At 33.5% G+C, this 57,671-nt stretch carries 53 protein-coding genes and 2 pseudogenes (1 of these 55 cut by a window edge); 13 read left to right on the top strand and 42 right to left on the bottom strand.

All coding sequences use genetic code 11. The features are described from left to right. From ACZ76X_RS15030 to ACZ76X_RS15000, 7 genes are all read right to left on the bottom strand, one after another. A protein-coding gene (locus ACZ76X_RS15030; RefSeq protein WP_479850851.1) for an AI-2E family transporter crosses the window boundary here: on the bottom strand, nt 1–1,012 show its 5' portion. It extends 2 nt beyond the left edge of the window; only the first 1,012 of its 1,014 coding nucleotides appear in the window; its start codon is at nt 1,010–1,012; the stop codon is cut by the window's left edge — 1 of its three bases falls inside, at nt 1. A gap of 181 nt (nt 1,013–1,193) precedes the next feature. Next, nucleotides 1,194–2,804, bottom strand: coding sequence for an amidase family protein (locus ACZ76X_RS15025; RefSeq protein ID WP_479850850.1), 1,611 nt, complete (start codon nt 2,802–2,804; stop codon nt 1,194–1,196). A gap of 111 nt (nt 2,805–2,915) precedes the next feature. After that, complete coding sequence (locus tag ACZ76X_RS15020; protein WP_000997344.1) at nt 2,916–3,047, bottom strand: hypothetical protein; 132 nt, start codon at nt 3,045–3,047, stop codon at nt 2,916–2,918. 126 nt (nt 3,048–3,173) lie between these two features. Further along, nucleotides 3,174–3,776 carry a nitroreductase family protein gene (locus ACZ76X_RS15015; RefSeq protein ID WP_479850849.1) on the bottom strand — a complete coding sequence of 201 codons (603 nt, stop codon included), beginning with the start codon at nt 3,774–3,776 and terminating at the stop codon, nt 3,174–3,176. Nucleotides 3,777–3,984: 208 nt separating this feature from the next. Next, nucleotides 3,985–4,635, bottom strand: a complete 651-nt coding sequence (locus ACZ76X_RS15010) for a DsbA family oxidoreductase (RefSeq protein ID WP_479850848.1) — start codon at nt 4,633–4,635, stop codon at nt 3,985–3,987. A 71-nt stretch (nt 4,636–4,706) separates the two neighbouring features. Further along, nucleotides 4,707–5,138: an Rrf2 family transcriptional regulator gene (locus ACZ76X_RS15005; protein WP_000704076.1), complete on the bottom strand. Its 432-nt coding sequence runs from the start codon at nt 5,136–5,138 to the stop codon at nt 4,707–4,709. A gap of 120 nt (nt 5,139–5,258) precedes the next feature. Then, nucleotides 5,259–6,128: a LysR family transcriptional regulator gene (locus tag ACZ76X_RS15000; RefSeq protein WP_479850847.1), complete on the bottom strand. Its 870-nt coding sequence runs from the start codon at nt 6,126–6,128 to the stop codon at nt 5,259–5,261. Nucleotides 6,129–6,225: 97 nt separating this feature from the next. Between ACZ76X_RS15000 and ACZ76X_RS14995 the strand changes: the two genes are divergently transcribed. After that, on the top strand, nt 6,226–7,131 hold the full coding sequence (locus ACZ76X_RS14995; protein WP_098667586.1) for a DMT family transporter: 906 nt from the start codon (nt 6,226–6,228) through the stop codon (nt 7,129–7,131). Nucleotides 7,132–7,173: 42 nt separating this feature from the next. Here the strand turns inward: ACZ76X_RS14995 and ACZ76X_RS14990 are convergent, their stop codons facing one another. The 5 genes from ACZ76X_RS14990 to ACZ76X_RS14970 all read right to left on the bottom strand — a co-directional run bounded on the left by ACZ76X_RS14990 (nt 7,174) and on the right by ACZ76X_RS14970 (nt 12,602). Continuing rightward, nucleotides 7,174–7,794, bottom strand: a complete 621-nt coding sequence (locus ACZ76X_RS14990; protein WP_479850846.1) for a YcnI family copper-binding membrane protein — start codon at nt 7,792–7,794, stop codon at nt 7,174–7,176. 34 nt (nt 7,795–7,828) lie between these two features. Next, entirely contained in the window at nt 7,829–9,478 is a 1,650-nt protein-coding gene (locus ACZ76X_RS14985; protein WP_479850845.1) for a copper resistance CopC/CopD family protein, read from the bottom strand. 333 nt (nt 9,479–9,811) lie between these two features. Then, nucleotides 9,812–10,231, bottom strand: a complete 420-nt coding sequence (locus ACZ76X_RS14980) for a VOC family protein (protein WP_479850844.1) — start codon at nt 10,229–10,231, stop codon at nt 9,812–9,814. An 82-nt stretch (nt 10,232–10,313) separates the two neighbouring features. Next, nucleotides 10,314–11,672, bottom strand: coding sequence for a branched-chain amino acid transport system II carrier protein (brnQ, locus tag ACZ76X_RS14975; protein WP_479850843.1), 1,359 nt, complete (start codon nt 11,670–11,672; stop codon nt 10,314–10,316). 237 nt (nt 11,673–11,909) lie between these two features. Beyond that, nucleotides 11,910–12,602, bottom strand: coding sequence for an FMN-dependent NADH-azoreductase (locus ACZ76X_RS14970; RefSeq protein ID WP_479850842.1), 693 nt, complete (start codon nt 12,600–12,602; stop codon nt 11,910–11,912). 443 nt (nt 12,603–13,045) lie between these two features. Between ACZ76X_RS14970 and ACZ76X_RS14965 the strand changes: the two genes are divergently transcribed. Further along, nucleotides 13,046–14,011 carry an arsenic resistance protein gene (locus ACZ76X_RS14965; RefSeq protein WP_479850841.1) on the top strand — a complete coding sequence of 322 codons (966 nt, stop codon included), beginning with the start codon at nt 13,046–13,048 and terminating at the stop codon, nt 14,009–14,011. A 113-nt stretch (nt 14,012–14,124) separates the two neighbouring features. Here the strand turns inward: ACZ76X_RS14965 and ACZ76X_RS14960 are convergent, their stop codons facing one another. After that, the gene (locus ACZ76X_RS14960; protein WP_479850840.1) at nt 14,125–15,372 is read right to left on the bottom strand and encodes a DUF4153 domain-containing protein; all 1,248 of its coding nucleotides are present in this window, start codon (nt 15,370–15,372) and stop codon (nt 14,125–14,127) included. 330 nt (nt 15,373–15,702) lie between these two features. Then, a complete protein-coding gene (locus ACZ76X_RS14955; RefSeq protein ID WP_479850839.1) occupies nt 15,703–15,885 on the bottom strand; it encodes a hypothetical protein in 183 nt (60 codons plus the stop codon). A 294-nt stretch (nt 15,886–16,179) separates the two neighbouring features. On the opposite strand from ACZ76X_RS14955, the gene ACZ76X_RS14950 reads away from it, so the two are divergent. Then, nucleotides 16,180–17,466 carry a hypothetical protein gene (locus tag ACZ76X_RS14950; RefSeq protein WP_479850838.1) on the top strand — a complete coding sequence of 429 codons (1,287 nt, stop codon included), beginning with the start codon at nt 16,180–16,182 and terminating at the stop codon, nt 17,464–17,466. Nucleotides 17,467–17,661: 195 nt separating this feature from the next. On the opposite strand, the gene ACZ76X_RS14945 is transcribed toward ACZ76X_RS14950, so the two are convergent. From ACZ76X_RS14945 to ACZ76X_RS14930, 4 genes are read right to left on the bottom strand one after another with little or no spacing between them, the layout of a single operon-like run. Further along, complete coding sequence (locus ACZ76X_RS14945; protein ID WP_479850837.1) at nt 17,662–19,566, bottom strand: TnsD family Tn7-like transposition protein; 1,905 nt, start codon at nt 19,564–19,566, stop codon at nt 17,662–17,664. A gap of 13 nt (nt 19,567–19,579) precedes the next feature. Then, nucleotides 19,580–21,103, bottom strand: coding sequence for an ATP-binding protein (locus ACZ76X_RS14940; protein WP_479850836.1), 1,524 nt, complete (start codon nt 21,101–21,103; stop codon nt 19,580–19,582). Next, on the bottom strand, nt 21,096–23,270 hold the full coding sequence (locus ACZ76X_RS14935; protein WP_479850835.1) for a transposase family protein: 2,175 nt from the start codon (nt 23,268–23,270) through the stop codon (nt 21,096–21,098). The genes ACZ76X_RS14940 and ACZ76X_RS14935 overlap by 8 nt, the downstream gene beginning before the upstream one ends. Further along, complete coding sequence (locus ACZ76X_RS14930) at nt 23,251–24,087, bottom strand: TnsA endonuclease N-terminal domain-containing protein (protein WP_479850834.1); 837 nt, start codon at nt 24,085–24,087, stop codon at nt 23,251–23,253. Before ACZ76X_RS14930 ends, ACZ76X_RS14935 begins: the two co-directional genes overlap by 20 nt. A gap of 375 nt (nt 24,088–24,462) precedes the next feature. On the opposite strand from ACZ76X_RS14930, the gene ACZ76X_RS14925 reads away from it, so the two are divergent. Next, on the top strand, nt 24,463–24,675 hold the full coding sequence (locus tag ACZ76X_RS14925) for a hypothetical protein (protein WP_479850833.1): 213 nt from the start codon (nt 24,463–24,465) through the stop codon (nt 24,673–24,675). A 51-nt stretch (nt 24,676–24,726) separates the two neighbouring features. Here ACZ76X_RS14925 and ACZ76X_RS14920 read toward each other — a convergent pair. The 6 genes and pseudogenes from ACZ76X_RS14920 to ACZ76X_RS14895 form a co-directional block, all read right to left on the bottom strand. Then, nucleotides 24,727–24,870: pseudogene (locus tag ACZ76X_RS14920) on the bottom strand (hypothetical protein); the annotation flags it as partial. A 273-nt stretch (nt 24,871–25,143) separates the two neighbouring features. After that, entirely contained in the window at nt 25,144–27,042 is a 1,899-nt protein-coding gene (asnB, locus tag ACZ76X_RS14915; protein ID WP_479850832.1) for an asparagine synthase (glutamine-hydrolyzing), read from the bottom strand. Between the two features lie 306 nt (nt 27,043–27,348). Next, nucleotides 27,349–28,293 carry a LysR family transcriptional regulator gene (locus ACZ76X_RS14910; RefSeq protein WP_327964334.1) on the bottom strand — a complete coding sequence of 315 codons (945 nt, stop codon included), beginning with the start codon at nt 28,291–28,293 and terminating at the stop codon, nt 27,349–27,351. A 374-nt stretch (nt 28,294–28,667) separates the two neighbouring features. Then, nucleotides 28,668–28,988 carry an iron-sulfur cluster biosynthesis family protein gene (locus ACZ76X_RS14905; RefSeq protein ID WP_327964335.1) on the bottom strand — a complete coding sequence of 107 codons (321 nt, stop codon included), beginning with the start codon at nt 28,986–28,988 and terminating at the stop codon, nt 28,668–28,670. 285 nt (nt 28,989–29,273) lie between these two features. Further along, nucleotides 29,274–29,594 carry an iron-sulfur cluster biosynthesis family protein gene (locus tag ACZ76X_RS14900; protein WP_098229956.1) on the bottom strand — a complete coding sequence of 107 codons (321 nt, stop codon included), beginning with the start codon at nt 29,592–29,594 and terminating at the stop codon, nt 29,274–29,276. 18 nt (nt 29,595–29,612) lie between these two features. Further along, entirely contained in the window at nt 29,613–30,524 is a 912-nt protein-coding gene (locus ACZ76X_RS14895) for a pyridoxamine 5'-phosphate oxidase family protein (protein WP_479850831.1), read from the bottom strand. A 1,152-nt stretch (nt 30,525–31,676) separates the two neighbouring features. Here ACZ76X_RS14895 and ACZ76X_RS14890 point away from each other — a divergent pair. After that, nucleotides 31,677–32,315, top strand: coding sequence for an HD domain-containing protein (locus ACZ76X_RS14890; protein WP_479851163.1), 639 nt, complete (start codon nt 31,677–31,679; stop codon nt 32,313–32,315). Between the two features lie 176 nt (nt 32,316–32,491). Here ACZ76X_RS14890 and ACZ76X_RS14885 read toward each other — a convergent pair whose 3' ends face one another. Further along, a complete protein-coding gene (locus tag ACZ76X_RS14885) occupies nt 32,492–33,190 on the bottom strand; it encodes a Crp/Fnr family transcriptional regulator (RefSeq protein ID WP_479850830.1) in 699 nt (232 codons plus the stop codon). An 88-nt stretch (nt 33,191–33,278) separates the two neighbouring features. Here ACZ76X_RS14885 and ACZ76X_RS14880 point away from each other — a divergent pair, with 88 nt between their 5' ends. The 4 genes and pseudogenes from ACZ76X_RS14880 to ACZ76X_RS14865 all read left to right on the top strand — a co-directional run. Next, a complete protein-coding gene (locus ACZ76X_RS14880) occupies nt 33,279–34,061 on the top strand; it encodes an HAD-IIB family hydrolase (RefSeq protein ID WP_479850829.1) in 783 nt (260 codons plus the stop codon). A gap of 257 nt (nt 34,062–34,318) precedes the next feature. Further along, nucleotides 34,319–34,957 (top strand): HD domain-containing protein, encoded by a 639-nt coding sequence (locus ACZ76X_RS14875; RefSeq protein ID WP_439019738.1) that lies wholly within the window; start codon nt 34,319–34,321, stop codon nt 34,955–34,957. Nucleotides 34,958–35,392: 435 nt separating this feature from the next. After that, the gene (locus tag ACZ76X_RS14870) at nt 35,393–35,749 is read left to right on the top strand and encodes a hypothetical protein (RefSeq protein WP_479850828.1); all 357 of its coding nucleotides are present in this window, start codon (nt 35,393–35,395) and stop codon (nt 35,747–35,749) included. Next, a pseudogene (locus ACZ76X_RS14865) lies at nt 35,721–35,858 on the top strand (recombinase family protein); the annotation flags it as partial. The gene ACZ76X_RS14870 and the pseudogene ACZ76X_RS14865, both read left to right, overlap by 29 nt. A gap of 283 nt (nt 35,859–36,141) precedes the next feature. Here ACZ76X_RS14865 and ACZ76X_RS14860 read toward each other — a convergent pair. Continuing rightward, entirely contained in the window at nt 36,142–36,786 is a 645-nt protein-coding gene (locus ACZ76X_RS14860; protein ID WP_098107336.1) for a LysE family translocator, read from the bottom strand. 136 nt (nt 36,787–36,922) lie between these two features. Next, nucleotides 36,923–37,504 carry a DJ-1/PfpI family protein gene (locus ACZ76X_RS14855; protein WP_479850827.1) on the bottom strand — a complete coding sequence of 194 codons (582 nt, stop codon included), beginning with the start codon at nt 37,502–37,504 and terminating at the stop codon, nt 36,923–36,925. Nucleotides 37,505–37,646: 142 nt separating this feature from the next. On the opposite strand from ACZ76X_RS14855, the gene ACZ76X_RS14850 reads away from it, so the two are divergent. Together ACZ76X_RS14850 and ACZ76X_RS14845 are read left to right on the top strand one after the other, a co-directional pair. Beyond that, nucleotides 37,647–38,084 carry an Lrp/AsnC family transcriptional regulator gene (locus ACZ76X_RS14850; protein WP_098107340.1) on the top strand — a complete coding sequence of 146 codons (438 nt, stop codon included), beginning with the start codon at nt 37,647–37,649 and terminating at the stop codon, nt 38,082–38,084. A gap of 137 nt (nt 38,085–38,221) precedes the next feature. Beyond that, nucleotides 38,222–38,971 carry a glucose 1-dehydrogenase gene (locus tag ACZ76X_RS14845; RefSeq protein ID WP_479850826.1) on the top strand — a complete coding sequence of 250 codons (750 nt, stop codon included), beginning with the start codon at nt 38,222–38,224 and terminating at the stop codon, nt 38,969–38,971. A gap of 780 nt (nt 38,972–39,751) precedes the next feature. On the opposite strand, the gene topB is transcribed toward ACZ76X_RS14845, so the two are convergent. Beyond that, nucleotides 39,752–41,896: a DNA topoisomerase III gene (gene topB, locus ACZ76X_RS14840; protein ID WP_479850825.1), complete on the bottom strand. Its 2,145-nt coding sequence runs from the start codon at nt 41,894–41,896 to the stop codon at nt 39,752–39,754. 333 nt (nt 41,897–42,229) lie between these two features. Between topB and ACZ76X_RS14835 the strand changes: the two genes are divergently transcribed. Next, nucleotides 42,230–42,775, top strand: a complete 546-nt coding sequence (locus ACZ76X_RS14835) for a hypothetical protein (RefSeq protein WP_479850824.1) — start codon at nt 42,230–42,232, stop codon at nt 42,773–42,775. A gap of 51 nt (nt 42,776–42,826) precedes the next feature. Here the strand turns inward: ACZ76X_RS14835 and ACZ76X_RS14830 are convergent, their stop codons facing one another. Together ACZ76X_RS14830 and ACZ76X_RS14825 are read right to left on the bottom strand one after the other, a co-directional pair. Beyond that, nucleotides 42,827–44,467: a multicopper oxidase family protein gene (locus tag ACZ76X_RS14830; protein WP_479850823.1), complete on the bottom strand. Its 1,641-nt coding sequence runs from the start codon at nt 44,465–44,467 to the stop codon at nt 42,827–42,829. A 118-nt stretch (nt 44,468–44,585) separates the two neighbouring features. Next, a complete protein-coding gene (locus ACZ76X_RS14825; protein ID WP_479850822.1) occupies nt 44,586–45,869 on the bottom strand; it encodes an aminopeptidase P family protein in 1,284 nt (427 codons plus the stop codon). A gap of 189 nt (nt 45,870–46,058) precedes the next feature. Between ACZ76X_RS14825 and ACZ76X_RS14820 the strand changes: the two genes are divergently transcribed. After that, on the top strand, nt 46,059–46,289 hold the full coding sequence (locus tag ACZ76X_RS14820; protein WP_071757868.1) for a DUF896 domain-containing protein: 231 nt from the start codon (nt 46,059–46,061) through the stop codon (nt 46,287–46,289). A 47-nt stretch (nt 46,290–46,336) separates the two neighbouring features. On the opposite strand, the gene ACZ76X_RS14815 is transcribed toward ACZ76X_RS14820, so the two are convergent. The 12 genes from ACZ76X_RS14815 to ACZ76X_RS14760 all read right to left on the bottom strand — a co-directional run bounded on the left by ACZ76X_RS14815 (nt 46,337) and on the right by ACZ76X_RS14760 (nt 57,658). Continuing rightward, complete coding sequence (locus ACZ76X_RS14815; RefSeq protein ID WP_098667598.1) at nt 46,337–46,816, bottom strand: CcdC family protein; 480 nt, start codon at nt 46,814–46,816, stop codon at nt 46,337–46,339. A 235-nt stretch (nt 46,817–47,051) separates the two neighbouring features. Continuing rightward, nucleotides 47,052–47,447, bottom strand: a complete 396-nt coding sequence (locus ACZ76X_RS14810; protein WP_479850821.1) for a cytidine deaminase — start codon at nt 47,445–47,447, stop codon at nt 47,052–47,054. 33 nt (nt 47,448–47,480) lie between these two features. Next, nucleotides 47,481–48,782 carry a pyrimidine-nucleoside phosphorylase gene (locus ACZ76X_RS14805; RefSeq protein WP_001983022.1) on the bottom strand — a complete coding sequence of 434 codons (1,302 nt, stop codon included), beginning with the start codon at nt 48,780–48,782 and terminating at the stop codon, nt 47,481–47,483. Nucleotides 48,783–48,818: 36 nt separating this feature from the next. Beyond that, nucleotides 48,819–50,000, bottom strand: coding sequence for a NupC/NupG family nucleoside CNT transporter (locus ACZ76X_RS14800; protein WP_000876173.1), 1,182 nt, complete (start codon nt 49,998–50,000; stop codon nt 48,819–48,821). A 102-nt stretch (nt 50,001–50,102) separates the two neighbouring features. Beyond that, nucleotides 50,103–50,774, bottom strand: coding sequence for a deoxyribose-phosphate aldolase (deoC, locus tag ACZ76X_RS14795; RefSeq protein WP_001017446.1), 672 nt, complete (start codon nt 50,772–50,774; stop codon nt 50,103–50,105). A 307-nt stretch (nt 50,775–51,081) separates the two neighbouring features. Next, a complete protein-coding gene (locus ACZ76X_RS14790; RefSeq protein ID WP_479850820.1) occupies nt 51,082–52,029 on the bottom strand; it encodes a sugar-binding transcriptional regulator in 948 nt (315 codons plus the stop codon). A 385-nt stretch (nt 52,030–52,414) separates the two neighbouring features. Continuing rightward, complete coding sequence (locus ACZ76X_RS14785; protein WP_479850819.1) at nt 52,415–53,833, bottom strand: sensor histidine kinase; 1,419 nt, start codon at nt 53,831–53,833, stop codon at nt 52,415–52,417. Further along, nucleotides 53,834–54,547 (bottom strand): response regulator transcription factor, encoded by a 714-nt coding sequence (locus ACZ76X_RS14780; protein ID WP_479850818.1) that lies wholly within the window; start codon nt 54,545–54,547, stop codon nt 53,834–53,836. It abuts the gene before it with no gap. A gap of 327 nt (nt 54,548–54,874) precedes the next feature. After that, nucleotides 54,875–55,225, bottom strand: coding sequence for a YxeA family protein (locus ACZ76X_RS14775; protein ID WP_479850817.1), 351 nt, complete (start codon nt 55,223–55,225; stop codon nt 54,875–54,877). A 22-nt stretch (nt 55,226–55,247) separates the two neighbouring features. Continuing rightward, the gene (locus tag ACZ76X_RS14770) at nt 55,248–55,979 is read right to left on the bottom strand and encodes an ABC transporter permease (RefSeq protein WP_479850816.1); all 732 of its coding nucleotides are present in this window, start codon (nt 55,977–55,979) and stop codon (nt 55,248–55,250) included. A 12-nt stretch (nt 55,980–55,991) separates the two neighbouring features. After that, nucleotides 55,992–56,744 (bottom strand): ABC transporter permease, encoded by a 753-nt coding sequence (locus ACZ76X_RS14765; RefSeq protein WP_479850815.1) that lies wholly within the window; start codon nt 56,742–56,744, stop codon nt 55,992–55,994. Further along, complete coding sequence (locus tag ACZ76X_RS14760; RefSeq protein ID WP_479850814.1) at nt 56,741–57,658, bottom strand: ABC transporter ATP-binding protein; 918 nt, start codon at nt 57,656–57,658, stop codon at nt 56,741–56,743. The genes ACZ76X_RS14765 and ACZ76X_RS14760 overlap by 4 nt, the downstream gene beginning before the upstream one ends. Nucleotides 57,659–57,671 lie beyond the last annotated feature (13 nt).

The raw sequence follows: 57,671 nt of genomic DNA, 5'->3' as shown, positions 1-57,671 counted from the left end.
ATTTTCTAATTGATTCTTCATTGTTTACATTAAGTACATCTAATAAGAAGATAAAGATTGGTATCCCGATAATAAGCCCCCATATTCCAAGGAAATGCTCTGAAAAGATGAGAATCATAAATGTATAAAAGATTGGTAAATTCGTTTTCGCAGACATAAACTTCGGGTTTAAAAAATAACTTTCAAGAGCATGGATTACTGTAATGAACACAAGTATGTATACGACATACATAACTCCGCCTACGTTGTAAGCAATGATACAAAGTGGAAACAAAGAAATAATCACACCTGCAACAGGAATCAATCCTAGTAAGAAAATCATGACAGCCAATACGAGAAGCTGCGGAAATCCTAAAACCATTAATGCAATGACAGTAAGAATACAATTGACAACCGCAATTAAAAACTGCGCTTCAATTACTTTACCGAACGACCTTGCAAACCTTTCGCCAAAATATGCAATCTCCTCATAAAAAACCTTCAGACTACTATTTTTAAATTTCGAAGTAAATGATATTATGCGTTCTTTTTCTAACAAGAAAAATAAACTTAAAATAAGAGAGAGTAGTATTTGCAAACTAACTTTTCCTATATTTGCAATCGATTGATATATGACATCTACACCTTGTTCTATATATTTTGATACTTCCATCCCATTAATTGTTGAGAGTGCATATTTAATGATTTCATTATCAGGTGGATTTTGAAAAAACAACCTAAACTGATAAATCAATTGGGAAATTTGTATCGTTAGCACAGGTAAATATTTATATAATGTTGTGCCGATAAAAGTTACTAATATTATATACAAACATGCGATAACAATTTTCCGATTCACTTTCAATTTATTTGAAATAAAACGTTGAAACCGATCCATTAAAAACGTCAGTATAAACGTAATCAATATTAAATTAATCATACTTTTTAATCCGTATAATACAAGCGCTACTATTATTAAAACGAGAAACCGTTGAAACCCTCTGCTTCGAAAGAAATTTTTCACTTCATTCATTAAAATTTAACCTCCCCCTTCAATGGATGGAAATTGAATATATTACATTTTATGAACTCCTATAGACAATCTTTCTTACTAATTGAGAAGAATCCTTTTTTTCTTTTCATATTGTTAGATTCGTTTAACTAGAATCCACCAACATATTTCGGTGGATTCCAGTTATTTTTCATATAATCTTTTATAAATTAGGTGATTTTCTATTTTTAGACTGCTGTTCATACGCATATCCAATATTAAAAAGCTCTTTTTCACCAAACTGTTTCCCTACAAACACTACACCGATTGGTTCTCCATTTTTATCATATCCAGCAGGAACCGCTAATTCCGGATAACCAGCTACAGCTGATAGAAGAACTTCATCGTTATTAATCATAACTAGAGCATCCAAACCTTTTTCTACTAAATACCTATCTAGCTCTTTTCTTGCATTTTCTTGACTCGTTTGCACTACGTTTTCAAACTCTTCTTTCGTTATAGCAGATTTTTCAGATCCCTCAATTAATGTTTGTCCGTATTTTATTCGTCTTTTACTATCCTTTTTATTAAACGCTATAATCTCTTCTAACGATTTTGCCGGTACATTCTTTTGCTGTGAAAGATAGTCGTTTACATTATGCTTGAACTCATATTCTAATGTTTGCAAATTATCTACACCCTCAGCACTTAACTGGATATTATCAGTTAATATCGCACCTGCATCTTGAAGGTCTTTTCTAATTTTTTCTGCTACTGCTTTTCTATTTTCATCTTGTTGGTCTACAGAAAAAAGAAGTCCTATCTTTTTCCCTTTTAATCCATCTATTGATAAATCCTTTGTATAATCAATTCTTTCTTTATCTTTCATTTTTTCTGTCATAATATCTTTTTCGTCATAACCTATCATTGCATTAAATAACGTTGCTGCATCTTTTACCGTTCTTGCCATAGGTCCTGCTGTATCAAGAGTTTCAGCTAACGGAATAATTCCTGTTCTGCTTACCATACCTAAAGATGGACGTAACCCAACTACTGATTGCTGCGCCGCGGGTGCAACAATCGATCCCGTCGTTTCTGTTCCGATTGCAAGCGGCGCAAAATCTGCCGCAACTACTGTAGCAGATCCTGAACTTGATCCTGAAGTATCGAATGTGATCGGACCATACGGATTTAAATTTTGTCCTTTCTTCCCACTATACCCACTTGGCATTGTAAAAGATAAATAGTTCGCCCACTCAGACATATTCGCTTTTCCTAAAACAAATGCCCCTTCTTCTTTGAACCGCTTCACAATTGTTGCGTCTTGATCTGCAATCCAATCTTTTAATACATAAGTTCCTGCACTAGTCGGCATCACTTTTTCCGTCTGTACATTATCTTTTACAACGACAGGAATACCATATAAATTCGACTTTTTGTTTCTACCTCGCTCTTGATCTAACTTCCTTGCTTCTTCCATCGCATTAGGATTTATTTCTGTAACAGAATTTAATGTTGTTCCATTTTGATCATGTTCTTGTATTCTAAAGAGATAAATACTCGTTAATTCTTCATATGACAACTTTCCATCATCAATCATTTTTTGAAGCTCATCTACAGTCGCATTTACGATTTCTTTTTCTTTTATCTTTACATTTTCTATATTGATTCCTTTAAGTTGATTATGTATCGGTTGTAGCACTCTTTCTTTATCATATACAATGCGCTCAGGTCCCTTTGGAAAATAATTTTTATACACGTAATATCCGCCAGCACATGCTAATAAGACAATACCTCCAGCGATAGACAGCGTTACCTTTACCCATTTCTTCATGTTGCTTCCTCCACTCTATAAGATGCTTAGCTATACAAAAAAGAGAGTTACCTTTTACTTAACTCTCTTCAATCAAAATGCTAAATGAAAAAATGAAAGATTTCAATCTAATTACTTCTTTTTTTGCATTTGCTTTGCTAACATTTCTTTCACTTGATTATACGTTAACCCTGAATTTTTATTTAAACGCTTTACTTCCTCAACATCAGTACCTACCACTGTATATTTTTTCTCATCATTCATTTTTCTAATTCCCTTCTCACCGTATTATTTCTTATATTTCTTCCCTAAATGCGCATAAATTAACACCACTACAAAAAAGGAAGCTGTTTTTAAGCACAGCTTCCTTCTCGTTACATATTGTATTTCTTAATAAAATTTCACTACATCTTCAGTAGGTAAGAATGTTCTTTCTCCTGGTTGTTCATTTGGCTCACCAAATGGCATTTGTCCTACTAAGCTCCACTCTGCTGGAATGTTCCAAGTTTCTTTCACTTCAGCATCTACGATTGGATTGTAGTGTTGCAGAGACGCACCAATTCCTTCAGCTGATAATAACATCCATACAGTATGTTGTAACATTGCATTTCCTTGATGAGACCAGAATGGGAACTGCTCTTTATATAATGGTGCATTTTCTTGCATTTTTTCTACTGTTGCTTGATCTTCAAAGAATAATACAGTCCCAACACCTGTATGGAAACCTTTTAATCTTTCTACAGTCGCTTCAAAGTTTTCTGCTGGTACGCGGGCTCTTAGTGTTTCTTTAACAATATCCCAAAACTTTTCATGCTCTCCATCCATTAATACAACCATACGGCCACTTTGCATATTGAAAGATGTTGGTGCGTGTAAAGCTGTTTTTAAAACTTCTTCAATTCTTTCTTTCGTAATTGCATCGTTTTTTGTTACTTTACGAATAGAACGACGGTTCACGATTGCTTCTTTTAAGTTTGTTGTAGTTGCTGACATTTTCATTCCTCCAAATATTTGTTTTATAATTTATCCCGCTTTAATGGGCAGTAAGACCCCCACCTCAAAATTCAGCGAAAGCAAAGAAGTTAGGTGGGGGATGAACTGCCCATTAAAGTCCGATTGGTGAGGGCTAATAATCAGTGGAGGATGAAGACCCCCCTCTGATTAAAGTTTCACTTTATTTTGTTATTTCATAACAAGTGAATTAGCAATATCCATCTGTATTACATTGCATACCTTCAAATGAATTTGTTTTATCCTTTTCAATTTCTTTATCAATGACTCTTTGTAGCGTTTCTTTACTAGCAAGCCCTTGAATGACTTCATTACCAATCATGACAGTTGGAACAGCCATAATATTCGCTTCCTCATATGCGTGCTGAATCGCTTCTTCATGCTTTTCTTTATATTTACGAGTTATTAAAGCATCTTTAAATTCGGCTTCAGGAAGACCTACTTCTACCGCTAATTTTGTTAAAACATCGATATCTTCAATGTTTTGCTCTTCTTGGAAAAATGCTGTGAATACGCGGTGATGATACTCATTTCCAAGTCCACGCTCTTTCGCAAATTGACATCCTTCGAAAGCTAAATGTGTATATGGATGCGGAGAAACACGTGGCAAACGCATATCAATTCCTAATTTCTTCGCAGTTGGAAGAATGAAAGCATCCCATGAACCTAATTTTTCCGGCTCATTCCATGGATCTATTTTTGAATATGGGCTTGGACGTAATTCAAATGGCATCCATTCAATCTCTACATCATTCTCTTTCGCTACCTCATCTAATGGACCTTTTGCTAAAAAACAAAATGGACATATAAAATCTGAGTATACTTTCATTTTTACAGTCATAACTTTTACACCTTACCTTTATAGTTGTAATCAAATCAGTTACATTAATAATAAAAAAATATAAATATGATTTAAGCATTCATTTTTTCTTGCAAAGTTTCAAACAACTGCCCCATCGTAATATTTCTCAAAACTTCTTCCATCGCAGATTGTGCTTGTATTAATATAACTTCTAATACAGCTTGAATATTTGCTCCAATTGGACAATCTGGATTCGGTTGTTCGTGAATATGAAATAGCTTATCTTCTTCCACTACATTTACTGCATGATACACATCTAACAATGTGATTTCATGTAAATCCTTTAATAAGCCCGCACCACCCGGACCGCGATTTACATATACAAAACCAGCTTGTTTCAAGTACGACATGATTTTGCGAATGACTACTGGATTTGTGTTTACACTTTCAGCCATATAGTCTGAAGTACAAAGTGAAGATGGATTGTTTTTCAAAATAGATAATATATGAACAGCTATAGAAAAGCGGCTACTAATTTTCATCGTAATCACCACCTCGATGTAATCATTATAGTTACAACATAAAAATAAGTCAATCCTTTTCATAAATTTTTTATAAGCAAATTAAAAAGTGTCCCATTATGATATATGAGACACCTCTTTTTATTCTGTAAATAACGCTTGAAATTCCTCAATAAATAGCTGCACAGCGATTGAAGAATCCTTTAATGAAGGAACAGCTAAAGCAATTTCTCTCCATACTTGTGGTTCCAATTCTCTCGTTTGCACATTCTGTGGTAAATTTATTAAAGATAATTCGGCTAATATTGCAATACCTAATCCTTCTTGAATCATGTTTAAAGCTGTAGTAACGGTTGATATTACATACTCAGCCCGAAGTGGTACGTTAGCTTGTTTAAACATATCAATAATAGGTGGTTCGTATCCACCCTTGCATAATATAATCGGTTCATCCTCTAAATCACGAATTGTAATAGAGACCTTCTTACAAAGAGGATGATCATCTCTTAAGATAACAACCATTTTCCCTTTCGTTAATGGAACAATCTCCATCTCTTTATTAGGCAAAATAACAATTCCTATATCAATAACCCTCGATACTAACCAATCTTCAACTTCTTGAATCGTCCCTTCACAAAGAACGACTTCTAAGTTCGGATACTTCTCCTTAAAATGATTTATCATTTTCGGTAAGAAATGTGCCGAAGCACTCGGAAAACTCCCAATTCGAATCGTCCCAACTTCGTGTCCTTTCTCCATCGCAACTTCTTGTTCAATCTTCTCTACACCGTTCAAAATCTCTCTAATATGTACAAGAATTCTGTTTCCTACATCCGTAACGATTAGCCCTTTTCGTTTATCACGTATAAGAATCGTAACTCCTAACTCTGACTCGATACTTGAAATCGCATGACTTACCGCTGGCTGCGTCATATTTAACACCCGAGCTGCCTTCGTAAAACTACCTAACTCAACAGTTTTTATTAATACTTGCAGTTGTGTAATAGTCATAACTAATCACTTATACTCCTTATAAAAAAGATTCATTTTATTTATTACAGTCCATATCATATCATAGTGAAATGAATAACAACAAGGAGGTCTTACCGTGACACAGCTTTCTCGAACTAAGACGGCCATCATCCTTACCTTTCTCGTTTTCATGTGGGGAATCAATTGGCCTTTATCTAAGTTTGCCCTGCATTATACACCACCCGTTTTATTCGCAGGCGTTCGAACTTTAATTGGAGGATTCATTTTACTCCTGTTCGCATTACCGAAATACAAAGAGTTACACTTAAAAGAAACTTGGCATTTATACGTTATTTCTTCTTTACTTAACATCATTATATTTTACGGATTACAAACTGTAGGTCTTCAATATATGCCTGCTGGATTATTTTCCGCCATCGTCTTTCTACAACCTGTTTTACTCGGCATTTTCTCATGGATTTGGCTTGAAGAATCTATGTACGGGTTAAAAATTTTCGGGCTTGTTCTCGGATTTATTGGCGTAGGTGTGATTAGCTCTAGTAGTTTAACTGGACATATTTCTATTATCGGCATCCTTCTCGCGTTAGGATGCGCGATTGGCTGGGCACTTGGCACAGTATTTATTAAGAAGACTGGGCACCGCGTTAATGCTATTTGGATGGTAACACTGCAGCTTATTATTGGTGGATTCTGCTTAATTGGATTTGGATCAGAGTTTGAAAGCTGGTCTAGTATCGCTTGGAGTATACCATTTATTAGCGTACTACTCTTTATTTCATTCTTTGTTATTGCAATGGGATGGCTTGCATACTTTACTCTTGTTGGAGCTGGTGAAGCAAGTAAAGTTGGGGCTTATACATTTCTTATTCCACTAATCGCTATTATTGTAAGCTCAATTTTCTTACATGAGGCCATTACGATTAGCTTATTCATCGGACTATTATTTATTGTGGTGAGTATTTGTTTCGTAAATATAAAGCCGAAGACACTCGCTGTAAGGCCGCAGGTTGAAGTGAAATAGATATGGGAAAGAGCCTACTGTTTGTAGGCTCTTTTTCATATCTTACTTTTTACGGCGCACTACAAAAATACACGCCCCTACCGACGATACAATCGCCAAAATAGATAGGGCAATGGCTATCAATTGCATATTACTAGTACCTTCATTCTTTTCTACATTAGACACTTCACCATGTTCTCCTGTTACTGACGTACCTTTTGCGATTGTAGTAAGTGAATGTGGTTTTTCAGCTTTTTCATCGCCTGTCCATTCAACAATTTCTCCGTCTTTATATTGTTGATATGCATCCCAAGCTATTTTTTGTTCTTTATCAGGGTTTTTAGCGACGAAAGTAAATCGCTGGAACTGACCGGGTAAAATCCCATCTCCTGTTGCTTCCCATACTACAGTTTTCACTTTTCCAGCATTATCTTTTTTCTCTTCCACTTTCCATCCTGGCACTGGTTCATACTGTTGGAACTCTACTCCAGACGGTATTTTCAATGTAACTTTTGTCGTTGCTACATTCTTTTCAACTGGTACTTTTATCGTGTAAGTCTCCCAAGAACCAACGTCAGAAGTTTCTGGCTTTACAGTAACGTGCGCACTAACAGGTAATGAAAAAATCCCCATTGCAATTATTGTTGCGATTATTGTTGTACCCAATTTTTTTATTCGTTTCATTTTCTATTAACTCCTTTTTATCTATACCTTTGCTTTATCTGCCGCCTACTATAAATTTATAATCCGTATCAAAACTATCAAGAGATTTTGTTAATCCATGAACTTGTATACTCCAGTTTCCTGTCATGTTAATATACATACCTTCTGCTTCGTATTCTCCTGGTGAAACTGCGGAAGCTTTAAATGAACCTTTTCCCATATTCATATCTAATGATTGCGTTGTTAAAATAATTTGCTCCATATCGGTAACAGGTTGTCCGTTCTCATCCTTTAAAGTAATATGAAATGTATTTTGTCCTACTTTATTAGGACTTACATGTAAAGTAAGTTCATATCCATTATCTAATTGTTTGCTCTCTGTAAAAGGTCCAGTAGGAGGCATCGGCGGTGTTTGTACGTTTGTCATAAAAGCTACGATTACGAAAATGATAATTCCAATGATAAATTCCACTTTCACTGTAGCGCCTAAACCTTGCTTCGCTCTCATTTTCCCTTTCACATAATGAACAATTCCCAATATCCCCATGAAAATGAATAAAAGTATCTTTACTAATAAAGCTAATCCATACTTCGTATCAAATAATGAGTGGATTGTTGGAATAAAGAATGTACTGTTAAAAAGACCTGTTATTAAAATCACGATGACAGCACCTGTTGCCCATGGTGAAAAACGCTTAATCATATCCCAATACATACTCCACTTGTCATCCTCTTTACGTAATAGAAGAATAATAGATGATAGACCGCCAATCCATAATGACGCTGCAAATAAATGCAGAAAATCCATAACGACAGCAATCTCTTTAAACTTTAAACCATATGCGTGACTATTACATGCTTTCATAACAAGGATCCCAATAAACAATACTATTGGAATGCTCCATACTTTAAACGATGAAAACTTCTCACACTTCATCGCAAAATATGTAACAATTATAAGCAAACTAATAAGAGCCATTTGAGTGAGCCATACATAACTAAAAACAGAAAGCTGTAACGTTTCTTTTAATAGTAAAGGATCAAATGCTTCTAGCCATGAAACATCAGCATTTATTTTCGCTTGCAATGGTAGATTGAATAGTAAACTAATGAATATGCCAATTAATGAAATCCATATTATTTTTTTACTTCTTGATCGAACCAATGTTGCATTCCCTTTATACATAATAAGATTAAAGAATAGCACTCCTATAAATAAGGAGAAACCTGTATATAGAACTCCACGCTCCATAATCATATCGATTTGCGGAACATACCCCATCTCTTCTACTTGTACATCGTCTGCTCCAGCTTCCGCTAATCCAATTCGGAACGGAATAACTCCTTGAATAGGATGGCCGTCAGCAGAAATTACTTTCCACTGAATAGAGTAGAGACCATTTTTGAGATTCTCTTTTAATCCAGCTTCTAATAGCTTTTTATTTTTTTTATCAATATGAGCATCTTTTAAATCGACCCTTTTACCTGATGTATCTCTCACGTACAATGTATTAAAACTTGAGACTTGTATGTCCTCATCGAATTCAATTTTCACGACTGCTGGTGCTTTCTTCAACGTTTCATTTTCAGCAGGGTTTGATTTCACAATATACGCATGAGCAGATGCACTTTTTGGTATCCATATGATAAGCATACATGCAATGAATAGCAATATCCCTATCCTTCTCATTACTTTCACACTCATTTCACTTCTTTCTTCCTCATCACTATATTTTCATTACCTTAACTTCCCAAGTGGGATTCTCGGGCGAAATATTAACCTTATTAAATATAATCTTCTATACAGTATAACTATTTATTTCTCTCTCACCCCTAAACTCCCAATACAATAGTAACTACCTTGATGGATACAACTTACATTTTTAAAGCCGATTGTTATTATATCATAAAATATATTTATGTAAGTTCCTGAAGAAGAAAAGTTATCGTGAATGATTTGTGAAGAAAATGTGAAATTCATAAATAAAAAAAGGCATTACGTTTTTACGCAATACCCTTCTTCCATCATAAAATTTCTTTACTTCTCTTCCGGATAATCACAATACTCAATAATTGTTCCCTCTGTATCCGCTGGGTTAAGATATATTAATCTTCTACCGTGCTTATTCATTCGAAGCGTATGCTCTAACGTTCGAATACCTTGTTCTTTTAACTCTTCTAGAGCCACATCTAAATCATCGACACGATATGCGACGTGATGAACACCTTTGCCTTTTTGTTTAATAAAGCGTGCTATTGGAGATGTCGTATTATTCGTCGGTGCAAGTAATTCAATTCTATCTCCATCCACTTCAAGAATGGCTACTTCGCTTTCAACACCAGGAGCTTCACTTACGTAACGATCTATTAAAGTTCCTAACAACACATTTTCATAAAAACGTATCGTACTATCTATATCTCGAACTGCGATGCCAATATGATCAATTGTTTTTTTCATTTTATTTCCCCTACAACTTTATTTTCTTTCATTATTAATAGTAACAAAAAAAGTTATAGAAACAAGTTCTATAACTTTTTATTTAACCTATTTTCTTATTCGCACTAGCTGCTGGTTGAACTTGATTTTTCCCTTTTAAAACGCTAATGCCGTATCCGATAAATCCACCGATAATCGCTGGGAAGATCCAACCTAATCCTACTTCTTGCATCGGAAGGAATTTAGTGAACACTTGGCTTACTACTTCAATGTTAACGCCAGCTGCACTTAATCCATCAAATAAGCTGATAATAAATGTTACGATTAAGCTCACTTGGTAAACTTCAGCTCTTCCTTTGAATAATGAATGGAAGAATGTTAAGAAAATCAATACAATTGCTAGTGGATAGATTGCTGTTAATACTGGAACAGAAACTGCGATTAATTGTGTTAATCCTACGTTTGCAACAATTGCACTAAATACACATAGCGTGATGGCAATTGCTTTGTAAGGGACATTTGGGAATAACTTATGGAAGAATGAAGAACATGCTGATACAAGTCCCACACTAGTTGTTAAACACGCTACTGTGATCATTAATCCTAATAATACTCCACCATATGATCCGAAATAGTAGTTAGAAACTTTCGCTAATACTTCTCCACCATTCTCTAAATGTCCAAGCTTTGCAACACTTGAAGCACCCATATAAGAAAGGGCTGTATAGATAATTGCTAAAATAGATGCTGCAATGATTGTCGCTTTTGCACAAACAATCATAATCTGTGTTTTCGTTTTCGCACCTTTTTCTTTAATTGCATTAATGATAATGATTCCAAATACGAATGATGCAAGTGTGTCCATTGTTAAGTACCCTTCTTGGAACCCTTTAAAGAATGCATGTGATGTATAAGCTTCCACTGGTGCTTGCATATCTCCAATCGGATGTATAAAAGCAACGATTACTAATATACCGATAAAAGTTAACTTAATTGGCGTTAAGATTTTTCCAACAATATCGACAATTTTCGCGGGGTTTAGCGAAAAAAAACAAGTGATGCTAAAAAATACAATTGTGAAAAGAATTAAAGGTGTAGAACCTACTCCCTCTGGCATAAACGGCTTAAGACCAATTTCATAAGAAACATTTCCTGTTCTTGGTATTGCAAATAACGGACCGATCGCTAAGTATAAAACTGTTGTAAACACAATCCCGAACACTGGGTGAGCCCGACTTGCTAATGACTGTAAATCATCTTTACCCGAAAAACCAAATGCTAGTACACCTAGTAATGGTAAACCTACTCCTGTTACTAAAAACCCAGCGTTAGCAACCCACACATTCTCTCCTGCTGATTGACCAAGCATTGCCGGGAATATTAAATTTCCTGCTCCAAAAAATAGTGCGAATAACATTAATCCAATAACTACTATGAACGAAAACGGTACTTTGTTCGTCATAATGTAACCTCCATTCTGATCCTTTTATCTCATTTCCATTTTTAACTAATTGAATTTTCTGAATCTTTAATTCGATTATCAACTATTCTTGAACTCATTATAGTTTGCTATATAATATTTTGCAATACTATTTTCAAACTTTTCTTTTATTTTATAAATATACATTTTTTAACACAAAAAATAGACTAAAAAACCAACATGGTCATCCATGTTGGTTTTTCCGTTTACTATCATGAATTAAAATTTCGCAGCTACTTTTTTAACGTTCTCTAAACCTTCGTCAATAATTTGTTGTGAACGATCTGGATATTGATTGTGCCCTTCAATTACAACAGTCTCTGGATTTGTAATTCCCCAGAATCCAAGCACATTCGTTACATAATTAACTGCCATTTCCATAGGAGCCATTTGTTCTGAAGAGTAATCTGAACCACGAGCACCTAACACAACGACTTTCTTATCACCAGCTAAACCTACTGGACCATTTGCTGTATATTTAAACGTTTTTCCAGCTTGAGATAAGTATGAAATATATGTGATTAATGGTGCTGGTACTGTGAAATTCCATAGTGGGAACGCAAATACAACTTTATCAGCTTCTAAAAACTGATTTAAATATTGATCCACTGTAGCAACTGCCTTCTCTTCTTCAGCTGTTAACTCCATTCCTTGACTACGTTTATATCCACCTGAAATAGCGATATTTCCGTAATAAGGAAGATCTAATGCGAATAAATCTAACTCTGTAATTTCTGTATTCGGATTTGTTTCTTTATAAGCACTTACAAATGTTTCATACATTTTTGAACTAACTGCTTGTTCCGCTGGACGATCGTTTGCTTTTACAAATAATACTTTTGACATTGTTTTATTCTCCTCTACTTTTGTATTTTCTTCTTTTTTACCAAATAATGAGCTAAATAATCCCATTTTCTTCACCTAAACTTTCTTATCATATTCATTATTCATCATCATAAAAATTCTTATTCTAATAAAGTGAAACTTTAATCAGTGGGGTTTGTTCACCCCCACTGATTATTAGCCCTCACCAATCGGGCTTTTACGGGCAGTGGATACCCCTCTCCTAACTTCTTTGCTTCAGCTAAATTTTGAGGTGGAATCTTACTGCCCGTTAATGCGGGATAAAAAGTTCCAATTGATACCTTAAGTAAAACCCCTAAAACTTTTTGTTATTTAATTACCTTATGTAAGTGATTGTAATACAGTAACTTACTTTAGTCAAGTAACTTTAATTATAAATAATATCTCGAATTAAAAATAATGACTACAATACAATTCATACACCCATTGTAACTTTATTGTTTGTATAATGGATGTAGAGAGGGAAATTCATATTTAGAAAGGATTTATTCATGAGCACTATAGAAAAGATTCAAACTTTTATTATTCTTTTTGCTGTTACATGCGGCATCGTACTTGGACAATTTAATTTGATACATATGTATGCAGAGCAATTTATTGTCCCCTTCTTATTTTTCATGCTTTATGGATTATTCCTCAACATCCCATTGAAAGAAATAAAAAGCGGGTTCCGCAATTTAAAATTTGCTGAAACGAGCCTTTCTATTAATTTTGTATGGACACCTTTACTCGCTTGGGGGTTGGGAGCACTATTTCTTTCAGATCACCCAGCACTTTGGGTTGGGTTTATTATGTTAATGGTTACTCCATGTACAGATTGGTACTTAATCTTTACTGAAATAGCAAAAGGAAATGTAGCACTTTCTACTGCAATTTTGCCTGTAAATTTAATATTGCAAGTACTACTCCTTCCCATTTATTTATTTTTATTTGCTGGTGTCATAAAGACTGTAGCGATTTCTGTTTTAGTAGAAAGTATTGTTATCGTAATCGTCTTCCCATTTGTACTTGCACACGCTACAAAATTCATTATGCATAAACTAAAAAAAGCTGAAACACTCGAGAATACACTCATTCCGTTTTTCAAATCTGCACAAATTGTATTTTTAAGCTTAGCAATCGTAGCGATGTTTGCATCACAAGGTAAATATTTACTACAAAATATGAATGTCGTTTTCCTATTACTCATTCCTGTTATTTTATTCTTCATCATTAATTTTGCACTCGGGCAATTTATCGGACGCATGATGCATTTATCTTATAAAGATACAGTAAGTCTAAACTTAACAACTTTAGCAAGAAACTCACCTGTTGCACTCGCTATCGCTGTAACAGCTTTTCCTGACGAGCCTCTTATTGCACTTGCACTCGTTATTGGACCGTTAATTGAACTGCCAGTACTTGCTTGTGTTTCACAGGTGTTGTTGCTTATTAAGAAAAAACAGCAATACACATAACAAAAAACGTCCTACTTTAGGACGTTTTTTATTGTCGAGAAATTATAGAAGTAACGATAATTATCTACTCTAAGGATTTTATACGTTTTAGACACGCTATTAACAAATCCATTCTAATTAAATATTAAAGGAAAAGTAAATATGACGAACGCTGCCCAAAGTCCGTAAATTGGCAAATATTTCGTAACGGCGTCTTGGATAGCTGTCGGTCCTGATTTGTTTTGCAAGAAACGCGTATAGGAGAACATAATCCAAATGAGATTTGCCCAAATCAGTATGTTTACACCTAAAACAGCAAGTCTATTAGGTGTAATCCCGTAAGAAGAAAGTCTGAATACGATGGCTGACAATGCGACAGTGTCAATAATAAGTGCCAGAACAATTAAGGCAAAATTTATATAATCTGAAATGCTCTTTTTCTCATCTGAGTCACTCTCAACGATAGAAAATATAGTAACAGCCAATACACCAAGGAGTATTCCGTTAAAGGCCATTAGAAAATTACGGTCCAAGAATGGATTTTTCCCGACCCAAATTACCGTTATAAGATAAATAAACAATGTGATCAAGACAAGCGGACTAAAAATTTTAGATATGTATGGCGTAATATTTTTAGCAAGTTTAAGATTCAATGATACTAAGTATGCAGCCACTACAGCGAGAGCGGCAGCTCCAAATAAAACAACATTACTAAAATAGAATTCTCCTATATCCAAGTCAACAAAGCTAAATAATCGCATAGTGAATATTGCTAGTATCACTCCGCTCACTGCCATGCTCGCATAGAGAAGGCAATATTCTAAATTAAATTTAATATAAGCTAATCTTGTACTGCCTTTTGAATATTCATTTCCTGTAAACGCAAGCCCTACTAAGACCCATAAAAATATAGGAAGATGTAAATAAGCAAGGATGGTACTGTCTTTATAATTTACTGGCAACATATTAAGATACAACCCGGCAATTAGGAACAACGCTGCAAGGAAATAAATAATACTTTTTTTCGGAGTATTATTGTAAATAAAATAAGCAGCAATAAAGGGAATTACACCAAAAGCTAGGTTAATTGGAGCAATTGCTTCCTGCTCAACAAAGTGGAAAATGATTCTGGTGCTTAGGCCAGCTAGAATAGCTAACATGCCCATGAATAAGAAATCTTTTTGAAATAACGATACTTTTTCTTTCTTTGCCGTCTCCTTGAAATGCAATCTTTCATACCAAGCAGCTAGAACCTGAGAATCAGGTTTTTCATCCCATGCTTGTGAGAATGACTTTTTAAAAGCTTTCGGGTCTTTTCTATACATTCTCTCCAACTCATGAGGATTATCCATATTTTCAATAATTAAATTATTAATGCCCATATTTATACCTCCTCTAATTAAAAAATAAAGTTGTTACCTTTTCCATAAAAAGCACCACACTTATTTATTATGATTTTGATTTTAATATAAACTTTATCGTTTTACAATAAATTTTTATTTTTTAAGATAATATTTTTATTGCATACTTCCATAAACATCAGTATAAACTACTTACAGTTTCTCTTAATTACTTTTTCCTTTTTTATAAAAAATGATCAAGATAATATAAACGTCCTATTTGAATACTATCTTTTCAAATATTTTTTATCGCTAGCATACAAAATAAAAAAGCATGACATAAATTTGTCATGCTTTTTCAAACTTAACCTTCTATTTGTTAAAACCACTTGTCTTTACATAAAAAAGTTCTTTACTTACAAACCACTTAATCATCATATTTTTGAATGAGTAAAGAACTTTTTTATTTCTTTTTAAATAGCGATTTTTATCTTTAAAATTAAAATTTCGTATGACTTTACTTTCATAGTAAAAAACTTTTTTATCTTTTAGCATCTATTCCCCTATCACTCGTTGTTCTACTACCGTTATCAAAATAACAAATATAAACATTTAAATCGAAAGACCTTAGACCTAAATAGTAATGACATTATATAATAAGTATCAATCCATTCTTTCCATAATTTTTTTATTATTAAATAAGAAAAAACAACACTTCTACCTCAAATATTAATTTTTTTAAGTATTGAAATCAGCGTATTTTATATATTTTCCTTATAATAATATTATGCCAGATATTTTTATACTTAAAATGATTTATTTTCTATTACGACTCTAGGGGGATACATAGTGAACAAAATTAAAATCGACTTTTTTGAAGAACTAATCTCAGCGCAAAATACAGGCTTAATTGTGGGAAATGGATTCAGTATGAACTTTGATAGCTGTTTTAGTGATATTTATGGCCGTTTAAAAGAAGGAAGCTATGCTCTATCTAAAAATGGTATATTTTCTATTTCACCAGGTGCTAAACCTCATACTAAAGCAGTAATTAAGGAAAATTATAACAATGTATTAAGGTATGTCCGTACCCTTAATCAAAAACAATTAGAGGAAATTTTTAAAGATGCTGTAGCTTTTGCAGGACTTATTACAACAAACTCAACTATTTGGGATTTTTTAAATCAAAATAAACATTTAAATCGCTTAAAAGTTGGACCAGATATGCTAGAAATCACGGAAAATATCTATAGGGTTGGTAGTACTAAAGGATTTCAATTTGTTAATATTGAAAATTGGCCAATACTTATATGGTTATTTCACTTAATTGAAGACCTAGCTGAATTTAAAAATAATAATCAGCAAAATAACCGTTTCATTACCCTCCTTAAAATAGGTGGAAGAAAAAGCATATCGCCGCCTAACTCAGCAGGAGATGTAATAGTGAAAACAAGATTTAATGGTTTTGCCATTTACTATCGTTTGCTTATGTTGACTATCATCTTTGGAAACGGAAAAGCAGTTGATTTAAAAAAAGCAGAGTATGCAGAAAAAATAAATCGAAACTCGTTGATATGCTGGTTACAAGAATTTAAAGAGCTGTTCAGCTTAAATTATGATCTACTTCTGGAACAAATCGTTCGTCGACCTGTAACTTATCTACACGGGCACTTCCGAAATAATGCAGAAGGTTTTTCATATTTCCAGTCATATTCTATGAGATATGGTGATAAACAATATTATACCAATGATATAATATTAGGTGACTACACTACTACGAAGGTATTAGATCAATTTATACATTCCCTAGCAATGAAAGATATCGCCTTTGAACAGTCACGAGTTGCCCCCTTAAAAGAATTAACATTAAAAATGAATGAATCCAAGATAAATCATATTGTATTTTTTGGTATGCATCCAGAAAATGATTACCATATTTTAAGTGGGATATACCATAATTTTTTAATAACTAAACAAGATAATCCCATGATTACATATTGCTACTTTAATGAACAGGAGATAGAGGATTTCACTAACACTTTCTATAAAGTTACTGATTCAATATACAGAAATAAAAATTTAATTCCTCTGCACTTTGTTAATTCTAAAGAAGTTATTAATCGATATTTTGTATAAATCTATATATCGAGCTATATTGTAACTGGTAACTGTTTAGAAAATAAAGAAGTTCTTTACTAATAATAAACAAAAAATTATATTTTTAACTGAGTAAAGGACTTTTTTATTACTCATTATAGGTAAAGATACAATATAAAATATCACTTGAATAAAGCATTTTCTTATTCTATATAAATAATTTGAGTTTGAAAATTACATGTTCACCTTTTTATTATGCAGTTCAACTTGTTCTTCTAAATATCTTTCATTTTCCCGATTCGGACTCTGGTAAACACTAGCAAGTTGTTTGATTTTAGGTACAGTAACTATTTGGGCACTGAATTTATTATCTAATAAATGCTTAATTCTTCTCTTCTGAAATTCCTCTTTAGTTTCTATAGCAGATTCTATAAATTCTTTAAGTAACGGATAATTGTGCCCGTTTTCTGTCAATAATACAGTAGCTATACCCATATGAGTTAAAAGACCGTTTATTGTAATTCTCTGTAACTTTCCCTTTCCCTCCTCATAAGAAGGCCAATTAGAATACGCCTCTTGAGCGTCTCGCAACAATTTACTATCCATTCGTATATAATACGCCTTATTATTTTTATTTTTCCATTTTGCAGTTGGTAAATGATTTTCCAACCATGCCTTATCATTCCTTCTTAGCCAGTCGAATGCTCCTTGGTTTAAAGCTTTTAGTTGTGTACGTTTAAGATTTGGATTCTTCTTAAAGATAATTTCCCATTCTTCTTTATATTTTTGAGTCTTTTCTTCGTCAAGACTTACTTTACGTTGCCGTGGACCACGATTATTTATAGTCTTTTTACCACTAAACACTTGTTTTTTTATTTTACGCAATGTAACACAGCTTATTTTTGTAATTCGACTAATTTCCCTTAAAGTTAAATTTTCGGATAATATTTTTTCAAATTCACTCCTCCACAGATCTCCCCTGTCAATAATTCTCTGGGGGAAATTCTTAACTTCTAGTGGCGTTTGTTCGGGTAAAATCAACCTATATTTAAATCCACAATTACAAGTAAAATCGCCTTGTACTCTCCTATAAGCCTGATGTACATCAGTTTCTAAATCTTCTACACACGCCTCCATATAATGATCTGCCAAATTATTCATACAAATCCATGGCCCAAAGCCAAAGGGATGATAACTGTAGTCTTTCTCATAAAAATTCCTTATACTCACTCCTAACAAACGCATTATTAATAGATGCCTTACCGGATGTAAATTTTTAATCCTACTCTTCTCTGTGATGTATCGCGCCCAGCATAAAGGATCGTCAGGACTTAAGTTTGAATTTAATAAATCTAATACTTCTTTAGGATAAAAGTCCAATATCTTTTCCGCTAAAGAATATTTCCTTTTAATTTCTGGATAGCCAATCCCTTGAATCTTTAAAAGTTCTGTGTATTTATTATGATAATATTGATGTGGATAAACGGTTAAATTTTCATTAAATATATATTCAATGTCATTTGCGATGTCTAGTAAAATTTCAAGAGATTTTTCACTGACCACTATATCTTCTTTATTTGAATGCACATCATTTATATTAGGTATAATAAAAGTATTCCACTTCTTTCTAAGATGATATTTAGAAAGCTTCGTTAAACAAATTTTATGTTGTGTACAAACAAACACCCCTGGCACCTGATGAAATCTATTCCAGAAACCTTCTCCATGTGTTTCAAATTGTTCCTTTAGACATTCTTTACAGAAATATAAGTGCTCTTTTCTTTTTACATCGTCATTTAATTTTTGAATTGTCCGCATCGTGACAGCTGCGTTATCTTCCCCTTTAATTTTCCCTAAAACCTTATGATAACGATTTTCTTCCATAAAATGTCCGAACAAAGGTAATATAGTATGATTTTCTATAAAATAATCTACAGATAATCCCTTAGATACATCTTGTAACTTTTCTACTATTACATTTACTCCACTAGGAATATCAACTTCAAATTTTTTCGCCATATTTCCAAATAAATTTACCATTGTTTCACCTCTAGATTTGTGCGCGGAGTGATAATGGTAACGAGCTATGATGCTATACAGCAATTCATTTTTGTATGGAGTTGGAAAATAAGAAATCATAAAATCACCTTTCCTATACGTTGTCTTCTGACCCATTTGATAACGCTAAAGATACCGACTGTTGTAATAAAAATTTAAAACTTTTCTTTTCTCCATATTCCTCAATTATCTTTTCTACTGAAACTTTAGCAAGTTCATAATCTATCCCCATAAATTGCAATTTCCCAATAATTTTCACATCTATATCTTCAGTAAGATTTTTATTACACATTTTTTCCTGTTGCTCTAAAAAATAGTCCACATTGACTACGTTGGTTATTTCGTTTAATCCTGACTCTAATGTATTATCTAATGTACTCAATACGATATCTTCATATCTTGTCATGTTAGACTTTTTTCCCGTCTTCATCGCTTTAAGTACAGGTTGGAGTGACTTTAAATAATTTTCAGAAACACGCTTGATAATAGTCGACGTTATATTTTCCTTTTTCTTTTTCATTGTTTCCATCTGTACAAGCATAAATAATTTTACCGCTATGGCAATAATTCCTTGACTATATTCAAACATTACTTTATTTAATTCAGGAGTCAAATCTGTATACTCTCGGTTCCATTGATAGCGCCATAAACCTTTTAATAACAACTCCCATTCTTTATCTGTTTCTCTATGATGCATCCAAATTAAATCCCCTTGCCCACACATTCTTCGAATTTGTCTCAATGCCTTTTTATAAAGCACTTCTGTTTTAGGTGTCCCAATAAATATGATTGGAATTTTGCATATATTATTTAAAGTTACAAAGAAGTTCAACATCACTTCTTCCCCTTGACTTTTCGCTATACTCAAATGTTGAATTTCATCAACAATCAATACTCCAATGCCATGTTGCACTATATGACTTTGCATAGCTACAATAAGTCTAGAAACAGTTGCACGCGTGCTAAATATTTTTTCTGTATATTGCGTTCCTAATACACTGTCGAGCTTCTTAAAAAATGCACCAATTAAACCTTTTAAAGTACCATCATGAGGACAATCTATTTTTAAATAGAGAACTTGTTTTCTAATAAACGGTCGACCACCATATTCTGTATGTTGAATTACTTGGGGATAAGTAGAAAGCAGCCTGCTTAAACTTCTTGACTTCCCAACACCTGAAGTTCCAATTATCATAAACCCTTCTCCAGGAACCCCTTCACTATTTGTCACAGGTACCTTACCATTTTGTAAATTATCATATATTTCCCTGAGCAATAACTTTTCTTCTTTATTCATAGGATTTCTGCATAAATACCCTTGTCTAAGAGCTCTATCAAAAAGATTATACAAAGAAATTTGTCTACCATATGGCTGAAAAAAACTGTTTAAACGCATTACATAATGGCAGCGTAATTCTTTTGGATGTAATCTTTCTTCTTTGTTAAAATGCGGATAAACCGCTAAAGATTTATAAAGACTTTCCGTACTCAATATAGGTGGCAAAGTCTCTAAGAATGGATTTCCTTCATATTCTTTTACTTGCTGAGGCAAGTATAACGCTTTTGGATGAAAGTGACTTTCTTCTTTATAGTTATAATTAATCATTTTCTTACCCACAGTTCCCTTCCTCTTCCATTAACTTTTCATATAATTCTAGTTGTTCTAACTCATATTCATTTAATTCTGCTTCTTCTTGCTCACATCCTAAGGATAATGTTCCTTTATCCAAGTTCTCGTTCTCTTCTTTATTTTCAATTAAAAATGCCTCTTGTGGCTGACGTTCAAAATTATCTTCCGTTCTTCTCTCCCTAATATTTTTTATTTTTGATGTGTTACTTTCTACAAATATCGGGATAATACTTTCTGTTCGTTGCTCTGCATCAACAACAACTTCTTCCACTCTGGATTGATAAGTTAATTTTCTTTCTAAGCTCTCTTTTGCCTTAATTTTCTTTAATTCTCTCTCTGTTTTTTGCAAATATTCTATCTCACTTAAGCTTTTACCATAATAGACACTCGTCTTATCCATTTCACAAGCAATATAACTCTCTATGCTTTCATCTTTAATATAAATAGACGTCATATTTCTTGGATCAAAGAGTACCCTGATTTTCCACCCTTTATTTCTAGCTTTTTCAAACCAATGTTCTTGTATTGCTTTTGCACACGTATATCTCATGTTTTTATATTTAATTCCTTCAGCAGAAACCCTTCCCACATCTACAGACATGAAAGCAAACTTTAATTCTTCTTTTGGAAATGTCCTTAAGATACCCGAACATTTTTCAACTCCCCAGTTCCAAATATTATTTGGAGTTGGTACCACTTGATCTCTTAACATCTCTTCACTTAATTCATAGTGTTCAAGGATTTTCTGATTATACATTCTTATATATTCAATAATGATTTTGCGAATATCTTGAATTGTAAGAACTGCCTTTAGACGGTAATCTGGCGCTCCTCGTTTCCCGAAGTTTTTTTCAACGTATCCTGGTAATAATGGTTTAGCATTCTGTTGGAGAACTCCCAATGCACGCTCTACAATCCCTTTCAAATCAGCTCTATATGGAGGGGTATTTTCAAGACGAATATTTATTCTATCCGCTAGCTTTTGAGCTTCTTTTCCCATTAATTCTCCTCGATCAGCCAATAGTGCTGCTGGCAAATTAGATGCTATCCATTCACCTGTTTCAATTGAGACCCCCAGATTTTTGCAATATTCTTCTTTATCACTAACGGCACAGTAAAGTGCTAATCTTGCCATCTCTAGTGAAGCAGCCCTAGTATCTACATGAAAACCAACTATCATTCTGCTAAATACATCAACTACAAGATATAAAGTTGGTCGGCCTATGATTGCGTTATAATTATTCGAAGATACAACATAGACGTCTGCAATTGTAGAATCAATTTGATATAAACTACCTGGTCCATAAACATAATCGTTTGATTTTCCTAGGATAGCTCTTTGAGTTAAATTATGTTCTTTTTCCCCTAAACGTTTTATTGATACCTTATGTGAGCTGGTTAATTTTTTAGCCCAATAAACAAATTGAGCATACGAAGGTGGCTTTGCATCTTTTTTAAACTTTAATGCGGTCTCGCCACCGAGGTTCAACTTATCCATAAAATTTTCCGCTAAAAATCTTTCATATGTGTAACGTAGAGAGTTTTCTTTTTGGTTCATATAATATTTTTGAAACGCATTAACAATAAGTTTTTTTACTTGCTGTGTTATATTTGTTCCTTCGCCATGGATATCTCTATCTTTTTTTGGTCTACCAAATTTTTTGTGTCCAAGGATTTTTTCTTTTCCTTTTCCACCACAATTTTTATAATTATCAACTATCGCTCCTTTATTTTGACCATTTTTCCAATACATTCTTAACAACTTATATAGAGTTGGCTTTGTGTATCCTTGCTGAATATACACCTTTAAAGTTTCTCCTCTTCCCTTTCTGTCAAATATATCCGGAATATTCTCTTTTGATAATAATCGTTGAATTAAGTGCCAATTCTTCTCTATACGTTCCCTTTGTGAGGCATTTAATTCCTCCTCCATATATAACTTATAATAAGGATCTGATAGACTTACTTTGATTATGTCATTTTGAATATCAGTTATAATATCAAGTACATTTACCTTGATAGGAAGAGCATTACTATCATTTAAGGAAAAAATGTACATGACCTCTTGTTTAGAATCTATCCATAAAACTCTATAGTAGATTTTATCTTCATATGTATCTTCTTCTAAAATCATATTATGGTATAAAACGGTCATAAAAGGCCTCCTTATCTACATAAAAATCGTTCCTTTCTAACATATGTATTTTAAAATCTTGTTGTAAGTTAATCCTTATAACATGGTGAAAAACCAAAAAGTTAAAAAATGTTAATACCGTTCCATTCCTTAAACTATTTTCTCTTGTAAAGGCTTCTAAAGAATGTTCAAGACATACCGTAGATTTATTTAGATACACTACAAACTTCTCTAGTAGATGAATCATTTCTATGGTTAACATAGGATAACTTATAACTATATTTGCATTTCTAATTCTTTTTAAATTATTAACAAGTGGCAGAGGTATATCTTGTTCGGTTATAACTCCCCAATCTATATTTTTTTGTTCCCAATAACAACGTTCAATTTCAAATTTCTCCTGAACACGCTTTTTTCCTAATTCATTTGAGGGTTTAACTGTCCTTGCAATTATTTTTTCACAATGATTTTCATTTATCGTGATTATAAAATCTGTACTCATGACATAAGGTGTATTGCTTCTACTATCTGTTGGATATTTAATCTTCTTTTCCTTAGCAATCTCCATTGCTAATTCTAAATCTAGTAGTGGATATTGCTCTCGAATATCAATAACATGCTTTGAGTAGTCTAACAATAAAAAATAGTTATACTCAAGACGAGATAAAAAATGGTGCATTCTTTTTGTTTTAAGACCTAACTCCCTAGATACAATACCGTTTGATGGAAAGTCATTTACCGTTATCCAAGGCAGGTATTCTGAACCTTCTCCTAATCCTCTACCTTCATCAATCCATTTTTTCATCTTTTCCCACGTCCACATTCTTCCTCTCTTCATGATTAAACCGTCCTCTCGTATTAACAGCTTTTATTAGAGTCGGCAATAAACTAAATATTCAAACACCAAAAACAAAAACTCTATTGAGAAAATCTATTATTTAATAAATTATGTGAATTTTTTACCCATTATAAAAATTATTCATTAATAAAACCCATTATATTAATGTTAATATAAATAAATTCTTATATTATTTTTTTATTCGCTTGAATGCCTATTCATTCTATTGCTTAGGGCATCAGAACTTATAACACTTGTCCCTGTTGATATAATTTATACTTTGTTATTTTCCTGGTTATTAAATTTCAAATGCATGAAGATGAGAAAAGTTTTAAAATAACTTATGTACTGATTAAATGATTAAGGAGGAGTACTGTGAATAGAATAGTAAAACGAGCAACACATCAAGCAAATAGTATCATCGAATTCTATAATATAATTGACAGATATAAAAGATATGCAAACATTTTCTATCGTGGACAGGATGCAAAATGTGAAAGTACTACTTCTAGTGTTTCAAGAGGAACATTCTTACCATACGAACACAATATTTATGATGTAACTTTATCTTACATAATTAAAATTTAAAAAAACAAATAAAACAAGACCGTTAATATATTAGAGCAAATGCTCAATATATTAACGGTCTTTTATTGCTTCTCCTGTTTCAGCAAATCTTTTAATACGTATGCCAATCTCATCACACACCCTTTTGAATACAAACCACTCTTGCCCCTCTGGGTCATCAAATCCCCAATGAACACGTTTTACATGTGGAGATGTTTTTTGGACATACACCATGCGCTTCAATTCCAGTGGACAGCACGTTCAATTTTTAACTTCAATATTTTTCCACCCTAAACTTCAGCCATTTTACTACAGCATGAATTGCCCGCGTATAAAGGATACCCAAGAGAGGAAAATATTCACAGCGTTTAACTTTCCTTTTGATGCCCTCTTGTTACTGCTTCTTCTGATAGTGCCGTAAAAATTTGAAAAGTAACACCGAATTTGTCAGTTACAATGGCGTAGGCTGGGCTAAATGGAAATGTAATTTTAAACTAAGTTATATACTCGACACTCTTCACTAAATAAATTCGTATCATATTTATGTTCTATATAAATTTGGTGCCATACCATAAAGGCTAGTACTGTCCAAATTTTGCGACTATAATCACCTTTATCTGCGCAATGAGCCTCCAGTAAGTTTAATACATATTGTTTATCAATTAAATGTTCGGTTTTACTCTCTTCAATAATATTCAGAGCCCAGTCATACATTTCATCTTTTAACCAATGACGGATTGGCACTGGAAAACCAAGTTTCTTACGATCTAGTACATGATCCGGAACGATACCACGTACGGCTTCACGTAAAATAGCCTTTGTAGTTCTATTGGCAATTTTTAATTCTGTTGGGATTTTAGAAGCGACATCAAAGACTTCTTTATCTAAAAATGGAACACGTAATTCTAGTGAGTGAGCTGTAGACATTTTATCCGCTTTTAATAAAATATCTCCACGTAACCATGTGTACATATCAATGTATTGCATTTTACTTATATCATCATAATCCCTAATTTCATTATACAATGGTTTGGTTACATCCTTATAGTTAACACTTTCATTGTAAGACTTTATTAACTTAACTTTCTCTTCTTCACGGAAGATCTTTGCATTACCATAATAACGTTCTTCAATTGGTGTACATCCACGCTCTAAAAAGCTTTTCCCTTTAAAGCCTTCTTTAAGTACTCCACTTAAAGCTTTTAAAACCGTTTTCCCGGAAGTGGGAATGTATGAGAACATTTTTAAAGAGTTTGGCTCACGATAAATATTATATCCACCAAATAGCTCGTCTGAACCTTCACCAGACAGAACAACTGTTACATGTTTACGTGCTTCTTTTGCAACAAAGTACAATGGCACTGCTGCTGGATCTGCTAATGGATCATCCATGTGCCACATGATTTTTGGGAATTCACTCATAAATTCTTGTGGTGTTACCAACACACTATAGTTTTTTACTCCTAATTTCTCAGCAGTTTCTTTTGCTACATCTATTTCACTAAATCCACGGTGCTCAAAACCAACAGAGAATGTTAGGAGATTTGGATTTATTTCTTTTGCAATAGAAGCAATAATAGATGAGTCAATCCCACCAGATAAGAATGCACCCACTGGAACATCACTGCGCATATGTACTTTTACTGAGTCATATAATACATCACGAATTGCTCGAATGTGTTCCTCTTTTGTGTTATCTGAAGCATTGAAATATGGTTTCCAGTAGCGATGAACCTCTATCTCTTTTCCTATTTCTTTTATAAAATAATGACCAGGTTCAATTTTATTAATATCATTTGTTAATGTTTCTGGTTCTGGGCCGTATTGGTAAGTAAAATAATGTTGGAGAGCAGTTGGATTTACACCCTTATCCTGCATTACATGTAAGATACTTTTCTTTTCAGATGCGAAGAAAGTTATATCGTTCTGTTGTGCAATGTAAAGTGGTTTAATTCCAAAATGATCGCGAGCACCAAATAGTTTTTTCTCTTGACGGTCCCAAATAACAAAAGTATACATTCCACGAAGATAATTTACACATTCTTCTTTTACTTGGGCATATAACGCAACAATAACTTCCGTATCTGACTGAGTAGAAAAACAAGCTCCCTGTTTAATTAACATTTCACGTAATTCTATATAATTATAAATTTCACCATTGAACATAAGTATATAACGTTCATTTTCATATGCTAGCGGTTGATGTCCCGCATCCAAATCAATAATACTTAACCGTCTAAACCCAAATTGAACATGCTCGTCACGAAAATATCCCTGGTCATCCGGACCACGGTGGTATAACAGATTCGTCATATTTTCAAATTGTATTTTTTCTGTTTCTGAATATCTTTTTGCAGTATTATACAAGCACCCTACATAGCCACACATTTTTTAACCTACTTTCAAATTATCTACTCTCTAAAATTTTTATAGTGTAATCCACTTTCAATAAAAAGCAAAAAATTACGTTCGTCAATTAAAGCTTAACAAATATTTAATGCTTATAAATTAACATTTATCTCATATATAAGTTCTAAGAAATTTAGATAAAAAAGGCATTCTTTTTGATAATCCAAACTAATTTAAACTTTAATTAAATTATATATCTACAACAACATAGAGCAATGTTACTTTTTCTATCATAATCATAGATACGTTCTATAATCCCTCTAATAGTTATTCAAAATTCAATGATTATTTAATTAATTTTCTAATCTGTTCTTTACTTTGTTCAGAAATAGGGAATCCTAATTTTGTAATTTCATTTGTAAGTAATTCAATAAAATTTCTAGTGCCAAACCCAATAAATTTATCTCTACGTAAAATAAGGTTAACTTTCCTACTAATTCTAGGATTTACTATAGGAATTGCTGATAAGTCATTATCTACAGTAATATCAAGTAAAGTTTTAGATACAATTGTCACTCCAAATCCATTTCTAACAAGATCAAATAACGATTCGATACTAGAGGTCTCAATAATTGGATACAAGTTTATTTTTTGTGGTAAACATGTATAATTTAATAACTTTCTGCATTCATGACTGTCTGGGAACAAGATTAATGGTAATTTATTCAATTCTGAGAATTGTATTTCTTGTTCATTAACTAGTGAATGGTTATTTGATATCACTAAAAATAACTCTTCTGTGTATAATGGTATTTTTACAATTTTGTCATCTTCGAATACATACTCGGAAGAATCGATTGTAACAGCAAAATTAACCTGATTCTGGTTTATTAATTCTAGTATTTCATCTGAACTTATAATTTTTACTGTTACCTCTGGATAATTTTTATGAAAATCTAATAATAAAGTGGAGACTAAGTCTGTTAGTTCGCCAGGTAAAGTGGCAATTGCGATTTTACCTCCTTTTATCTCCTTTAATTCACTGATTTGTTCTTTTACATTATCTAATGCATTAAAAATATTCTTACATTCGTTGGCTAAAATAGAACCAACGTCAGTTATGGCTATTTTCTTTCCCATGCGGTCAAATAACGGCATGCCTATTTCGTCTTCAAGAACTTTAATTTGATGGCTTAGTGTAGGTTGCGTAATACCTAGCTTATCAGCTGCTTTTGTAAAATGAAGTTCTTTATAAAGTGTCATGAAATACTCTAACTGTCTTAATTCCATATAAAAATAATCTCCTTTATTTTTAAATAATAATTATATTTCTTTGCATATCTTTATTCATATTATAAGAAATCCTTAATTTTTTTAACCTTATAATCGCTTCATACTCTCCCTTTACTGTATTATTGACTAAATGCTCTATTCCTTCATTTATGAAAAAACGTAATTTTCTCTAATTAAATTTATTAGAGAAAATTACGTTTTTGTTATTTGAGATTCGATAATAATTTTGCATAGTGGGTATATTTAATGTCCTATAGCCTTTCCCTTACAAAAATTCCCCTAAATAATTTTTGTAGAAAATTTCGTTTGCTATATATGATTTATTTCACCTTTCAGCTTGAAAATTTCTATCTATTTAACAATGAGTACCCTTATCTTTCAATTTCTAAAGGGATGTTGTGACTATAAGTTTGACTAGAGCTTCTAATTTGAAATCCTTCGAAGAAATCAATAGTTAAATTATCATCAAGAAAAGCTAAAGAGGCTTTGTTTATATAAAATGATTTCCAGTTTGTTTGAATTTCTTCGAAACCTATATCTGATTTAATTAATTGTATTCTTACAACCCCATCCAATGGACGCCCGCAGCCTCCCATTTCATATTGTAGAAATCGAAAATGGCTAGGATATTTAGTCTCTAAACTTTCGAAATGTTTAATAGCAGCTTCTGTAACAGTAACATTAATTTGCATATTATTTTTCCCGCCTTTTCTATTTTGGATTGAAAGTAGAATAATTCAAGAGTTCCCAATTATAAGATTCATAGCAAGGTGCTTCAAGTACTTCAATTATTTGAAATTGTACTAAACGTTGCGCACTAGGGAACTTTGAGAGAATATCTTTTCCAATATTCAAAGTGGTATGAATATACTAAAAAGGGTATACAGGCTTATAAAATAGATTCAGCTATTCATTCAATACTATATTAATTTCCCTTTTCAGTTTAAAGATTTCTATCTATTTAACAATGACTACCCTTATTTTTCAATTTCTAAAGGGATGTTGTGACTATAAGTTTGACTAGAGCTTCTAATTTGAAATCCTTCAAAGAAATCAATAGTTAAATTATCATCAAGAAAAGCTAAAGAGGCTTTGTTTATATAAAATGATTTCCAGTTTGTTTGAATTTCTTCGAAACCTACATCTGATTTAATTAATTGAATTCTTACAACCCCATCCAATGGACGTCCACAGCCTCCCATTTCATATTGTAGAAATCGAAAATGGTTAGGATATTTAGTCTCTAAACTTTCGAAATGTTTAATAGCAGCTTCTGTAACAGTAACATTAATTTGCATATTATTTTCCCGCCTTTTCTATTTTGGATTGAAAGTAGAATAATTCAAGAATTCCCAATTATAAGATTCATAACAAGGTGCTTCAAGTACTTCAATTATTTGAAATTGTACTAAACGTTGCGCACCAGGAAATTTTGAGAGATTATTTTTATCAACGTTCCAAATGATACTTGCTTCTCCTGTGATTTGTAATGTATCCCCAGTATTAAAATCAAAAAACAGTAACCCAACATTTGGATTTTGAACAATATTTCCTAAAGTATTGAACAACATGTTTCCTGAGTAATCTGGAAATATAATTGTTTTTTCATTAATGACATGAACAAATCCTGGCATCCCACCCCTATGGGAAATGTCCATCTTTCCCTCCGAACTTGCACTTGCAATAATAAAAGTATCGGATTCATTAATCCAATTCTGTTGCTTTTTATTTAAAGTGTTGTGCGGATGAATTTTCTTATTTACAATTCCTTCAATAGCTTTATATTTGAATCTTCTCGCCTGTATATATTTAGGACAATTACCGAATACCTGTTCAATTTTGATTTCAAAGTTTCCATCTGGATAAATCATCGAAACCTTACCATTTATTCGTACTCTTATTCTAGAAGCAAAATCAATTACTAAAATTCCTACTTCCTTGTGTTGTAAAATATTTAATAATAAAGGATCACCCTCATTTATTTTAGTATTGATTTTAACTATGTCGGCTTCGATAGCTTGTATGATACCAGGGTTTCCTGCTAAAAATGAACTCCAAACTCTCCCTCTTTGATCCATAGAAGATATCACAAAGGAATTCTGTCCATTTAGAAAATTCATGAATTTTTTCGGCATTGTCTGTTGAATCATTGTACTTGCATTGTTTGCAATCTTTTGTACACCTAGTAAATCATGTACAGTACGCTCTCCAGAATGAAAAACTTCCATATATTATTCCTCCAATCTACTTTTCAATAGCGGACTAGCTAAAATACATTCAAATACTTGGATAAAATTAAAAAACATCGGCTTCCTTAAAAACGAAAAACAAACATTAATAATATAATCCTTTACCATAAACAAGCTTTCATTACTTTTTATTAATATACATTGAATAATGAAAGCCATTCATTAAAAAGTAAATAACTTCATTTCACACTAGTCCTCTTTTGCAAAAGCATAATGGATTCAAATGATTACCTTTAAGTTCTAATCTAAATATATACAGATATTTTCACCTTTAAAACCACGCTTTACAAGATACTTTATATACCCCTTATCATGAAATTTTTATCTATTAAAGATTCTTATCATTTTGTATTGCTATCTTGTAACGCAACTTCATTTTAACTCTCAGTTATCTATTAATCAATTCTATAGTTTCTATAGTTAACATAGATGACATCTATTATATTGATTGCATAAAATATTTATATTAAAAGGAATTTAAATTCATGAATTAGGAGGCGCCCAAAGTTTTTAAGTAAAAAGTAGTTATTTCAGTTTGTATCTTGATGATTTATTGAAATCTTAATTATAGGGGAAACGCGAATTTTGTACGCTAAGCAAAACTTCATAAGGATGTTGCTTTAAAAATAACGATTGATTAAATTGATATTAATAACCTTGATAAACGATCTTAGAAAAAAGCATGCTTAAAAAAGATTGATTAAAACACGCTCTTAATATTTTCAGTTCGTTCATTCTTTTATAAAAAATTTTTGTGAATTCCTACCTATGTTGCTTAACAATCACGCCCTTTAATAGAATATCTTTATTATCACCTAACAGATTTTTAATCCCCAAAAAACCGAAATCCCTTCTTTATTAGAGATAGGAAATTCCGGTTCATATTTTTTATAAACAGTTCAACTTTATTTCAAAGTCACATGATGATTCGGTAAATCAACTTGGATAAAGTAGGCTTTATTGATAACGAATCTGTATTTCTTGATTGATTACCACCTATTCCTCATACATCATTTTCCTCGTCATTCCATCTAGCAGATATCGAATTACGACATTTAGAATATTTTTTATGGTTAAGTAAAAAATATAAATCATAAAGATGAAAAGTTTATTGCAAAGGAGTTTTTAATCATAGAACAAACAATAGCAGGTATCAAAATTCCGGATTCAAGGTTGGCGAAAGATGCAACCGATATTTTACGTGAGCATGGGAATGATCTATTGTGGAATCATTCCAATCGTGTATTTTTATTTGGTGCGGTAAACGGAAAAAAAGCGAAACAGAATTATGATCTGGAGTTATTATATGTCAGTGCTTTATTCCATGATTTAGGTTTAACTAAAAAATACAGTAGTGCTGATTTACGATTTGAGGTAGACAGTGCAAATGCGGCAAGAAGTTTCCTTCAGCAGTATCAAATTCCAGATGAAACCATTCAACTTGTATGGGATGCGATTGCATTACATACGACACCGGGTGTAGCAGAACATAAACAGTCTGAAGTAGCATTACTGTTTCATGGCGTTGGTTTAGATGTTATGGGAGATGGCTTTGAACAATTCCCTGAAGACTTGCGTGAAGAAATTATAAAAGCGTTTCCTCGTAACAATTTCAAAGAGGAAATTATTTCGGCTTTCTATGAGGGATTTAAGCATAAGCCTGAAACTACTTTTGGCAATATGAATGAAAATATTATTCAACATTTTCAACCGGAATATAAAAATAAAAACTTCTGTCATTGTATTTTACATTCTTCATGGTCTCAATGATTGTTTCAAATAAGAGTGATCAACGCCCTGTATTCATTTTACGGGGTTAATCTTTTCTTCTTTTTTTCACTATAATGTAGGTTTCGTTTTCGGAACAATAATAGAAGGCACCATATCATAAGTGGATAATTTTCGAATTTTTAGGATAACCCTCGAGGAATCAGGGTTATCTTTTTTTACTTATATCGGATTCCATTGGACATCTCTTTTAAATCGCTCCAATTCAATATACTAATAGAGTTTTTATCTCTTTCAATGATTTTCTTTTCGGATAACGAATGAATAACTCGATTTAGATGTCGATATGTCGTGCCAAGTAAATCTGCAATCTCTTTTATGTTTGAAGTCCTTAGCTCCATTCCAAAGATGTTATCGGATTCTGGTGATATCGTGGACATAAGATAGCTCGCAAACTTGTTTTCCACAGATGCTAATAAATTTACACGAGAAGCTGTTGTACAGGTTTGAAGCTTATAGCTTACATGTTCTAAAAGTGTATGTAAAAACTTCGGATTATTCAGTTCATATTGTTTTATATAATCAAAATGTAGTCCAATTAACAAGCACTCATCAACTGCTTTAACTTGTGATTGGACAGGAATATTTCGAATTAATTCAATATCACCAATAATGGAAAAAGGTTGAACAAATCGTAGTAAAAGTGATTTTCCAGTTTCAACACTTGATGTTATTTTCACTTTCCCTTCCACCAAGAATAATAATGATTCTATTTCAATTCCCTCAAGTAAAACAATTTCACCTTGTCCATATTGCTGCAGTGTAAATGGGAGGTTTTTTTCTCGGCCAAACATTTCTTCAATATGATATTCTCGTAATTTTGTTTCAAGTAGTTTCAAGTCATGAATATATTTCATATAGTCCTCCTTTTGGGACATATGTCCTTTTTATTATAAGATAAACTGATATGATAAAAACAATAAAAAATTTTAGGGGTGACATAGAATGAAATTTGTGTTTGATTTAGATGGGACAATTTGTTTTAAAGGTCAGCCTATTTCCGAAAGACTACTAGTATCATTAGAAAAGCTAATAGCTCAAGGACATGAAGTTATTTTCGCTTCAGCTAGGCCAATACGTGATTTACTCCCCGTCTTACATGAGCGTTTTCATCAATATCCAATGATTGGTGGAAATGGATCAATGATTGCAATTAAAGGAAAAATCATATCGACGATTAGTTTTGATGAAGAAACGCTTGCAAATATCGTTCAGTTACTTAAAACTTATAATACATCTTATTTAATAGATGGTGATTGGGATTATGCCTATACAGGTCCATCTGCACATCCAATTTTGAATAATCTTGATACAGAAGGACGTGCTAAAAACGTTAGATTGGATAAATTACAGTCAATCGTAAAAATATTAGTGCTTACTTCAGACAATATGGAAGCAGTTGAAGAACAGCTTAACAATATGAATGTTGTGGTTCACTCTCACGGAAATGAAGGAATACTAGACATAAGTCCAAACGGAATAGATAAGTGGAGTGGCTTGCAACAATTGGGTGTGGAAGAAAAAGAATATATATCATTCGGTAATGATGCGAATGATATTACAATGTTTCAACATGCAATGTATTCAGTTATGATTGGTGAAAGCTTACAACTAGCACCATTTTCATCTGAACAAATTGTATTAAGTAAGGATACAGAAAACATTTTGGTACAAAGACTTAACGAATTGGGAGATATAAATATAATTAATGAGTTGGTAAACCTATAATAAGAAATCCTTACTTTTATTAAATAATTAAAGCCTAATTTCTCTTTATTGTAGCTTGAAATTAGGCTTTTTCATATGTTGTATTTTCTTAGCGTACGAAATTTGCATTTTGTTGGCGGTATTTATCATAGATGTTTTCTATGAAAGTGATAGAAATGATTGTATTGATAAATAATAGATGATTTATATAATTAAGTTAAGCTCATGAGCTAGCAATAAAATTAGACAATATCAATTATTTATAGGAGGCAATTTGTATGCAAAAAACAGTTGCAGGTATCGTAATTCCAGATAGTAAAATAGCAGTAGAGGCACAAGAAATCCTTCGTGAATATGGTAACGATTTACTTTGGAATCATTCAAATCGTGTTTACTTATTTGGTGCTCTTCAAGGGAAAAAAGCTAGCCTTAAATACGATGAAGAGCTATTATATGTTAGCGCTCTATTCCATGATCTTGGGCTTACAAAGAAATTTAGTAGTCCAGACAAACGTTTTGAAGTAGATGGTGCAAATGCTGCACGTAGTTTCCTTCAACAACATGGCATGGATAATGAGTCAATTAGACTGGTTTGGGATTCGATTGCACTTCACACAACGATTGGAATTGCTGAATATAAAGAACCCCAGGTTTCATTAATTTATTCTGGAGTAGGATACGATGTTATGGGGGATGGATATGACGAAATTTCAGAGGAAATTCGTGAGCAAGTTGTATCTGCTTTCCCTCGAGATAATTTTAAACAAAAAATCCTTCCTGCTTTCCTCGAAGGTTTCGCTCATAAACCTGAAACTACTTTTGGAAACATTAAAGCAGATGTTTGCTCATTGCTTCTTCCAGGCTTTAAACGCAAAAATTTCTGTGATTGCGTTTTACATTCACCTTGGAAAGAATAGTCATTAAACCTATGGAATAGCACGAAAAGGAAAAATATGTAAAATAAATCAATTACGATTTCGCTTCCTTTTTATATAAAAATTAGAACGAACTAATTAATTTCTAATTTAATGTAGCTAAATATTAGCCATAGAGATAAAAAGCTTGCCATTTTCATTAATGGCAAGCTTTTTTAAGCAAATAATATCTAATAATTTCAAAAAAATAGAAGGACCAATTAGGGGTCACCATACATGCCCATCAACCTAAGATTTTGAAGTATCCCCAAAACGAAAACTTCATCCTTTCATAGTTGTCCATAGAAATTCAGTTCATTTTTTTCGTTTTGAGGAAGAATGCATTTTTTAACTTGATAGCGATGTGGTGCTACCCCATCTTAGAAATATTATTAGATGATAAAATATAAAATCATACAGTAAAAGGAGCAATACTCTATGTTAAACCTTGTACATAACGAGACCCAACCTACATTCTTTGAGCGATTTTTCTTTGAAAATCCTGTTCAAAATGATGTTTTTATAATTGAAGTGAACAAAAAATACTTCTTTTTCGAATACGATGCTGTGATTGATATGATCAAAAGATCAAACACAAAACAACAAGAATACGTTAAAAGACAGCTGCAAAATTATCACTATTTAAGCCAGGACTTAAGGACTTGTTTACAAGAAATCGCAACAGATTACATAAGACGAATTTTCGGAGAGAACCCAAAAATGGAATGCAAGGTCGTACCCCCACACTCCACCCAACACATGAACTATAGAAGAAACTTATCCAAAGTGGAATAATGGAGAACTAACGGGAGTTAAGTTCATGGAGCTATTAGAACTAAAGAAAAATACTTTTTATAAAATAGTGAAAGAATATGGAGAAAACAAAGTAGCAACTAACTTATAACGAATTGAAGCCGAAATTTGCTTAGCGTATATTTCCGTTAAAATGTGGGTGGTACCCCATCGCTATCAAGCTAAGCTCATACAACGTCAATTATAGTGGAGGTCGTTTCTTTTTTCTAAAGGCTACGTGTAGGTAATTTAAAGACCCCTCAGGGATCAACGAATTCCAGAGGGGTTGCCTACGTGATATAACATATAACATATTTACAATTACGTTACGTTTAGGTTTAAAATACGTATCTTTTTCATTTACATTATAACCACCCTATTTAATTTTATAGGAATTATGCTTTTGAGATAAAAGTCATTACTTGTTTTATAAACTCGTAACCAAAATAACCACTAAATCCGAATAGGACTATTGCGGCAAATATAGATACCCTTTTAATAAAGGTTGGATTTAGAAAACGTCTAGTAAAATGAACAAAGCTTAATAAGATCATATCATGCATAAAGATACCTAATAAAATACCTACAGCTATTAATATAAATGTAGATGTACTTGCATTACCTAATGAAGAAACTAGAACCGGACCAAAGACCCCTATCCAAAATACAATATTAGCCGGTGATATAGCAATCATAAAACCAGATAAATAAGCTGATAATAAAGATCTATTAGGATCTTCTCCCTCCATGTTAACTTCTGACTTTGCTTCTTTAATACTTTCTATTCCAATAAACATTAAAAATACAAAACCAAGTAGCCACATAATTGTTTCTACCCATGGATTGGTTAATACACTGGAGAATCCTAGATAAATCAGGACTATTAAAGATAAATCTACAGTCATTCCTCCTATACCTACAAACCAACCATGTACAAAACCATTTCTCATTCCTTGTTTAGTCATTTGGACTGTCATAGCACCTGCAGGTATCGCTAAAGATAAACCTAACAAAATATATGTGAAAAGTGTTATAATCATAAAAATTCTCCTATTATAAGTATTGTAATAATCAAACCCTTTTTCTTTTTCCTCGGGTTCGGCAAATAGAGCTAGAGCACGGCGACTTTTCACATTACTTCTAGCAAGCACAAAAAACTCACAAGAAGATAAATGCCTAAAATCCCATAAGATCCTTTACATGTTCAGCATTCTTTTTAGATGTTAGTTTTTCAAGTAATAAAAACGCAACATCAAAAGCTGTACCTGGATTTGAAGATGTAATAATATTTCCATCTTGAACAATTAAATCATTTTGTACTATTGCACCGAAATTCTTTAACTGCTCTTTTCGTTTACTCGTTGGATGACTGTATGTGGTAGCTTTTTTACCTGTAAGAATTCCACTTTTACCAAGCGTTAATGATGCAACACAAATACTGGCAATAGGCTTCTGCTTGGCATAAAAATGTTGAATAACATGTAAGAATTCTCTACTGTATGCATCCTGATAAAAACCAGCTTCTTCAAACCCTCCTGGAATAGCTAGTGCATCAAACTCATCTAATTGAATATCATCAACTGTTTTTTCGGGTATGACAGTAAAATTCCAAGTACAGGTTAATTTATTCCGAAGACCAACTGTTACGACCTCAGTTGATCCATCTCCCTCCCATTTATTCCAACCTAGTACATCTGTAAATACACTAGCTTCTACTGCTTCAAATCCGTCAGCTAATAATAATAAAATCTTTTTCATATCGTAAATCGCCTCCTGATACCCTTATTTTATACAAATATAGAAGGCTGATAAATAAGTTCAATAAGGATATTCAATTGTTTGGCTTTATTATATAAGGAATTTAGGTTATTCTATTTTATAAAAAAAGGTTGGATAATTTATGGATCAAATTGATAAAAAAATCGTGGGACTATTACAGTCAAATGCAAAAATTTCAATGAAGGATTTAGCAGAAGCCGTTCACTTATCTTCTCCGTCAGTAACTGAGCGAGTACGAAAGTTAGAGGAACAACAAATTATTGAAGGTTACCATGCACACGTTTCTCTAAAAAAAATAAACCGTCCAATTTCTGCACTTATATTGTTTAAATCAAAGGATTGTAAATCATTAGCTAACTTTTGCTATAATCATCCAGATGTACTTGAATGTTACAGAGTAGCAGGGGAAATTAGCTATATTGTCAAAATAGCAACATATTCTGTAGAAAGTTTAGAAGAATTTATTGATGATACAATGCAATATGGTACGCCTTCAACGAATATCGTGTTATCTTCTTATGAAAAAAAGATAATTGCTCCCTTTATTAGTGAAGAATAAAAATACTGGCATAATCAATTAACTATTGTTTACGCAGAAGGATATAAAAAGGATTTGTATTAATTGGAGAAAGATACTTTTTGTATGTTATATTAAAAAATAAAAATGTTATGTTTTTTTAAGGGAGTGTAATTACAATGGACTTTTCTAATAAATCAGTAATCATAACAGGGGCTGGAAATGGAATTGGGAGAGGAATTGCTTTACATTATGCAGAAAAAGGGGCCAATGTTGTTTTAGCAGATATAGATGAAAAAGCAGGTACAAAAACAGTTAATAAGATGAAAGAACAGGGTAAAGAAGCACTTTTCGTACAAACAGATGTAAGGCTCGAAACAGATATTGTTCGATTAATGGAAGTAGCTAATCAAACATACGGTCGGATAGATATTTTAATCAATAATGCAGGAAAAGAGTTATTCAAGTCTCCTTACGATATTTCGCTAGAAGAATGGGACGATGTGATCAATACAAACTTAAGAAGCGTTTTCTTGGGTTCACGTGAAGCAGCAAAGTATATGCGTCATAACAAAGAAGGTGGATCTATTGTGAATATCGCGTCTACAAGGGCGATTATGTCTGAGCCAAATTCAGAATCTTATGCTGCCACAAAAGGCGGGATCGTTGCCATTACACATGCGCTCGCAGCCTCATTTAGCGAAGATAGGATTACCGTGAATGCTATTTCCCCAGGTTGGATTGAAACAGGAGATTATTCAAAATTAAGCAAAATTGATCATGAACAGCATCTATCAAAGCGTGTAGGAAAACCAGATGATATTGCACGAGCTTGTCTTTATTTAACAGCTAATGAAAATGATTTTGTTACAGGTATAAACCTCGTCGTAGACGGTGGTATGACGAGGAAAATGATGTATGAGGAATAGACGGTAATCAATCAAGAAATACAGATTTGTTATCAATAAAGCCTACTTTATCCAAGTTGATTTACCGAATCATCATGTGACTTTAAAATAAAGATGAACCGGAATTTCCTATCTCTAATAAAGAAGGGATTTCGGTTTTTCTTTTGGGTTAAAAATCTGTTAGGTGATAATAAAGTTATTCTATTGAAGAGCGCTTTAATGGAGCAATGAGAAGCCTAATTTCTCATTTTCAAGCTGTCAAATTTGGATTTTTAATATTGAAATTTTCTTAAAGTTGTAAATCCACATTTTCCTGACGCTAGCCCGTTATTAAGTTTTGAGAATCCCTTAGAGTATAAAAATGTTAAAATGTGCATGCTACCCCATGCCTATCAGGCTAAGATTTTGAAATACCTCCAAGACGAAAATATTATTTCTCCACAGTTGCCTCTGAGAATTCAGCTCATTTTTTCGTTTTTGGGAACAACTAATTCTTTAAGTTGATGGATATGTGACGGCACCCCTATTAGTAAAATCGATTGATATTCAGAACAATTTTAATAATAACACTTATTATAAGTTTTTAAATAAATTCTCTAGAAGCGCCAAATATGAAAAAAGAAAAAAGCATGACATCCAATTATCATGCTCTAGTCCTAAAGTATAAAATTAATGCTTTTTTACAATGTGCAATTTTCTTCACGCCTAACTTCTTAAAAGCTTTTTACTCAGTAAAACACTTTTTTATTTAGTAAAGGACTTTTTTATTCAGTAAAACACTTTTTTATTTGTTAACACCACTTAATTCTCAAACACAAAATTAATCTTATTATCTTTCCACTCTAACTTCGCATCAAATGTTTTCTCGCCTTTTTTAAAGCCTTTAATTAAATCGGTCTTTTCACCTTTTAAGAGCTTGGTCATGTTCTTTTGCGAAATTGTTTTACTTAATATTTTCTTTGAGATGGTAAAGTCACATTGCGTTGTGTTGTAGTTAGAACAACCGTAAAACGTTGACTTATCAATCACATCGCCATCACACTTTTTACAGCTACCAACCTTTTTACCTGTTGTAAACTTCGATCCTTTTCGCTCAATCGATTCAACATGTAATCCAGTGAAATCCCATTTCTCAGACATTTCCACCGCATCTTCAATAATTTTAGCTGATAGCTTTTTCGTTTGCTCCATAAATGTAGCTGGTGATGCTGTGCCTTCACCGATTTCCGCAAGACGCTGCTCCCATTTCGCTGTCATTTCTGGTGAAGCTAGTATTTTATCACCGATTGCGGTAATTAATACTTTCCCTTTATCGGTTGCATACACTTGGTTTTTCTTCACATCTATATATTTACGGTCTTTTAGCATCGTAATAATTCCAGCGCGAGTTGCCTCTGTACCTAAACCTTCTGTTTTCTTTAATACTTTCTCAAGTTCTTCGTTCTCTAAATACTTACCTGCCGTTTTCATTAACGTAATAAGTTGTCCTTCTGTATAACGCTTCGGTGGCTGTGTTTTTCCTTCTTTCACTTTCACCTTTACAACTTTCCCTTGTTCACCTTCAGCGACAATTGGAAGAATTGTTTCGTCATCTTTATCATCTTGGAAAATAACTTTACGCCAACCTTCTTGAATTTGCTGTTTTCCTTTTGAAATGAACTCAGCACGTTCATCTACAAGCGTTATAATCGTCGTATAATCAAAGATTGCAACTTCATAGTGAGCGGCAATCAGTCTCCTTACAATCATATCGTAAATTTTCTTTTCATCACCTGATAATCTGCTTGGGTTTGTAACTTGCTCTGTCGGAATAATGGCGTAGTGATCTGTTACTTTCTTTTCATTCACATAACGCTTATTATTCATAATTGATTCAACCGGAGCCGGTAATAAACCTTTATATTCATCAAACTGACTTAACTTCTGCAAAATATCAGGGAACGTTGCTGCCTCTCCTTGTGTCACATAATTTGAATCTGAACGAGGATAAGAGACAATCCCTTTTTGATATAATGCTTGCGTTATATCAAGCGTCTTTTTCGGTGAAAATTTGAATGCTTTATTTGCTGTAGCTTGCAGTGATGATAAGTTAAATAAAAGCGGTGGCTGAAACTCTTTACGTTCCGTTTTCATTTCCTTCACAACAGCCGGTTTCCCTTGGCAAAATGCCGCAATTTTATTCGCCATATCAGGGTCTTTTAGACGAGACTCACTATCCTTTTCCCATTTCCCCTCATACTTCTTTCCTTCTATATTAAAGGTTGCGAACACTTCCCAAAACGGCTCTGACTTAAAGTTTTCTATTTCTTTTTCACGCTTTACGATTAATGCGAGTGTCGGTGTTTGTACACGACCAGCTGAAAATACATCGTTCATCCCTTTTTTCTTTAGTAAAATACTAAAGACACGTGATGCATTCATACCAACGACCCAGTCCGCACATGACCTTGTATACGCCTCATAGTACGTATTAATTGTATCTGCTTCATCTAATAAATTTTTAAATCCTTGGTATATAGCTTGTTTCGTTAAAGATGAAATCCAAAGACGTTTCATCGGCTTTTGTACGTTACAAAGATTAATAATGTTTCGTACGATTAATTCCCCTTCACGCCCCGCATCGCCCGCGTGAATAATTTCTGTTACCTGAGGATTATGTAACAGCTGTTTCACAACATTAAATTGCTTATACTTTGACTTTGTTACTTCAAATTGAAAACGCTCTGGAATCATCGGTAACGTATTAAGTGACCATTTTTTCCACTCGGCGTGATAATGTTCTGGATTACATAACTGCGTCAAATGACCAATTGCCCATGTACAGTACGCTCCATTTGGAAATAACTCATTTGCTTCTACTTCTAAATAACCATCTTTCCGGCGATATTTAAACTGTGAAACAAGAGCCAAACCTTGATCTGGTTTCTCGGCAATAATTAATTTCATTTTATAACTCCCTATCTGTATTCCAGTGTTACTTTCATTGTCTATCTGTTTAGAGGCGATGATAAAAGAACAATCTTATTTATCATTCGCGGTTTGTCTCGTAAATGGGAGACCTATAATATTATACGCTTATTCTTTATGGCTTCACAATAGAAACTCTTCATTTAACTCTTACATTCACATGCTCATAATTAAAAAGCCTTCCCCAAAAAATCAGAAGCCTTCTTGCTTACCTTTATGAAATTGTGCAGATAATTTGCAGATATAAATAAGCATAAGAACTCTCCATATGAACATATGATGAAATGAATGATCGGACAGGGAGGTATCATAATGTTCGCTTACACATTAACAGCCTTAACACTTTGTTGTATCTCAATTCTTATTACATCCTATATTTCTAAACGCAAGGGTACCCTAATGGAGTATATGGTATTTATTATGTCTTTTAGTATGAGTATCGGTTTAAGTATTGGTTTTTATTTCGGTATTCTTTTTAAAGGAGAATTACTCTATTCTACTTTGCTTGCTATATTAATTAGTGGTTGTATCGGTTTTTTAGTCGGTCTACGTTTTCACCTTTATACTGCTTTAGAAGGAATGTTCTCTGGATTAATGGCAAGTATGATGGGAGCAATGATTACAGAAATGTTAAACGCTCAACAAGCTCATAGTATACTGTTTATTAGCCTTTTACTTACGATAACAATAACTATGTCATGTATAATTCAACTTTTATCAGAAACTTTTTCTGCTTTTATCCAAAGGCGTTTTTTATTATTACTTTCAATTAGTGTAGTAATTATCGTTGCCGTATTCGTGACCTTCCCAGATCATACTCCCACACCTTCACCCGGGCATGATCAACATATACATTGACTCTTGCACCGAAAATGAATAAGCAGCTATCCATAGGATAACTGCTTCATATTATTCTGGCTTATTAGGAATGTTTGGGTTTGGAACATAATCAGATTTATAATCTGTATATTTCACTTCTGTTACCATCCCGGCGGAAGCATGGTGTAAATCATGACAGTGGAACATCCAATCACCCGGATTGTCTGCTACAAAGGCTACTTCATATTCTTCACCTGGTTTTAGGTTCAAAGTATCTTTCACAATTGGAGAACCTTCTATCGGTTTTCCATCTTTACTCAACACCTGGAAGAAGTGACCATGTAAATGCATCGGATGATCGTCCATTTTAGAACGATTTACCAATTTTACTTTTACTAAATCACCCTTTTTTACTGGAATCGGGTCAATGTCCGGAAATACCTTTCCGTTAATTGTATATACCATTTCATTTCCATTCATTTGCGTATTCAAGTCCATATTATATGTGGCAGTGTACTGCTGGTCTAACGTGAAACTACCTAATTTTTTAGCACCATATTTCGTCATATCTAATTTCGGTAATTTTTCTTTTTCATCTGCTTTATCTTTCATCTCTTTGCTGCCATCATATTCAATAACAGCTTTCATTCCTTTTGCACCTTTATTTGCTGAATGGTCTTCAACATACCATTTCCCAGGATTATTAGCAGTAAATTCAATATCATAACGTTCACCAGGTGCGATTGAAATTACTTGATCCTTTATAATTTTTGGATCGTTTATTGGTTGACCATCTGTCGCAATTACTTTTATATCATGACCGTGAACGTGTATATCATGTGATAGATAACCAGCATTAACGAGTCGAAGACGGACTTTATCCCCCTTATTCACTTTTAATGGTTCTACTAAATCCCCGCTTTTACCATTGATTGTGAATAAATCATACATACTCATATCATGACCTTCCATCTTCATATTTCCATGGTCCATTCCTGCCATATTGCCAGAGTCTTTTTTATCACTGCCCATGTCCATACTAGAATGATCCATAGCGTTCTTATCATCATTCTTTTTCGTATTTTCATTATCCTTAGATTTATTACCTTTTTGCCCTTTTGTCATTTCTTTTAACTGTTTATTAACCTCTTCTTTATCTGTTACCCATTCATCTAACATTACTGTGTAATCTTTATCATATTTTTCCTTTGTATCTTCTACAATGAGCGCTCCATACAAACCTCTATCTAATTGATTTACAGAATCTTGATGTGAATGATACCAATACGTTCCTGGTACGTTCGCTTCAAACTCATAGGTGAAACTTTTTCCAGATTCAACCGCATCTTGCGTCACACCTGGAATTCCATCCATATTATTTTGGACAGGATACCCATGCCAATGAATAGATACTGGTGCAGATAGTTCATTTTTTAATGTTACTTTCACCTTCTCGCCTTTTTTCACTCGAATTTCTGGACCAGGAGATGAGCCATTAAATGTCCAGACTGGAACAATAACACCGTTACTTAATTTTTGTTTTTCTTCTTTCGCTATTAAAGTCAATTCTGGTCCTTTTTCAACTTTCAATGGTTTTGTAGCCGTTTCAGTCTGTGTTGTTTTTTTATCTTTCATATTTTTATGATTGTTTGTTGTATTTGTGGTCGCAGAACATGCAGCAATTATAGATATGACAGAGACTGTAACTGCTGTTAACACAAATCGCTTCATGGAAAATCCCTCCTTTTTCTTTTTCAAAATCATTATAGAAGATGATTTTCAAGAAAATATGGAGATTTAAAATGAACAGAATAAAAAGGTGCTCAAAATTGAGCACCTTTTCTACTTATTATTTCGTAACAACTTCATCTTCTTTTACATTTACATTATTTTCTCTCATAAACTCTTCAATCTCTTCCACTTCTCTAATGATATCTTTTGACAAGTTTTCGTATCCGTCTTTCGTTACAAGAATGTCATCTTCAATACGAATTCCAATTGCTTCTTCTTCAATATAAAGACCAGGTTCAATTGTTATAACCATACCTTCTTCTAACACTCTATCTTTATATGTTCCTACATCATGCGTATCTAAACCAAGGAAATGGCTGACACCATGATAATAGTATTTTGATAACTCTTCGTCTTCTTGAATTAAACCAATTGCTTTACACTCTTCTGCTAGTACCTTTTTTGTATGCTCATTTAATGCAGCAAACTTTATTCCTGGCTTGATGAGTTTCGTTGTTTCTTTCAATGCTTTTAATACAATATTATACATTTGTTTTTGGCGACTAGAGAACGTTCCATTTGCAGGGAATGTATAACTAATATCAGCGTTATAGTAGTCTTTTTGAGCGCCTAAATCTAGCAGTACTAAATCACCATTTTGAATTTGTGCATCATTATCTTCATAATGAAGAACTGTAGCATTTTTTCCACTTGCCAAAATTGTATTGAACGCATGATGCTTGATGCCAGATGACTTCAATGTGAAATCAAACTGAGCTTCTAATTCATACTCCATCATGTCAGCTTTTGCATGCTTCAATACGTTGTAAATACCCTCTTTCGTTACAGCAATCGCTTCTTTAATGATTTCAATTTCTTCTTCTGTTTTAAACACTCGTAATTCACAAATATTCGGATATACATTACCAATTGTTACGTGTGGATATTGTTCTCTTACATGTTTAGCAAATGCTAATGTTTGCGTCTCTGTACCATTCCATTCACGACGCTCTAAATCTAAATATAGATGCTTCACATTTTCTGTAAAAAGTATATTTGACATTGTCTTTTCAAAGCTATCTAAATATACAACTTTCTTTATACCTGAAATTTTCTCTGCTTCCTCGTTAGAAACTGTTTTACCGACCCACTTTTCCATTACTGGATCTGACTTTTCAATAAAAAGTGTTTCTTCTACACTATTTCCAACCTTCTTCAACATGAAAATAACATTTGGTTCATCGATTCCTGTTACATAGTAAAAGTTTCGATTCGGCACAAATTTATAATGTGCATCCGCTGACATATGAGGTGCTTGTCCAGCAAATAAAATAGTAATAGATTCATCTGATAATGTGTTTACTAATCGTTCTCTATTTTGAGCAAAAAATGTTGATTTCATAATAATCCCCCTAGCGTTCTATGTATGCTTGTAAAACTAATTGTTCTCTGTTATTTATTTTATTATTGTTATAATTTTTCGTCAATTTTTAACCTTTTAGATGGTATTGACATAATAAAAATCAAGCGTTACAATAACTATATATTAGTAAGTAACTAATATAATTAAATCAAATTAGAGGTGAAACAAATGAAAAACATTTTATTTCGTATTAACGAATTATCAAAAAAAGAAAAAACATCTGGATTAACAGTTGATGAAAAACAAGAACAACAAATGTTGCGTCAAAACTATACAAAAACATTTCGTGGAAGCTTAGATTCCATTTTATTAAACACAAAAATTGTGGATCAAAATGGTCATAACGTTACACCAGCCGCATTACAAGATGCTCAAATACGTTTAAAATTAAGCAAATGAGTTCCGAGCTAAAGAATTTCAATAAAACATAAACAGAGCTGGATTTCCTATATAGAAATTCCAGCTCTGTTTATTGTCTTTTCTAATTTAGTAAACGAGCGATACATCGCAATTCTCCACGATATAATCATCGCGAATGCGAGTAAGAAAAACATTCCGCTTAACTCTGCCAAATCAATTGATTGGCTTAAATATGATTTTAACGCCACTCGTACAGCTAATAATCCGATTAAAATAAATATGAATGCTTTTGAAGGTTTCATATATATATGTTCATTTCTTATTTCAAACTTCGTTGTTTTAATAAGAAATATAGAGAAAATAAGTCCTATGCCAATCGCCTCTATCATTTCTAACGATGTTAATCGAAACTCTGGTAAGAAGTACATCATTGCGCCGGTACTCATAAAAATTGGCGGTAATATAATTTTCTTTTTCGTTATCGGCTTTTTCGCTGCTTTAAAGCGAAGAAACATTACCCCAACAGCCATACAAACTGCTACAATACTTGATAAAAGTGCTATCATACTTTCCACTCCTATCTATTTAAATGACTTTTTTAGCAAAATCATAAACCAATAAGTAACTACATGCTGCATTATAGGATTTCTTTATTATATTCCTCCTGCTGTATACTTTCCATATTGGCTACAATTATTTTACACAAAGTTTATGAACGGAATATGAACAAAATATTACATTCAACTTTCCAAAATAAAAAAAGCCATTCCACAATTCATATTTGTGGAATGGCTTTTCAACTTATTTTAAATCTTCTATTGAGAAAGCACCTGGAAGTAATTGCTCAACAGTCACTTCTTTTTCATCACCTTTTACATTCGTTAGTAATACAGGCATTTTCGGTTCACAGAATTCAGCAATTACTTGTCTACAAGCACCACATGGTGAAATCGGTCCGTCCGTTTCGCCTGTAATAACTAAATAACTAAAATCGCGCTCACCTTCTGATACTGCTTTAAAGATCGCCGTTCTTTCTGCGCAGTTACATAAACCGTAAGAAGCATTTTCTATATTACAGCCAGTATAGATTTTACCTTTTTTCGTAACTAACGCTGCACCAACAGGGAATTTCGAATACGGAATATATGCTTTTGCTAACATCTTATTTGCTTCTTCAATATATTTTTTCTTATCCATATTATTTCCTCCTCAAAGTAAGTGTAATTATGATTAGTCAGTAATCACTGTATGAACTAATTTAGGAGCCACTGCTGTTTCAGCGATAGAAATGTTCTCATAGATTTTTGCTTTTACATCTTCTACATTTTCACGATTTGCGTAGATTGTTACGAATGGCTCGCCTTCTTTTACTGCATCACCAACTTTTTTACGTAACATTAATCCTACTGCTAAATCGATTTCATCCTCTTTTGTCGCACGGCCAGCACCAAGTAACATAGCTGCGATACCGATTTCATCTGCAACAATGTTAGAAATAACACCTGAAGTTTTTGCAGGTACATCAATTACATACTTCGCCTGTGGCATTTTTTCTGGATTATCTACAATTGAGCTATCTCCGCCTTGGTTGCTTAAGAACTCTTTAAATTTCTCAGTTGCTTTTCCGTTTTTCATCACTTCAATTAACATTTCACGCGCTTCTTCTAATGTATTTGCTTTTTTCGCAAGTACGACCATTTGACTTCCTAATACAAGTACTAATTCTGTTAAATCTTCTGGACCTTCACCTTTTAATGTATCAATTGCTTCTTTCACTTCTAGTGCGTTACCAATCGCAAATCCAAGCGGTTGTGACATGTCTGAAATAACAGCCATAGTTTGACGTCCTACATTATTTCCGATACGTACCATCGCATGTGCTAATTCTTTTGCATCTTCTTCTGTTTTCATAAATGCGCCAGCACCTGTTTTTACATCAAGTACGATTGCATCTGCACCAGCTGCAATTTTTTTACTCATAATTGAACTTGCGATTAAAGGAATTGAGTTTACTGTTCCTGTTACATCGCGTAATGCATAAATCTTTTTATCTGCAGGTGTTAAGTTTCCTGTTTGTCCAATAACAGCTACTTTGTCACGGTTTACAATATCAATGAACTGCTCTTTCGTAATTTCAACGTGGAATCCTTCTACCGCTTCTAATTTATCAATTGTTCCGCCTGTATGTCCTAAGCCCCGACCAGACATTTTTGCTACTGGTACATCTAAAGCAGCTACTAATGGTCCTAATACTAATGTTGTTGTATCACCAACACCACCAGTTGAATGTTTGTCTACTTTAATTCCTTCAATTGCTGATAAATCGATTGTTTCTCCAGACTCTACCATTGCCATCGTTAAATCTGCACGTTCGCGATCTGTCATATCTTTAAAGAAAATTGCCATTGCAAGTGCACTCACTTGATAATCAGGAATACTTCCGTCTGTATATCCATTAATAAAGAATTTGATTTCTTCAGTCGTTAATTCTTTGCCATCACGTTTTTTTGCAATAATATCTACCATTCTCATTACAATCACCATTCCTTTTTATATGATATGAATCTATTAAAATAATAAGCCAACGATTGTTGCTGATAAGAAACTTACTAATGTTGCACCGAACAGTAATTTCAGACCGAATCTTGCGACTACATTCCCTTGTTTTTCATTTAAGCTCTTAACTGCCCCTGCAATAATTCCAATTGAAGAGAAGTTTGCAAATGAAACTAAGAATACAGATATAATCGCTGTCGTTCTATCTGAGAAATTAAAGTTTCCTTGTGCTAAATCTGTCATAGCGACAAATTCATTTGATACTAATTTTGTTGCCATAATATTTCCAGCATTAACTGCTTCATGCCAAGGTACACCCATAATAAATGCAAATGGTGCAAATACATAACCAAGTATTTCTTGGAATGAGATACCAATTACACCTTTAAATACGGCATTAATGAATGCGATAAGAGCAACGAAACCGACTAACATAGCTGCTACTGTGATCGCAACTTTAAATCCGTCTATAATGTATTCACCTAATACTTCAAAGAAAGTCTTTTTCTCTTCTTCTTGCACTTCTAACATATCTTCTTCTTCAGTAACTTCATACGGGTTAATGATAGAAGCGATAATAAAACCACCGAATAAGTTAAGCACTAAAGCAGTTACAACATATTGCGGTTTTAATAACACCATATACGATCCAACGATAGACATTGAAACGGTAGACATTGCAGATGCACATAATGTATACATTCGTTTCTCTGGCAATAATCCTAGTTGTTTCTTAACTGAAATAAACACTTCAGATTGTCCTAAAATCGCAGAAGCAACAGCATTATATGATTCTAGTTTCCCCATTCCATTTACTTTACTTAATGCTAGACCGATAGATTTCACAATAATAGGTAATACTTTAATGTGTTGCAATATACCTATTAGTGCTGAGATAAATACGATTGGCATTAATACACTTAAAAAGAACGAAAACTCTTTTTGATTTACTAATCCACCAAATACAAAATTCACACCGTCAGCAGCATATTTTAATAACTCTCCAAAACCATCTGCTATTCCGCTAATTAATATATTCCCTACACTTGTATTTAATAATAAAAACCCCAAAATGAATTGTAATATAACCATCGTTATGATTGGGCGATATTTGACTTTCTTTCTATTATTACTAGCAAGCCAAGCGATACCTAAAATCAATACGAGGCCAAAAATACCAATTAAGTATTTCATAAGCCGTCTCCTCCCATTCGTATCCGCTTACATTTTTTTCAATTATTAAAGCAATAGATACACTTTACTTTGTGTATCTATTGCTTTTGACTTCATTAATGATTAGTAATTATCTGTAGCACCTTTTGCATCATTTAATACGATTGCAACACTAGCACTTGCTCCAACGCGAGAAGCTCCAGCAGCTACCATTTTTTCTGCATCTTCACGTGTACGAACGCCACCAGATGCTTTTACACCAACGTTTGGTCCTACTGTTTTACGCATTAATGCGATATCTTCAGCAGTTGCTCCGCCAGTTGAGAATCCAGTTGAAGTTTTTACGAAGTCAGCACCAGCTTTTACTGATAATTCACAAGCGCGTACTTTCTCTTCATCTGTTAATAGACAAGTTTCAATGATTACTTTTACAAGAGCTTTTCCTTTTGCTGCTTGTACTACTTCATAAATGTCTTTTTCAACAAGTTCGTTGTCGCCATCTTTTAAAGCGCCTACGTTGATTACCATATCAACTTCAGTTGCACCTTTTGCAATCGCATCTTTTGTTTCGAATGCTTTTGTTTCAGTCGTGCTTGCTCCTAATGGGAAACCGATTACAGTACAAACGTCTACATCATGTCCAGCTAATTCTTCAGCAGCTAGCTTCACCCATGTAGGATTAATACAAACAGAAGCGAATTTATATTCCTTTGCTTCTTCGATTACTTTCATAACATCTTCTTTTGTAGTATTAGCTTTTAAAATTGTATGGTCAATTAACTTTGCAATGTTCATTATCTTCACTCCTCATATCTTTTAACAACTTCATTCTAACTCTTAGTTGAACAAATGTAAATACACTTTTGAAATTTTGTTCATTCTTTTTAAAAAGGGAATTTTCTTGTAGTAAATAAAGCTCATTCTAACTAAGAAACACTTCCTATTTAAAATCAAAACTTTTATATTAACATTGGTAGTATGTATCTCAATATCCATAATTATTTTAAAAAAGGCAATTTGTATTCAAAAAGCACCCCATAATTCATACATAACAAAATAAAAGGCTTTCTCAAAATTAATATCTTGAGAAAGCCTTTTATTTCTAACCTTTTTGATAATGTAACAATTCCTTTGCTGTATGCTGATCGATAATTAATACATTTGCATATCCGCCACGTAACGCTCCATCAATTGCTTTTATTTTTCTATTACCACCAGCAACTAAAATAGAACGTTTCTTTAATTTCAGTTCCTCTAACTCAATTCCAATGGTGCGCTTATTAATTTCTTCACTACTAATATTTCCGTCCCCATCAAAGAATCGTGAACAAATGTCACCGACCGATTGTTTTTTGAGCAAACTTGTTTCATCCTTATCGAAATAACCTAATCGGAATAATAGCGCTTCATCTCGCACTGTTCCTACAGTGAAAATTGCAATATTCGCTTGTTTCCCCATTTCGATAATGTGATGAATATGTCGATCCTGCTCTACTAATTCTTTTGTCACTGCGTTATCAAATATAACTGGAAGGGGTAGATTTCTTGGCGTTGTTTGAAAAGCATCAGCAAATAAAGCGATTGTTTCATTCGCATATGTATTTACACTAGAATGACTAATACCACCTTTTAACTGAACAACTTCTACACCTTTTACATGTTGTGGTACGATTTTTCTAGCGATTTCATACATCGTCATTCCCCAGCTTACACCAACGATATCACCAGTTTTAACTGTTTTTTCCATATACTCTGCTGCATATTTACTAATATACTCTGTAATCGTTGCATATTCCGGCACTGGTGAAAATACGACATGTGCCTCTAACAAGTTGTACTTTTCTTTCAGTAAATTTCCAACGTTATCTAAATCAGCAAATGGATCGGCTATACTAATTTGAACAAATCCTTTTTCTTTTGCGTACTTTAATAATCTAGAGATAGTCGGTCTTGAAATATTTAATTTATTCGCAATTTCTTGCTGACTATAATCTGATTGATAATATAATCTTGCAACTTCAACGCTTAATTGTTGTTTATCTTTATCCATAGTAACTCGCTACATATCCTTTCCTGTATTTCCTTTTCGTTACAAGCATTATACAGCTTTATGCAAAAAAATTCGACTACCGAATTTTATCTAACTGAGCTTCTACTACACTTAGTATTTAAAATGAAACTTTAATCGATGTTTTTTAACTACATACTTTCCCTATAACTAGAACATTACAAATTTTTTCACAATATAGCATACTGGTTCTAATCTAAAAATGATTTTTCATCACGATACACATTCTCATTTTTAGACATTTCTATGTACAACTTTATAAAAAGTTACACAACAAAATTATTAAAATAAGTAGCTCGTCCACTAGATACATAATTAAGTAATAATTGGTTCATATTAACTTTATTTTTCTTTCTGATTTTTTAAGTTATTTTATATATTCTTTATTTTCTAACTTCCCATCGTGATGCGCAGGTAATTCTATAACAGTCGTTAAACCTCCTCGATCTCCATTATTAGAAATAAATAGACGCCCGTGATGAGCCTGCACAATCCTTGCCACCATTGGAATCCCTAGGCCATGGCCTTCTTTGACAGTCCGCTTTCTTCTTGACGAATAAGGTAACTCGGTAATTTCCGTCAATTTCTCCTTTGGGATTCCCCGCCCATTATCCTTTACAATAAAGCGATATTGGGAGCGATCCTTGGATAGAGAGGTTTCCAACGTGATTACACATCCCTGTGTGTTATGATTTACACTATTTTGGACAAGATTACTAATTGCACGAAGTAGCAATTTCTCGTCTCCAATAACCTTAACCGCTTCAACATTCAGCTTCAAATCAATTTCATAACGATCATCCAACCCATTATTCAAAAAATCCGTGGCCACCTGTCTCGCTAAAACTGATAGACGGATTTGCTTCAAATGCAAAGGTTGCATTTCATACTCAAGCATGGAGACTAGATTCAAATCACTTACAAGTGAGCGGAGCTTCTCACCCTGATGCCGAATGATACCAGCCTGCCGCCTCTGGTCCTCCGGCAAGTCAAAATTATCTTCCATTTCGCTTGCATAGCCAAGAATAATCGAGAGTGGGGTCCGGATATCGTGAGAAATCCCGGCAATCCAATTAGAACGCGCTTCATCTCGTGCCTTCAACGCGTCCGTTTTTTTCTGGAGCTTAGTGGAGGCAGAATTAATACTTTGAGCTAAGTCACCAAATATTCCCTTGGAATCCAACTGAACCAATTCCTCCCTAGCAAGATTGTGGACTCCTGACACAAGAGGACGTATCCCTCTTATGAGACGTGTACCAATCACAACAGAAATCAACAGAGTTATCCCTACATTAAAGAGCAACAGTACACCAAGCCGCAAGGGTATCTCCCTTAACCAATCAGAAAGAAAGGTAAATTGATACTTCCAGTGGCTTCCCTTTGGATATCCGACCACAATTAGGTCATTTTCATGTTCCCAAGTATAAACAGGATATTGCAAAAGATAATATCGCGATAACTTAGCTACATCGACTAAATTATAAAATCTCGGAACATCATTAGGTAAATGGTAATCCCATTGCACATGGCCGTCTTCACTAATCAGCATAGCCCACGCTTGATTGTGCTGCAAAATCTTGGCGGTGTTCTCGTCTAAATGATAGTTGTTATCCTGCTTGTCTAGATTTTGAGAAATCTTTTTAAGTAAACCTTCCGGAGGGATTTGTTGATTAGTTTCATTGAACACCAAGGTACCTAGTAGCACGAAATTAAAAATAAGCACAAATATCGAAATAAGGATGGTCGTGGTGACAAATCGCTGTAATATACGAGTAATTCCTTCCACTCAATACGTCTCCTTTACTAGCAATTTATATCCCAACCCCCTGAAGGTGAGAAGATAGATTGGTTTGGAAGGATCCAGCTCAATCTTTTCACGTATCCGCCTGATATGAACCATCAAAGTATTCTCAAGACCGTAGCTGTCATCTCCCCAAACAGCCTGACATAAGGCATCATTTGTAATGATACGTCCTTGATTTTCATAAAGCTTTACAAGAATGGCATGCTCCTTTGCCGTCAATGGCATCTCTTTCTGCCCTCTGTGTACAACAGCGCTTTCAAGATCAACAATTTGTTCTCCTAATCTGAAGATAGATAGACGCTCTGTGACCGAAGAAGAATATACACGTTTCAAAATCGCCATGAGCCGTAATACCAGCTCACGTGGCAGAAATGGCTTCACCATGTAATCATCTGCCCCCAAGCCCAATCCAAGCAATCGATCTTCATCCTCTCCCCGCGCAGAGAGAAAAAGAACCGGTGTGTTCGAAAACTTCCTAATGGAAGACAGTAAAGAAAATCCGTCACCATCCGGTAACATAACATCCAGAATTACGATATCTGGATTGTCTACCTGGCAAAATGACAGAGCAGAAGCGCAGTCAACAGCAGTATAAATGCGAAAAAATCCCTCTTTTCTTAAAAATCTTTCAATCATTATTCTGATTTCTTGTTCATCGTCCACAATTAATATTTTTTTGTTTTTTAGATTTTCCATTTTACATCACCTCATTTGATTATACACAAAAAAGGAATTTTTTGGTTTTTTAATTCAACTTCACTTCTTGATACCTTTTTAAAATTTAAATAAATAATTTGAGGAATTCCCCCTATTTCATTTTTGAGCTTCACTATTTAAAACCACATAGTACAGCAATTTTGGTTTAATCTTTATGGGCAAAAAGTATTTAGTTTATTCTTGGAAGAGACATTATACAGTAACAAAAAAAACCATTTTTATTCAATGTAAAAATAGGGTTTTGTATTACATTATTATCTGTAAATTAATTACTATAGGAAAGTCCCTTCTTCTTTCAAATTATTATTATTCTCGATACTGTTGTTGCACCGCCTCGGGTAGGTCCTCAAAGCTAACCTCTTCCCAATACGTAACGCCCCGAATCATTGTATAATATAGTTGAATATAAGCTCCTTCTCTCAATTTCTTTCCTGCCGAAAAACTTAGTTCTTCTTTCTTTTTTTTCTCATCATAAGCAATCACCTTATAGTCGTACCGTCCATTCTGACCTTGAACACCGGGTCCAGTTATCTTAGTGTAATAAACGGTTTTCCCTGCAGGATTTTCAGGTGTAAGCTTTTCTGGAGTGAAGAAGAACATCCACATACATGCTCCAAACACGATGACGGCCCCTAGTACCAACAATATTTTTTTCATTATAAATTCCTCCTAACCTCAATCAGGATGAAACAACGTCTCTGTTCTTTAACCTTCTGATTGATCTCGACGCAAAAATAATAACAAAAGCCATATTAATCACCCAAAACAATAAGCTCTGCATGTTCGTCAACTTATCCTGACTCATCACACTCATGCCAATGTTGAGCAAGGAGAACGGGAATAACATTCCAAACTTGCCAATATACATACCTAATCCGATAAAAACCCCACACAGACTTATTCCGATCGGTGTAGCAAAACTACGAATCCGTAGCGACAGTCCCAATTGCAAAGCACTAATTGACAAAGAAGCATACCATCCACGTATCGTCCATTCTATAGTTTCTACAGAGAATGATCCAGGTAAAGAGAACAAGGTACCTATTAACCAGTAGAGTCCCATGAACAGACCTTGCGCGAACAAAATTAAAATACTAACGATAATCAATTTGGCAAGAAACACATTGGCAACCGATACGGGAGAGGTCATAATCATATTCCAATTTCGGTTTAAATGCTCCAGCCTACATATATAAGAGCAACAGATAGCTATCAAAATAGGTAAGAAAAAAACACCGTAAAACAGGCTGACCTGAGTCCACAAGCTGTACCAACCATTTTGCAGAGCGCCTTGGTTCAAATAAAAATTCGCACTTCCAATCAACATACTTATTATTGGGAGTGCAGCAATTACAAGACCAATTCGGGAATGACGTAGTTTAAGCCATTCAGCAGAAATACTTCGTTTCATTAACTTTCCTCCTTAGATTTCCTTTCGGCTTACCTGAATGCGTCCAGCGAAATAGAATAGGACTGTCATAATCAAAGCCCCCACTACGATTCCAAAGCTTACTGGCTGTATCATATAGGAACCCGTAGACTCAGCATATAAATAAGTAACGGGGCTGAGCTCCAAGTAATAAGACCAAATAAAAATATGTCTAATAGTAGCTGGAAATAGCCCAGCGGTCATTCCTATAAAGCCGCCCAGCATACCCAAGCACAGCGCAAAAGACTGGTTTTTGATGGAGAAAGAAATCCATTGTTGAAGTGCTGTGACAGCAAGAGTTGTCAGTAGATTCCCCCCAATGAACCGGATTAGCAATCCGATAGGAACAGTGCCAGGAAAATCATTTATTAATCCGAACACTATTATGAATAAAACTTGTGCAAAGATACCATAAAGCAGCAGACTATTAATGCATATATACTTCGCTGCATAGAGTTGCCCACGTTCCACATTAGTAGCAGCAAGCATTTTCCAGGTCGATCCCTTATGCTCCATGTCACAAATACGTGAGGCAACAACAGCCGAAATAATCGGCATAAAAAGGCCATTCATAGTAGAGATACTAAAAAAAATAGATTCCCAAACGCGGTTATCCGGATTGCTCGCAATGGACCGACTAATGGACATAAAGGCCCACAGCATCTCCACAAGAAGAAATAATATAATCATAATCCATATTTTTTTGCGACGAATTTTAAAATATTCCAGTCCTAATATCTTAATCACAAACTTCGCTCCTTTCCTGTAAACTCCAGGAAAATATCCTCCAAACTTTTCTTTTGCTCCTCGATTCGGGTGACAGCAATTTCATGTTCAACAAGCAATTTGTTCATTTCCGCTACTTCTGTATCCTGAAGATTACCCAACTCAATCCGGCTGCCATTGTTAATTGGACTATATCCTTGATTGAAAAGTAGCTGCTCAGCTTTGGCATTATTCCCCGTTTTCATAAAGATGGCATTTCTATTTTTTTTCCGCAAACTTGTCATACTACCCTGAAACAACAAACTACCTTCACTAATAATCCCTACTGAGGTAGCAATCTGTTCTATCTCAGAGAGTAAGTGACTGGAAAGTAATATAGTTATTCCATAGCGTTCTGGTAAAGATTTGATAAGATCCCGAATTTCACCAATGCCAGCGGGATCAAGACCATTCGTCGGCTCATCAAGAATCAGTAGCTTTGGAAAGGCAAGCAGAGCCATTGCGATTCCTAGCCGTTGTTTCATTCCAAGTGAATATTGTTCAGCCTTCTTGTCTTTCTGATTTTCTAGCCGTACAATACGAAGCACCTCGTCTATGTTTTTATCTGGAACATTTCGAAGACGCTGCATGACCTTCATATTCTCCAGCCCTGTCAAATGTCCATAATAAGAAGGAGATTCAATCAGTGACCCAGTACGTTGCAAAATAGATGCACGATTTTTATCCAGGCTTTCCCCGAAAACTTTAATTGTCCCTTCAGAAGGCTTAATAAGTCCCAACAACATTTTTAGCGTAGTTGTTTTCCCTGCTCCGTTTGGACCCAAAAATCCGTAGATTTCCCCTTCCTGAACATGAAGATCAACTTTATTTACACAATTAATAGCCCCATATGTTTTGGAAAGATTTTGCGTTTGTACAATAGCCGAAACACCCATATGAAAAGTCAGC

Source organism: Bacillus sp. BC05(2025) (assembly GCF_056725905.1).
This window is presented reverse-complemented; position numbering and strand designations above follow the sequence as displayed.

Coding starts and splice junctions, on each gene's coding strand:
- ACZ76X_RS14870 (WP_479850828.1), top strand. CDS start 35,393: ATGTTAAACCTTGTACATAACGAGACCCAACCTACATTCTTTGAGCGA.
- ACZ76X_RS14780 (WP_479850818.1), bottom strand. CDS start 54,547: ATGGAAAATCTAAAAAACAAAAAAATATTAATTGTGGACGATGAACAA.
- deoC (WP_001017446.1), bottom strand. CDS start 50,774: ATGAACATTGCAAAGTTAATTGACCATACAATTTTAAAAGCTAATACT.
- ACZ76X_RS15005 (WP_000704076.1), bottom strand. CDS start 5,138: ATGAAAATTAGTAGCCGCTTTTCTATAGCTGTTCATATATTATCTATT.
- ACZ76X_RS14775 (WP_479850817.1), bottom strand. CDS start 55,225: ATGAAAAAAATATTGTTGGTACTAGGGGCCGTCATCGTGTTTGGAGCA.
- ACZ76X_RS14880 (WP_479850829.1), top strand. CDS start 33,279: ATGAAATTTGTGTTTGATTTAGATGGGACAATTTGTTTTAAAGGTCAG.
- brnQ (WP_479850843.1), bottom strand. CDS start 11,672: ATGACGAACAAAGTACCGTTTTCGTTCATAGTAGTTATTGGATTAATG.
- ACZ76X_RS15025 (WP_479850850.1), bottom strand. CDS start 2,804: ATGAAGAAATGGGTAAAGGTAACGCTGTCTATCGCTGGAGGTATTGTC.
- ACZ76X_RS14945 (WP_479850837.1), bottom strand. CDS start 19,566: ATGATTTCTTATTTTCCAACTCCATACAAAAATGAATTGCTGTATAGC.
- ACZ76X_RS14965 (WP_479850841.1), top strand. CDS start 13,046: ATGAGCACTATAGAAAAGATTCAAACTTTTATTATTCTTTTTGCTGTT.
- ACZ76X_RS14970 (WP_479850842.1), bottom strand. CDS start 12,602: ATGGGATTATTTAGCTCATTATTTGGTAAAAAAGAAGAAAATACAAAA.
- ACZ76X_RS14990 (WP_479850846.1), bottom strand. CDS start 7,794: ATGAAACGAATAAAAAAATTGGGTACAACAATAATCGCAACAATAATT.
- ACZ76X_RS14955 (WP_479850839.1), bottom strand. CDS start 15,885: ATGCTAAAAGATAAAAAAGTTTTTTACTATGAAAGTAAAGTCATACGA.
- ACZ76X_RS15015 (WP_479850849.1), bottom strand. CDS start 3,776: ATGTCAGCAACTACAACAAACTTAAAAGAAGCAATCGTGAACCGTCGT.
- ACZ76X_RS14860 (WP_098107336.1), bottom strand. CDS start 36,786: ATGATTATAACACTTTTCACATATATTTTGTTAGGTTTATCTTTAGCG.
- ACZ76X_RS15010 (WP_479850848.1), bottom strand. CDS start 4,635: ATGACTGTAAAAATGAAAGTATACTCAGATTTTATATGTCCATTTTGT.
- asnB (WP_479850832.1), bottom strand. CDS start 27,042: ATGTGTGGCTATGTAGGGTGCTTGTATAATACTGCAAAAAGATATTCA.
- ACZ76X_RS14980 (WP_479850844.1), bottom strand. CDS start 10,231: ATGAAAAAAACAATTGATCATATTGGCATCGCAGTTCGAGATATAGAT.
- ACZ76X_RS14885 (WP_479850830.1), bottom strand. CDS start 33,190: ATGAAATATATTCATGACTTGAAACTACTTGAAACAAAATTACGAGAA.
- ACZ76X_RS14875 (WP_439019738.1), top strand. CDS start 34,319: ATGCAAAAAACAGTTGCAGGTATCGTAATTCCAGATAGTAAAATAGCA.
- ACZ76X_RS15000 (WP_479850847.1), bottom strand. CDS start 6,128: ATGACTATTACACAACTGCAAGTATTAATAAAAACTGTTGAGTTAGGT.
- ACZ76X_RS14810 (WP_479850821.1), bottom strand. CDS start 47,447: ATGGATAAGAAAAAATATATTGAAGAAGCAAATAAGATGTTAGCAAAA.
- ACZ76X_RS14845 (WP_479850826.1), top strand. CDS start 38,222: ATGGACTTTTCTAATAAATCAGTAATCATAACAGGGGCTGGAAATGGA.
- ACZ76X_RS14805 (WP_001983022.1), bottom strand. CDS start 48,782: ATGAGAATGGTAGATATTATTGCAAAAAAACGTGATGGCAAAGAATTA.
- ACZ76X_RS14850 (WP_098107340.1), top strand. CDS start 37,647: ATGGATCAAATTGATAAAAAAATCGTGGGACTATTACAGTCAAATGCA.
- ACZ76X_RS14905 (WP_327964335.1), bottom strand. CDS start 28,988: ATGCAAATTAATGTTACTGTTACAGAAGCTGCTATTAAACATTTCGAA.
- ACZ76X_RS14770 (WP_479850816.1), bottom strand. CDS start 55,979: ATGAAACGAAGTATTTCTGCTGAATGGCTTAAACTACGTCATTCCCGA.
- ACZ76X_RS14900 (WP_098229956.1), bottom strand. CDS start 29,594: ATGCAAATTAATGTTACTGTTACAGAAGCTGCTATTAAACATTTCGAA.
- ACZ76X_RS14830 (WP_479850823.1), bottom strand. CDS start 44,467: ATGAAGCGATTTGTGTTAACAGCAGTTACAGTCTCTGTCATATCTATA.
- topB (WP_479850825.1), bottom strand. CDS start 41,896: ATGAAATTAATTATTGCCGAGAAACCAGATCAAGGTTTGGCTCTTGTT.
- ACZ76X_RS14895 (WP_479850831.1), bottom strand. CDS start 30,524: ATGGAAGTTTTTCATTCTGGAGAGCGTACTGTACATGATTTACTAGGT.
- ACZ76X_RS14820 (WP_071757868.1), top strand. CDS start 46,059: ATGAAAAACATTTTATTTCGTATTAACGAATTATCAAAAAAAGAAAAA.
- ACZ76X_RS14985 (WP_479850845.1), bottom strand. CDS start 9,478: ATGAGTGTGAAAGTAATGAGAAGGATAGGGATATTGCTATTCATTGCA.
- ACZ76X_RS14935 (WP_479850835.1), bottom strand. CDS start 23,270: ATGACCGTTTTATACCATAATATGATTTTAGAAGAAGATACATATGAA.
- ACZ76X_RS15020 (WP_000997344.1), bottom strand. CDS start 3,047: ATGAATGATGAGAAAAAATATACAGTGGTAGGTACTGATGTTGAGGAA.
- ACZ76X_RS14815 (WP_098667598.1), bottom strand. CDS start 46,816: ATGATAGCACTTTTATCAAGTATTGTAGCAGTTTGTATGGCTGTTGGG.
- ACZ76X_RS14910 (WP_327964334.1), bottom strand. CDS start 28,293: ATGGAATTAAGACAGTTAGAGTATTTCATGACACTTTATAAAGAACTT.
- ACZ76X_RS14800 (WP_000876173.1), bottom strand. CDS start 50,000: ATGAAATACTTAATTGGTATTTTTGGCCTCGTATTGATTTTAGGTATC.
- ACZ76X_RS14930 (WP_479850834.1), bottom strand. CDS start 24,087: ATGAAGAGAGGAAGAATGTGGACGTGGGAAAAGATGAAAAAATGGATT.
- ACZ76X_RS14855 (WP_479850827.1), bottom strand. CDS start 37,504: ATGAAAAAGATTTTATTATTATTAGCTGACGGATTTGAAGCAGTAGAA.
- ACZ76X_RS14825 (WP_479850822.1), bottom strand. CDS start 45,869: ATGAAATCAACATTTTTTGCTCAAAATAGAGAACGATTAGTAAACACA.
- ACZ76X_RS14960 (WP_479850840.1), bottom strand. CDS start 15,372: ATGGGCATTAATAATTTAATTATTGAAAATATGGATAATCCTCATGAG.
- ACZ76X_RS14835 (WP_479850824.1), top strand. CDS start 42,230: ATGTTCGCTTACACATTAACAGCCTTAACACTTTGTTGTATCTCAATT.
- ACZ76X_RS14760 (WP_479850814.1), bottom strand. CDS start 57,658: ATGGGTGTTTCGGCTATTGTACAAACGCAAAATCTTTCCAAAACATAT.
- ACZ76X_RS14790 (WP_479850820.1), bottom strand. CDS start 52,029: ATGGATAAAGATAAACAACAATTAAGCGTTGAAGTTGCAAGATTATAT.